Origin of the sequence: Kitasatospora sp. NPDC018058 (assembly GCF_044327205.1) — a bacterium.
In the GTDB taxonomy this organism is placed as follows: domain Bacteria; phylum Actinomycetota; class Actinomycetes; order Streptomycetales; family Streptomycetaceae; genus Kitasatospora.
Genome location: NZ_JBIRFA010000003.1, coordinates 56,131 through 113,801, shown reverse-complemented (window position 1 = coordinate 113,801; position 57,671 = coordinate 56,131). Strand labels below are relative to the sequence as shown.

The window sequence follows — 57,671 nt, the reverse complement described above, 5'->3', positions numbered from 1 at the left end:
GGCGGCGCCGAGCGTGTTGAGCATCTGGGCGGCCGCGGTGTAGTCCCGGCCGTCCTCGGGCAGGCCGAGGGCGGTGTTGGCGTCGTAGGTGTCCATCCCGGAGTCCTGGAGGGCGTACGCGTCGAGCTTGTTGTACAGCCCGATGCCCCGGCCCTCCTGGCGCAGGTAGAGCAGGTACCCGCCGGCCTCGCTGATCCGCTCCACCGACTCGCGCAGCTGCGGGCCGCAGTCGCAGCGGTCCGAGCCGAAGACGTCGCCGGTCAGGCACTCGGAGTGCAGCCGCACCAGCGGCGTCCCGCCGTCCGGGACCGTGCCGAGGGCGAGCGCCAGGTGCTCGGCGCCGTCGGCGAGGCCGTGGAAGGTGAAGACCTCCGCTTCGGCGCGGTAGCCGTCGGGGAAGGTCAGCGGGATGCGCACGTGCGAGCGCACCGTGGCGGAGCCGGGCTGAGGCATGGGTGGGCCTCCGTCGATCGGGGGTGGACCGGGTTGGATCGGCCCGGATCCGGATGGATCCGGATGGGTCGGATGTCGACCGTACTCGGTCGTTCCAATTTGAACAACTGCGTACCGCCGGTGACCGACCCGACTACGGAGGCGCAGAACACCCCAGCCGTCTCACCTGTTCCCGTCCGGTGTTTCAACATGTGGAAGGGGTGGGAGTCGAGGTGTGGACACTGCGAGACTTCCTCCCGTTTCCTGGGCACGGGAACGCCTCGCGCACGACCACCGACGACCACGGAAGGTCCCGATCAGATGCCCACGAGCCGCGTCACCGCCTCCGCCCCCGCCGCCCAGCCCCGGTTCGACGCCGAAGAACGCGCGATCGAGGCCCTCTACGCGGACGTGGTCCGCCGCAACAAGGGCGAGACGGAGTTCCACCAGGCCGTCCACGAGGTGCTGGAGACCCTCGCCCCGGTGCTCGCACACCGCCCCGAACTCCGCGACGCCCGGATCATCGAACGGATCTGCGAGCCCGAGCGGCAGCTGATGTTCCGGGTGCCGTGGATCGACGACTCCGGCGACATCCACGTCAACCGCGGCTTCCGGGTGGAGTTCAGCAGCGCCCTCGGCCCGTACAAGGGCGGGCTGCGCTTCCACCCCTCGGTGAACCTCGGCATCGTCAAGTTCCTCGGTTTCGAGCAGATCTTCAAGAACGCGCTCACCGGCCTGGCCATCGGCGGCGGCAAGGGCGGCTCCGACTTCGACCCCAAGGGCCGCTCGGACGCCGAGATCATGCGGTTCTGCCAGTCCTTCATGACCGAGCTGTACCGCCACCTCGGCGAGCACACCGACGTCCCGGCCGGTGACATCGGCGTCGGCGGCCGGGAGATCGGCTACCTCTTCGGCCAGTACAAGCGGATCACCAACCGGTACGAGGCCGGCGTGCTCACCGGCAAGGGCCTCGGCTGGGGCGGCGCGCAGGTCCGGACCGAGGCCACCGGCTACGGCTGCGTGCTGTTCACCGCCGAGATGCTGCACAGCCGGGGCGAGAGCCTGGACGGGCGCCGGGTGGTCGTCTCCGGCTCCGGCAACGTGGCGCTGTACGCGATCGAGAAGGCGCGGCAGCTCGGCGCGACAGTGCTCACCTGCTCCGACTCCTCCGGCTACGTGGTGGACGAGAAGGGCATCGACCTCGACCTGCTCAAGGAGGTCAAGGAGGTCCGGCGCGGCCGGGTCGCCGAGTACGCCGAACTGCGCGGCAGCCACGTGCGGTTCGTCGAGGGCCCGGGGGTGTGGAGCGTGCCCTGTGACGTCGCGCTGCCCTGTGCCACCCAGAACGAGCTGACCGAGGCCGACGCGCTCGCCCTGGTGCGCAGCGGCGTGCTGGCGGTCGCCGAGGGCGCCAACATGCCCACCACCCCCGAGGCGGTGCGGGTGTTCCAGGAGACCGGGGTGGCCTTCGGCCCGGGCAAGGCGGCGAACGCGGGCGGCGTCGCGACCAGCGCGCTGGAGATGCAGCAGAACGCCTCGCGCGACTCCTGGACCTTCGAGCGCACCGAGGAACGGCTGGCCGGGATCATGAAGCACATCCACGACTCCTGCTTCACCACCGCCGAGCGCCACGGCCACCCCGGCGACTACGTGGTGGGTGCGAACATCGCGGGCTTCGAGCTGGTCGCGGACGCGATGCTGGCCCAGGGCGTGGTCTGAGCCCCTCCTGTGCCGGTCGCCCGGCGATCGGTACCCGACCGGAGCGGGCACCGATTGTCGGGTGCGGCAGGGTGGGTCCTTCCTACGGTGATGATCAGCAAGGGAAGGACGGGGTCGGCGTGCTGGAGCACCTGAACCGGGCGATGGAGAGCATCGACCGGAACCTGGACCATGAGATCGACGTGGCCGAGCTGGCGCGGATCGCGATGACGTCGGAGTACCACTTCCGGCGGTTGTTCTCGATGCTCGCCGGGATGCCGCTGTCGGAGTACATCCGGCGTCGGCGGCTGACCGTCGCCGGGGCCGAAGTGCTCGACGGCGAGCGGACGTTGCTCGACATCGCGGTCCGGTACGGCTACACCTCGGGCGAGGCGTTCGCCCGGGCGTTCCGGGCGATGCACGGAGTCGGGCCGGGGGAGGCCCGGCGTGACGGTGCGGTGCTCACCTCCCAGCCCCGGATGTCCTTCCGACTCATCGTGGAGGGAAGCAGCAGTATGGAATACCGGATCGTCGAGAAGCCGGACTTCCGGATCGTCGGCCGGAAGGCCCGGGTGCCCCTGATCTACCTGGGGGTCAACCCGCACATCGCGGAGTTCATCAAGGGGCTCGGCGCGGAGACCGTCGAGCGGATCACGGCCCTGACCGGCAAGGACCCGCTCGGCATCGTCTCGGTGACCGACTACATCTCGCCCAACCGCGAGGAGGGCTCCGAACTCGACTACTGGCACGCGGTGGTGGCGCGCGAGGACGCCGTCGTCCCGGACGACCTGGAGGTCCTGCACGTCCCGGCCGGGACGTGGGCGGTGTTCACCAACAAGGGGGCGTTCCCGCAGGCGCTGCAGGAGATGTGGGGGGACGTGGCCAGCCAGTGGTTCCCGTCCAACCCGTACGAGTCCCGGCCCGGCCCGGAGGTCCTGAGGACCCGCTTCGTCGAGGGGACGGGCGACGCCGAGGCGGAGCTCTGGATCCCGGTGGCGCGGGCCTTGCGGGGCTGACGGTCGGCGGGTGGCGGGGGAACAGCTGACCGCTGACAACTAACAGTCGACAGATGACAGATTTCGAAATCTGTCATCTGTCGACTGTCTTTTTGTTCGCCCACGGGCCCGCCCGGCCGTCCATCCACGTGCCCCACCCCCGTTCGGCCCACCAGCGCCCGCCGCCGCCCCGTCGCGCCCCGCATGCTGGGGCGGGGGAGCAGGGGCCGCAGGCCGCTACCCGAGGAGTGGGATCACCGATGGCCAAGGCGTTCGGCTTCGTCGACTACGGCGGACCGGAGACACAGGAGTTCCTCGACCGCCCCGCGCTGGAGGCCGGCCCCGGCCAACTGGCGATCGCGGTCCGCGCCGCCGGGGTGAACCCGGTGGACTGGAAGGTCCGCCGGGGTTTCCTCGGCCGCGAGCGCCAACTCCCCACCGTCATGGGCCAGGAGGCCTCCGGTGTGGTGCAGCAGGTCGGCCCCGGGGTCACCGGCTTCACTCCGGGCGACGAGGTGTTCGGCCTGGTCGCCGCCGGAGCCTTCGCCGAACAGACCCTGCTGCGCGCCGAGTTGAGCGCCCTCAAGCCCGAGGCCGTCGGCTTCGACCGGGCCGCGACGCTCTGCGTCTCGGTCGCCACCGCCGACGACGCCGTCCGTCAACTCGCCCTCGGCGCCGGCCGGACCCTGCTGATCCTCGGCATCGCCGGCGGGGTCGGCAGCGCCGCCGCCCAGATCGCCCGCAGCCAGGGCCTGACCGTGCTCGGCACCGCGAGCGATGCCAACCGCGAGTACGTGGAGTCCCTCGGTGCGACCCAGGTCCGCTACGGCGACGGCGTCGCCGAGCGCATCACCGCGGCGGCCCCCGACGGCGTCGACGGCATCCTCGACCTGATCGGCGGCGACGCCCTGCGTGCCGTGGCCGACGTGATCGGCGACCGCACCGAGCTGGTCAGCACCGCCGACCCTGCGGTCGTCGCCGAACTCGGCGGCCTGTACGTCACCCGCTCCACCACCTCCGAGACCCTCGCCGCCCTGGCCGCACTCGTCGCCGCCGGTGACCTGGACCCCCAGGTCACCGGCCGCTACCCGCTCACCCACGCCGCCGAGGCGGTCGCCGCGGTCGAGTCCGGGCACGCCCGCGGCAAGGTCGTCCTCGAAGTCGCCTGACCGCCGCACCAGCCTGACCGCCGTACAACGCCGTACAACGCCGTACGGCGCCGTACAAACCCGACACGAAACAGGCCTGACGAAGAAACAGCAGCCGGAAAGCAAGAGCCATGAAGCAGACCTCCGTCACCACCAACGCCCCGTGCTGGGTCGAGTTGGGCACCTCCGACCCGGCCGCCGCCACGACCTTCTACAGCGAGCTGTTCGGCTGGCGCCCCGACAGCGACGTCCGCCCCGACGCCGGCGACTACACCCAGATGTTCCTCGGCGACGCCTCGGCCGCCGCCATCACCCCGCGCTACGGACCGCAGCAGCCGATCGCCTGGACGGTGGCCTTCGCGGTCGCCGACGCCGCCGCCACCGCCGCGGGGATCGAGGCCGAGGGCGGCCGCATCCTCAAGGCGCCCACCGATGTGTTCGACCTCGGCGTCTTCTCGGTGGCCGCCGACCGGTCGGGCGCGGTCTTCATCCTCTGGCAGGCCCGCGCCTTCCCGGGCGCCGACGTGTTCAACGAGCCCGGCTCGCTCGGCTGGGTGGAGCTGCTCACCCGCGACCGGGCCGGCGCGACCGCCTTCTACCCGGCGGTCTTCGGCTGGTCCGTCGCCCCGTCCGAGCGCTACACCCAGTGGGGCCTGGACGGCCAGGACTTCGGCGGCATGCTGGTGATGGGCGAGGACTTCCCGCCGTCGGTGCCGCCGCACTGGCTGCCGTACTTCTCGGTGGCCGACGTCGACAACACCGTCGACCGGGCGGTCACCCTCGGCGCGGACGTGCTGATGCCCTCCTACTCCATGCCGGGCGGCCGACGGATCGCCGTGCTGCGCGACGCCCAGGGCGCCGCGTTCGGCGTCTACACCGCTCCCGCGGACAGCTGAGCGGAGGGCTCCGGCGGAGTCCCCGAGCAGAGCGCTCTAGCCGAGGCGACGAGCCGGGCGCCGCGAGGCCCGCGTGCGCCACCCGCCCACCGCCGCCCCCGCCGTGACCAGCAGCGCGCCCATCGGCACCACGTCGCCGATCCGGTCGTACCAGGTCAGCGTCCCGGGCGCGGTGAGCGGCAGCCGTATGGTCAGCGCCCCGGTGGCGTCGGTGCCGAGCCGGGCCAGCTCCCGCCCCTGGGCGTCGAAGGCGGCGGAGACCCCGGTCAGCGAGGCCTGTACGGCCGGACGCCCGGTCTCGGCGGCCCGGATCGCCGCGAGCGCCACGTGCTGCCGGGGCGCCCAGGTGTGCTGGAAGGTCGAGGTCGAGGACTGGTAGACCAGCACCCGGGCACCGTCGAGCGCCGCGGTCCGGGCCATGTCCGGGAACGCCGACTCGAAGCAGATCAGCGCCCCGACCGGCAGCGGCCCGCCCGCCCGGTCGACGGCCGGCAGCGGGTGGAAGGCGGTGCCGGGCACCCGGTTCTCGCCCGCCGCCCGGCTGACCCCGGCGATCCAGCCGAGCGCCGGCCGCAGCGGGATGTACTCGCCGAAGGGCACCAGCCGGATCTTGCGGTAGCGGTCCACCACGCCCGACGGGGAGACCAGCACCGCGTCCTTGGAGATCCGGCCGTCCGCCTTGCGCGCGTCCTCCCCGGCCATGATCTCGGCGCCGGTGGTCGCGGCCAGCCGGCGCAGCGCGTCCAGTGTGACCGGGTCGTGGTCCAGGTCGGCGGTGGTGCTGCTCTCGCCCCACACCACCAGGTCCACCGGCTGCCCGACCAGGGCGGCGGTGGCCTGGGCGCTCGCGTCGAACCGGGCCCGCGGGTCCTCCACGGTGCCCGGCTGGACCAGCGCCACCGTCACGGCGCCGGTGCGCACCGGCGCCTGGCGCAGCGCGAACAGCAGCGGACCGGTGGCCAGCACCAGCACGGCGGTCAGCGCCGCCGCCGCCCGGGGCTGCCGGTGCACGGTGGTCAGCACGATCAGCACCGCGGTGTTCACCGCCGCTACCGCCGCGCTGACCAGCCAGATCCCGCCCGCCGAGGCCAGCCCGAGGATCGCCGGGTGCTGCCATTGAGTGGCGCCGAGCAGCGCCCACGGCCCGCCGAGCGCGTGCCAGGAGCGCGCGTACTCGGTGGTCACCCACACCGCCGGGACGACCAGCAGCGCCAGCAGCGCCCGACGGGTGGTCAGCGGTGGGCGCAGCAGCCGGTGCACCGCGTACCCGACCGCCGCCTGCAGCGCCCCGAACAGCACCGCGAGCACCGGCAGCCCCGGCCCGATGGACGGCACCAGCCAGTACATCGCGGTGAGGATGAACCCCGCCCCGAACCACCAGCCGCGCACCGCCGCCTCCCGCCCGGACGGTGCCCGCTGCATCAGCAGCAGCCCGGGGACGAGCGCGACCCACGCCAGCCAGGCCTGTTCCGGCGCGGGGAAGGCCAGTACCGGCACCGCCCCGGCCGCAAGCGCCCCGAGCCGCGCCCGGTACCGGTGCGGCGCGCGCGGTTCCCGTTCCCCGGCGGGCGAGGTGGCGGCCGGGGTGGCGGTCGTGCTCAGGGCTTGGCCGGCGGGAGCGATGCGACGCGACATGCCCCGTATTGTCCGCTCGGGCGCGGAACGCCACCAGTGTTCCCGTCACCCGAATGGATGACGGGAACACCACGTTTCGAACGCGCGAGCCCCGGGCCGGTCAGCCCTCGTCGCCCTCCAGGTCGCCCTCGGTCTCCAGGAACGCGGCCTGCAGCTGCTCGATCAGCTGCGGGTCCGGCTGCTCCCACAGCCCGCGGCCGGCCGCCTCCAGCAGACGCTCGCTGATCCCGTGCAGCGCCCACGGATTGGCGCCGGCCAGGAACTCCCGGTTGACCGGGTCGAGGACGTACTCCTGGGTCAGCTTCTCGTACATCCAGTCCGCGACCACGCCGGTCGTGGCGTCGTAGCCGAACAGGTAGTCGACCGTCGCGGCCATCTCGAAGGCGCCCTTGTAGCCGTGGCGGCGCATCGCCTCGATCCAGCGCGGGTTGACCACCCGGGCACGGAAGACGCGGGCGGCCTCCTCGGTCAGGGTGCGGGTGCGGACCGTCTCCGGGCGGGTGGAGTCGCCGATGTAGGCGGTCGGCGCCTTGCCGGTGAGGGCGCGGACGGTGGCCACCATGCCGCCGTGGTACTGGAAGTAGTCGTCCGAGTCGGCGATGTCGTGCTCGCGGGTGTCGGTGTTCTTCGCGGCCACGGTGATCCGCTTGTACGCCGTCTCCATCTCCTCGCGCGCCGGGCGCCCGTCCAGCCCGCGGCCGTACGCGTAGCCACCCCAGACCGTGTACACCTCGGCCAGGTCGGCGTCGGTGCGCCAGTCCCGGCTGTCGATCAGCTGGAGCAGGCCCGCGCCGTAGGTGCCCGGCCGGGAGCCGAAGACCCGGACGGTGGCTTTGCGCTCGTCGCCGTGCACCGCGAGGTCGGCCTGCACATGGGCCCGGACGAAGTTGTCCGCGTCGGCCTCCTCCTGGGCGGCGGCCAGGCGCACCGCGTCGTCCAGCAGGGCGACCACGTGCGGGAAGGCGTCCCGGAAGAAGCCGGAGATGCGCAGCGTGACGTCGATGCGCGGGCGGCCCAGCTCGTCCAGCGGGATCGGCTCCAGGCCGGTGACCCGGCGCGAGGCTTCGTCCCAGACCGGGCGGACGCCGAGCAGGGCGAAGGCCTCGGCGATGTCGTCACCGGCGGTGCGCATCGCGCTGGTGCCCCAGAGCGAGAGCCCGACCGAGGGCGGGTAGACGCCGTCGTTGTCGGCCCGGTAGCGGTCGATCAGCGAGGAGGCGAGCGCCTGGCCGGTCTCCCAGGCGAGCTTGCTGGGCACGGCCTTCGGGTCGACGGAGTAGAAGTTGCGGCCGGTCGGCAGCACGTTGACCAGGCCGCGCAGCGGGGAGCCGGACGGCCCGGCGGGGACGAAGCCGCCCTGGAGCGCGTGCAGCACGGCGTCCAGCTCGTCGGTGGTGGCGGACAGGCGCGGCACCACCTGGGTGGCGGCGAAGGCCAGCACCTCGCGGACGGCCTCCGGCAGCCCGGCGGCGACCTTCTCCACCGCCTCGGGCGCCCAGTCCTCGGCCTCCATCGCCTCTACCAGGGCGCGGGCCTGAGCCTCGGCCGCGTCGGTGGCGCCGAGGGTGAGCGCGGCCTCGTCCAGGCCGAGCGCCTCGCGCAGGCCGGGCAGCGCGCTCACGCCGCCCCAGATCTGCCGGGCGCGCAGGATGGCGAGCACGATGTTGACCCGGTCGGTGCCGGTCGGGGCCTGGCCGAGGACGTGCAGACCGTCGCGGATCTGGGCGTCCTTGACCTCGCAGAGCCAGCCGTCGACGTGCAGCAGGAAGTCGTCGAAGCCGTCGTCCTCGGGGCGCTCGTCCAGGCCGAGGTCGTGGTCCAGCTTGGCGGCCTGGATCAGGGTCCAGATCTGGGCGCGGATCGCGGGCAGCTTGGCCGGGTCCATCGCGGCGATGTTGGAGTGCTCGTCGAGCAGCTGCTCCAGGCGGGCGATGTCGCCGTAGGAGTCGGCGCGGGCCATCGGCGGCACCAGGTGGTCGACCAGGGTGGCGTGGGCGCGGCGCTTGGCCTGGGTGCCCTCGCCCGGGTCGTTGACCAGGAAGGGGTAGATCAGCGGCAGGTCGCCGAGCACGGCGTCCGGCCCGCACTCGGCGGACAGCGCGGCGGTCTTGCCGGGCAGCCACTCCAGGTTGCCGTGCTTGCCGAGGTGGATGACGGCGTGGGCGCCGAAGCCGCCGTCCTCCTGCGCGGCCTCGATCCAGCGGTAGGCGGCCAGGTAGTGGTGGCTCGGCGGCAGGTCGGGGTCGTGGTAGATGGCGACCGGGTTCTCGCCGAAGCCGCGCGGCGGCTGGATCAGCACCAGCAGGTTCCCGGAGCGGATCGCGGCGAGCACGATGTCGCCGTCCGGGTTCTGCGAGCGGTCGACGTACAGCTCGCCGGGGGCCGGGCCCCAGTGTTCCTCGACCTGCTCGCGCAGGCCCTGCGGGAGCGTCGCGTACCAGCGGCGGTAGTCGGCGGCGGGGATGCGGACCGGGTTGCGGGCCAGCTGGTCCTCGGTCAGCCAGTCCTGGTCGTAGCCGCCGGCCGCGATCAGGGCGTGGATCAGCGCGTCACCCTCGTGGCCGCTCTCGCCGTCGTCGAACACGGGCAGGTCGTCCCCGAGGTCCATGCCCTCCGCGCGCAGCCGGTCCAGCAGGCGCACCGCGCTGGCCGGGGTGTCCAGGCCGACGGCGTTGCCGACCCGGGCGTGCTTGGTCGGGTAGGCGGACAGCACCAGCGCGAGGCGGCGCTCGGCGGCCGGGGTGTGCCGCAGCCGGGCGTGCCGGACGGCGGTGCCGGCGACGCGGGCGGCGCGCTCCGGGTCGGCGGCGTAGACGGTCAGGCCGTCCTCGTCCAGCTCCTTGAAGGAGAACGGGACGGTGATCAGGCGGCCGTCGAACTCCGGCACCGCGACCTGGGTGGCGGTGTCCAGCGGGGACAGGCCGTCGTCGCTGGCCTCCCACTGGGCGCGCGACCAGGTGAGGCAGAGCGCCTGCAGGATCGGGCGGTCCAGCGCCGCCAGCGCGCCGGCGTCCCAGGCCTCCTCGTCGCCGCCGGCCTGGGCGTCGGCCGGGCGGGTGCCGCCGGCGGCCAGCACGGTGGTGACGATCGCGTCGGCCTCGCCGAGCACGGCCAGCAGCTCGGGCTCGGCGCCGCGCAGCGAGGCGCAGTAGTAGGCCCTGGCCTGGGCGCCCTGGGCCTCGACGGCCTGGCAGAGCGTCTCGACGAAGGCGGTGTTGCCGCTCATGTGGTGGGCGCGGTAGTAGAGCACCGCGATGGTCGGGCCCTCGGTCACCGTGGCCGTGCGCTCCAGGGGGCCCCAGGCCGGGGCGGAGGCGGGCGGGGCGAAGCCGTGGCCGGTGAGCAGCACGGTGTCGGAGAGGAAGGCGCCCAGCTCGGCCAGGTTGGCCGCGCCGCCGTGGGCGAGGTAGGCGTGCGCCTCGGCGGCGATGCCGGCCGGGACGGTGGACAGCTCCATCAGCTGGGCGTCGGGGGCCTGCTCACCGGTCAGCACGACCACCGGGCGGGGGCCGGCCAGCAGTGCGTCCAGGCCCTCCTGCCAGGCACGGCGCCCGCCGAGCAGACGGACCACCACGAGTTCGGTGCCCTCCAGCAGCTCGGGCAGGTCCTCGGGGGACAGCCGGGCCGGGTTGCCCAGCCGGTACGGGACCGGGCCGGTCGAGGCGCGGGCACTGAGCAGGTCGGTGTCGGACGTCGACAGCAGCAGGATCATGTGAAGGCCCTCCCGGCCTCGTCGGTGGCCAGGGTGGCCGGGGTGGCCGGAGTGGCCGCGGTGGTGGCCGGGGACACGGGCGCGGGCATGCGACAGCGCGGGTGCATTTCTGCCTTCCTCGGGGTCCGCGCCCCGGGCCGGTGGAGGACGGCGGGAGTTCCTGGCTCCCGCGGCCGACCGGTCTCCCGGTGAACCGCGGTCACAGTGGCGGGACCGCACCGGGCTTGCACCGGTTTCCTCCCCTGCGCCGTCGCTGGCGTACGGGCGGTCCGCTGGGACCGCCCGCCAGCATCGTACGGGGTGCGGCTGACCTGGGGGAGGGCGAGCTCCGCCACGTCCGGCGCGGGGGCGGCGTACGGGCGGTCGCGGCGGACCGCAGGGCGGGCCGCGGGGGCCGCTCACCTCCCGGTGCGCCGGCCGGGCGTGCGAGTGGGCGTGCGAGTGGGCGTGCGGGCCGGGGCGCGAGCCGGGTGTGCTGCCGGGCGGCTCCGGGTGATGCCGGGTGTGATGCAGCGGACGGAGGCAACCGATCGGATCATCTGTATGCTCGCCGCCATGCCACCGACACCCGACGCCACCGCGCCGGGCGCCGCGGTGCCCGACCGGGGGCGCGCGGACGCCTGCCCCGGGGCGCTTCGTCTACACCCGGCCGACGACGGCGCCCTCGCCCGGGTCCGCCTGCCCGGAGGCCTGCTGACGGACCGTCAGGCACTGACGCTGGCCGAGGCGGCAGAGGCCCTGGGCGACGGCGAGTTGGAGACCACCTCACGCGGCAACGTCCAACTCCGCGGTCTGGCCGCGGACTGCGGCGCCGAACTCGCCGACCGGCTGCGCGCCGTCGGCCTGTTGCCCTCCGACACCCACGAGCGGGTGCGCAACATCGTCGCCTCGCCGCTGGCGGGGCTGGGCCCGGCCGATTCGGCCGATGTGCAGGCCTGGGTACGGGAACTGGACGCGCGGCTGTGCGCGAGCGATTGGGCGGCCGCACTCTCCGGCAAGTTCCTGTTCGCGCTGGACGACGGGCGGGGCGACGTCGCCGCGCTCGACGCCGATGTGACATTGATCGCAGCTTCGGACGGGCCCGCCGTACTGCGCCTCGGGCGCGCCGCCGACGGACACCCGGTCGAGCCCGGGCGGGAGGTGACGGCCGTACTGGACGCGGCCCGCGCCTTCCTGGACGCACTGCGGACCGCCGGCCGCAAGGCCTGGCACCTGCGCGAGGTGCCCGAGTTGCTGCCGGCCGGCACGGTGCCGCTGCCTGCCCTCACCGGTGCGGCGCCCGCCGTGGGCGCGCTGCCCGGCGGGCTCTCGCTGGGCATGCGCTTCGGGCGGGCGAGCGCCGCGCAGTGGCGTGCGCTGGTCGCCGCCTCGGCCGGTGAGCTGCGGCTGACCCCCTGGCGCGGCGCGGTGCTGCCCGGCGCTGCGGCCGACCGGCTGCCCGCGCTGGAATCGGCCGGCTTCCGGACCGCGCCCGGTTCGGCCTGGGAGCGGGCCACCGCCTGCACCGGCCTGCCGGGCTGCGCCAAGTCGCTGGCCGACGTCCGGGCGGACGCGGCCGGGGCGTTGGAGTCGGACGCGGCCCGGGCGTCGGCGTCCGGACCGGGCGGACTGCCGGTTCACTGGTCCGGCTGTGAACGGCGCTGCGGCCACCCGGCCGGGCGATGGGTGGACGTGCTCGCCACCGGGCACGGCTACCGGGTGACGGTCAAGGGGCCGGCGACGACCGCGGGTTCTTCCGTGGACGTGAGGAACGAGCAGATGGCCGAGGCGGTCGCCGAGGCCAGGAGGACCACGAAGTGATCGAGTACGAGAAGGACGGCGCGTCCATCTACCGCCAGTCCTTTGCCACCATCCGCGCGGAGGCCGATCTGGCCGCCCTCCCGGCGGACGTCTCCCAGGTCGCGGTGCGGATGATCCATGCCTGCGGGATGGTCGACCTGGTCGAGGACCTGGTGTACTCGCCCGGCGTGGTCGCCTCGGCACGCGCGGCGCTGCACGCCGGCGCGCCCATCCTCTGCGACGTCAACATGGTCGCGAGCGGCGTCACCCGCAAGCGGCTGCCCGCCGACAATGAGGTGATCTGCACCCTCACCGACCCGTCGGTGCCCGAACTCGCCCGGAAGATGGGCAACACCCGCAGCGCGGCGGCCATGGAGCTGTGGCTGCCCCGCCTCGAGGGCGCGGTGGTCGCCGTCGGCAACGCGCCGACCTCGCTGTTCCGCCTGCTGGAGATGATCGAGGCGGGCGCGCCGCGTCCGGCCGCGGTGATCGGCGTCCCGGTCGGCTTCATCGGCGCCGCCGAGTCCAAGCAGGCGCTGGCCGAGCACCCGTCCGGCCTGGAGCACCTGGTGGTGCGCGGTCGGCGCGGTGGCAGCGCGATCGCCGCCGCCGCCATCAACGCGATTGCGAGCGAAGAAGAGTGACGGAGCATCAGGTCGCTGTCGGCCGACTGTACGGTGTCGGGCTCGGCCCGGGCGACCCCTCGCTGGTGACCGTCCGCGCGGCCGAACTCATCGGCAAGGCCGACGTGGTGGCGTACCACAGCGCCCGGCACGGCCGCTCCATCGCGCGCTCGATCGCCGAGCGGTATCTGGCGGGTGGTCAGATCGAGGAGAAGCTGGTCTACCCGCTCACCGTCGAGACCACCGACCACCCGGGCGGCTATCGGGGCGCGCTGGACGAGTTCTACGAGGAGGCCGCCGCCCGGCTGGCCACCCACCTGGACGCCGGACGCGACGTGGTAGTCCTCGCCGAGGGCGACCCGCTGTTCTACGGCTCCTACCAGCACATGCACAAGCGGCTGGCGCACCGCTACCCGACCGAGGTGGTGCCCGGCGTGACCTCGGTCAGCGCGGCGGCGGCCCGGCTCGGACAGCCGCTGACCGAGGCCGAGGAGACGCTCACCGTCATCCCGGGCACCCTGCCCGAGGAGGAGCTGACGGCGCGGATCGCCTCCGCCGACTCCGCCGTGATCATGAAGCTGGGCCGCACCTTCCCGACCGTCCGGCGGGCGCTGGAGCGGGCCGGACGGCTGGCGGACGCCCAGTACGTCGAGCGCGCCTTCATGGCGGGGGAGCGCATCGCGCCGCTCGCGGAGGTCGACGGCGAGACCGTCCCGTACTTCTCGGTGGCGGTGCTGCCGAGCAAGGTCGCACCGCTGGAGCCGAGCGTGCGGCTGTCGGACGGCACGGGCAGTGTGACCGTGGTCGGCACCGGGCCCGCCGGGCCGCTCTGGCTCACCCCCGAGGCGCGCGGCGCGCTGGCCGAGGCCACCGACCTGGTCGGTTACACCACCTACCTGGACCGGGTGCCGGAGCGGCCGGGACAGCGGCGGCACGGCTCGGACAACAAGGTGGAGTCGGAGCGTGCCGAGTTCGCCCTGGAGCTCGCCCGGCGCGGGCACCGGGTCGCGGTGGTCTCCTCGGGCGACCCGGGCGTCTTCGCGATGGCCACCGCGGTGCTGGAGGTCGCCTGCGAGGAGGCGTACCGGGACGTGCCGGTGCGGGTGCTCCCCGGGATGACCGCCGCCCACGCGGCCGCCTCCCGGGCCGGGGCCCCACTGGGGCACGACTACGCGACGGTGTCGCTGTCGGACCGGCTCAAGCCCTGGGACGTGGTGGCCAAGCGGCTGCGCGCCGCCGCCGAGGCGGACCTCGTGCTGGCGCTGTACAACCCGGGCTCGAAGTCCCGCACCACCCAGGTCGGCCTGGCCCGGGACCTGCTGCTGGAGTACCGCGCGCCGGAGACCCCGGTGGTGATGGCGCGTGACGTCGGCGGGCCGACCGAGCGGATCCGGATCGTCCAGCTGGGCGAGCTGGACCCGGCGCTGGTCGACATGCGGACGATCCTGCTGATCGGCTCCTCGCAGACCCAGGCGGTCGAGCGGGGCGGCGGCGTGGAGGTCGTCTGGACGCCTCGGCGCTACCCGGAGGCATGACGGGCGGGGCGCTGACGACAGACGGCTGGCGGATGACAGTCGGCGGATGACAGAAAACAGCAGACAGAAAACAGATGACAGATGACAGATTTCGAAATCTGTCATCTGTCATCTGTTTTCTGTCTGCTGTTCGCGGCCGGCAGTCAGCGGGCTGCAGCCGCCTACGGCCAGCAGCGGGCGGCGGCCGACAGTAGCCCGCGGCCCGCGGCCGGCGGTCAGCCCGTGTCCGACCGCCGGCCGCCGCCCGTCACCGGGTCGGCTTGGTGATCAGCAGCTCGGTGTTGTGGTCCTCCCCGGCACCCAGCAGGGCCGAGACCCTCCCGTTCGGGTCGTTGTACGACAACTCGCGGTACAGCGCCGCGAGGTTGGCGTCCGAGGTGCTGTCGAAGTCGGTCGCGTACGGCGCGGAGGACTCGATCAGCGTGGTGAACAGGGAGAGCGTGCCGTCCCCGTTGTCCGCGACCTCGATGATGCGCCCGTGCTGCGGGTAGTCGATGTGCGAGGCGGTGTTGATCTCCCAGAACGCCCGCTCCGGCACCTGGTGGCCATGCGCCGTGATCTTGTTCATGTGGGTGTGCCCGTTCACCCACGCGACCACGTTCGGGTAGCGCTGCAGCAGGGCGACCAGCTCGTTGCCGTCGTGCCGCTTCTCGAAGATGTTGCGCGGGTCCGGCAGCAGGTTGCCCATCGAGCCGCTGGTGTGGTGGCTGAAGACCAGGATCAGGTCGTCGGTGTTGCCGCCCGTCACGCGGTTCCCGTTGGTGTCGTACCAGTGTCCGCTGTGCGCCTTCAACTGCTGCTCCAGCCAGCGCAGTTGGGCGGTGCCCAGGGAACCGTCGGCGAACCCGGCCTGGTTGGTGGTGTCCAGGCTGATGCCGACCACCTTCTCCGAGATCCGGAAGGTGTAGTAGAGCTTGCCGCTGCTCACCATGTCCGAGGTGAAGCCGTGTCCGTGCGGGCCCGCGCCGGTGGCGGCCGCGTCGAGGTGGGCCTGGGCGAACTCCTTGAGCGTGAACGGGTGCCGGCGCTCGTCCGGGGTCACCCGGCGCACCGCCTCGCCGCTGGCGAGCAGCTTGGCGAGGAGCAGGACGGCGCCCGCCGGGTCGCGGCGCAGCGAGTCCATCAGCTGGGCCGCGGTCGCGTCGTCGCAGCCCTCCAGCTTGAACTCGCCGGTGTAGAGGTCGTTCAGCAGCCCGAAGTCCGGCAGCGTGCCCTCGATGCTGTCGTCGTGGTTGCCGACCGTCGTGTACCAGGGGGTGTGCAGGCCCGGCGCGTCGAAGGGGCGGCCGGCGGCGGACAGGAAGCCGGGTATCTGCGGGAAGCCCTGCGCCTTGTAGCTGTCCTTGTAGGCGAGTTCGGGGTTCCAGAAGCCGGCGTTGCCGGAGTTCTGCACGCCCTCGTAACGGGTGGGGTCACCGGTGTTCTGGGCCATCCGCCCGCCGCCCATGACCGTGAGGTACCAGTCGAGCTCGGCCAGCTCGTGGTTGTCGGTGTTGTCACCGGTGGCCATCACCATGCTGAACGGCATGCCGGTGTAGGGGCCGCCGTCGAGCGAGTTGACCCGCTCGACCAGGGACGACACGCCGCGGGCATTCAGGGCCTCCTGCGGCCGGTAGGCACTGCCGTTGCTCTTGGCCAGGAACTCGAATCGCACCGGGGACTCGGTGTCCACCAGGTGCAGGTCGCTGAACTGGACGAAGCTGGCCAGCCCGGTGCGGCGGTCGTCCCGCCCGGCGCCCGGCGCCGCGAGGTCCCCGCGCACCACCAGCGGCCAGCCCGGCCCGGCGGTCAGCCGCTTGTAGGAGCCGGTGCCGACCGGCGTGGCCACCTGCTCCAAGGTGGTGCCGGCGACCTTGACCGCCCGCGCGGCGGTGGTCGCCAGCGCCTGATCGCGCGCCGCGGCCGAGGCGAACTGGGCGCCGCCGAGAGACAGGGCCGACCAGGCGGCGGCCACCGACGTACCCGTGAGGAACGTACGACGTCTCATCCCTGCCACAAAAACCCCCACATGCTGATGGCCCGGTCGGGCGAGCGCCCCGTCCACCGGACCTGAGTGTCATGAACCCGCACTTCTGGCGGACCGCCAGATTACCCATGGGTAGGCGCAGGGTGTTAGGCCCGTGCAGAGAACTTCTCGGGAACGGGGGGCGGCGGCTGCCGCGCAGGTCGCACACGGGGTGGCCGCCGTGGGCGGGCCGGGACGCGCGCCGCCACCCCGGTCGGGGCGGAGCCGGAGTGATGGGGGAAAATCGGCGGCGACGGCCGGTGCGGTCGCCGAGGCAAGCGGGACGGCGCGCGAGCGCGGTCCGACGCTCGGACGTTCGGAAGTGGGGCGCAGGTGGCCGCAGCGGGAGCCGAGGCGGGAGGCCGGGCCGGCCAGCTGAAGAGCAGCGGCCTGCGGCACGGCTGGACGACGGGCGCCTGCGCCACCGCCGCCACCAAGGCCGCCTACACCGCGCTGCTCACCGGCGACTTCCCGGACCCGGTGACCATCACCCTCCCCAAGGGCCAGCAGCCCGCCTTCGCCCTCGCCGCCGAGGAGCTGGAGACCTCCGACGGCCGGCCGGTCAGCGCCATGGCCGGGGTGGTCAAGGACGCCGGGGACGACCCCGACGTGACCCACGGCGCGCTGATCCGCTCGACCGTACGGGCCGGCGAACCCGGCGCCGGGGTGGTGTTCCGGGCGGGTCCCGGGGTCGGGACGGTCACCAAGGCGGGCCTGCCGCTGCCGGTCGGCGAACCCGCGATCAACCCGGTGCCCCGGCAGATGATCCGGGACGCGGTGGCCGAGGTGGCGGCGGCGCACGGCGGCAGCGGGGACGTGGTGGTCGAGGTCTCCGTCGACCACGGGGAGGAGATCGCCCGCTCGACCTGGAACCCGCGTCTGGGCATCCTCGGCGGGCTCTCCATCCTCGGCACCACCGGGATCGTCGTCCCCTACTCCTGCTCGGCCTGGATCGACTCGATCCGCCGCGGTGTGGACGTGGCCCGGGCGGCGGGGCGCACCCACGTGGCGGGCTGCACCGGTTCGACCTCTGAGAAGGTCGCGGTCGCGGTGCACGGACTGTCCGAGGACGCGCTGCTCGACATGGGCGACTTCGCCGGCGCCGTCCTCAAGTACCTCAAGCGCCACCCGGTGCCCCGGCTGACCATCGCGGGCGGCTTTGCCAAGCTGTCCAAGCTCGCCTACGGCCACCTCGACCTGCACTCCGCGCGCTCCCAGGTGGACAAGGGCTATCTGGCCGAACTGGCCCGCCGCGGTGGGGCGGACGAGGAGCTGGCCCGGGTGGTGGCGGGTGCCAACACCGGGCTGGAGGCGGTGCAGCTGTGCCGTGCGGCCGGGGTGCCGCTCGGGGACCTGGTCGCCGAGGCGGCCCGGGCGACCGCGCTCGACGTGCTGCTGGGCTCGCCGGTCACGGTGGACGTCATCTGCATCGACCGCGCGGGCACCGTCGTCGGTCGCGCGGAACCGCTCGGGCCCTGAGGGGCGTCGAGTTGAGTGCCTCGCTCGTGCAGCGGAAGCTCAACACTATCGCGCGGTGATGTGAAGATCTGACACTCATGCGGGGTGAGAAACGGACAAAAGTGGCGCAGCGTTCACCCTTGATTCTGTCGCAATCTCAACCATGAGATATGGTCTGCCGGGTGACAGGCGACTACCTCAACCGTATCGGCACCCTCATCCGTACCGCGCGCCAGCACCGCGGCTGGTCCCAGGCGCAGCTCGGAGAGGCACTCGGCACCAGCCAGAGCGCGGTCAACCGCATCGAACAGGGCAAGCAGAACGTCAGCCTTGAGATGATCGCCCGCATCGGCGATGCCCTCGACAGCGAGATCGTCTCCCTCGGCTACTCCGGCCCGATGCACCTGCGCGTCACCGGCGGCACCCGACTCTCCGGCGCGATCGACGTCCGCAGCAGCAAGAACGCCTGCGTGGCGATCCTCTGCGCCTCGCTGCTCACCACCGGCCGCACCACGATCCGCAGCGTCGCCCGGATCGAGGAGGTCTACCGCATCCTCGAAGTGCTCACCAGCATCGGCGTCAAGAGCCGCTGGATCAACGACGGCCGCGACCTCGAACTCACCCCGCCGGCCGAGCTCGACCTCGCCGCGATGGACGTCGAGGCCGCCCGCCGTACCCGCAGCGTGCTGATGTTCCTCGGCCCGCTGATGCACCGCGCCGAGCGCTTCGCCATCCCGTACGCGGGCGGCTGCGACCTCGGCACCCGCACCGTCCAGCCGCACCTGACCGCGCTGCGCCGCTTCGGCCTGGAGGTCGCCACCACCGGCGGCGCCTACCACGCCTCGGTCGAGCCCGGCGTCCCGCTGGACCGCCCGATCGTGCTGACCGAGCGCGGGGACACCGTCACCGAGAACGCCCTGCTGGCTGCCGCGCGGCACGACGGCGTCAGTGTCATCCGCAACGCCTCGCCCAACTACATGGTCCAGGACCTCTGCTTCTTCCTGGAGGAGCTGGGCGTCAAGATCGAGGGCATCGGCACCACCACCCTCACCGTCCACGGCGTCCCGGAGATCACCTGCGACGTCGACTACACCCCGGCCGAGGACCCGGTGGAGGCGATGAGCCTGCTCGCCGCCGCCGTGGTCACCTCCTCCGAGCTGACGATCCGCCGGGTGCCGATCGAGTTCCTGGAGATCGAGCTCGCGGTGCTGGAGGGCATGGGCCTCGACTACGACCGGACCCCGGAGTACCGGGCCCACAACGGCCACACCCGCCTGGTCGACCTCACCGTGCGCCCGTCCAAGCTGACCGCGCCGATCGACACCATCCACCCGATGCCGTTCCCCGGCATCAACATCGACAACGTGCCGTTCTTCGCCGCCATAGCCGCGGCCGCGCACGGGACCACGATGATCCACGACTGGGTCTACGACAACCGCGCGATCTACCTCACCGAGCTGACCCGGCTCGGCGCGGACGTCAAGCTGCTCGACCCGCACCGCGTGCTGGTCCAGGGCCCGACCCGCTGGCGCGCCGCCGAGATGATGTGCCCGCCCGCGTTGCGCCCGGCCGTGGTCATCCTGCTCGCCATGCTCGCCGCCGAGGGCACCTCCGTCCTGCGCAACGTCTACGTCATCAACCGCGGTTACGAGGACCTGGCCGAGCGCCTCAACTCGATCGGCGCGCAGATCGAGACCTTCCGCGACATCTGACGGTCCTGACGGTCTGTCATCGAGCTGACCGGCCTCACCCGTTGAGGCCGGTCAGTAGCGCGGCGACGTCCAACCCGGTGTTCAGGTAGTCCACGAACACCGGGTTGTTCAGTGCCCGGGGCGAACGCCGCTCCCGGACCAGCCGGATCGCCTCGCCGCTCTCGTGTCCGAGGTCGACCAGCGCCTGCGCGACCACCAGACCCGAGCGGTTGTACCCGGAGTGGCAGCGCACCAGCGTCCGACGGCCCCGGCGGACGGCGGCCGCGGTGAGCTCGGCGGCCTCCTGGACGGCCAGCAGCTGGCCGGGGGAGAACGGGTCGTCCGGCACCTCCCGGACGATGTGCTCCACCTGTCGCGCCGGGCCGTGCCCGGGGAGCGTGAACAGGCTCACCACCAACTCGAACTCGCCCTGGACGATCGCGAGTTGCAGCTCGCCACCTGGCGGCGTGTAGTAGTGCCCACCCATCCAGAGCCCGGGGACGATCTCGTTCCAGGGCTCGGACGGCCCGGGGGTGTTGCGTTCCTTCTGGCGGGTTCGCACCCCTGCTCCTTCCGGACCCGCCCGCCCCGGCGCCGCCGCGCTACTCGCCGGTGGTGCCGTCGAGGTGCTCGCGTAGGAGGTCGGCGTGGCCGTTGTGGCGGGCGTACTCCTCGATCATGTGGGTGAGGATCCAGCGCAGCGAGAAGACCTCCTCGCCGAAACGGCCCAGGACGTCCAACGACTCGGCGGCGGCGACGAGTTCCCGGGCGTGGTCGCACTCGCGGCGCCAGACCGCGAAGGCCTCCTCGGGGTCGGCGGTCTCGACGTCGAACTCGGCGAAGGAACCGTCGGGGTGCTTCCAGAAACCGTGCCTCGCCTCGTCGTTGAGGACGTTGCGGAACCAGCTGCGTTCCACCTCGGCGAGGTGGCGGACCAAGCCGAGCAGGGAGAGCCCGGAGGGTTCCAGCACGCGGGTGCGCAGCTGTTCGGTGGTGAGGCCGGCGCACTTCATCGCGAGGGTGTCGCGCTGGTGGTCCAGGAAGCTTGTCAGGGTGGCTCGTTCGTCGGCGGTGCGCAAGGCGGTGGTGCGTTCGGTGCCGCCGCGTTCGGCGTCGGTGCGTTCGGTGCCGCTGCGTTCGGTGCCGCTGCGCTGGGTGGTGGTGCGCTGATCATCGGTCATCGGGTCATCGTGCCGGGCGGCTCCGCCGACCGCCCGGCCATTTCACTGGGTGGACGCCCTACGGCAGTTGCTCCAGCCAGTGCACCGCGCCCGGTACGTCCGGCGCGACCGGCACGCCGTCCGGGACCGGCGGGCGCTCCACCATGACCACCGGCAGCCGGAGTTCGCGGGCGGCGGTGAGCTTGGGCGCGGTCGCGGCGCCGCCGCTGTCCTTGGTGACCAGGACATCGATCCGGTGCTCGCGCAGCAGGGCCCGCTCGCCGTCCAGTGTGAACGGCCCGCGGTCCAGCAGGACTTCGAAGGAGGGTGGCAACGGCGGCTCGGGCGGGTCCACCGAGCGGGCGAGGAAGTGGACCCCGTCGAGGTGGGCGAAGGCGGCGATGCCCTGTCGCCCGGTGGTGAGGAAGACACGCCGCCCCAGGCTCGGCAGCAGGTCGGCGGCGGCCGCGAGCGAGTGGGCGGGGTGCCAGTGGTCCCCGGGGACGCGGGTGAAGCCGGGTCGGCGCAGCACCAGCAGCGGCACGTCGGTGGCGGCGGCCGCGAGGGCGGCATTGTGCGAGATCCCGGAGGCGAACGGATGGGTGGCGTCCACCACGGCGTCCACCCGTTCGGCGCGCAGCCAGGCGGCCAAGCCCTCCGGTCCGCCGAACCCGCCGATCCGCACCTCCCCGGCGGGCAGCCGGGGTCGGGCGACCCGGCCGGCCAGCGAGCTGGTGACCTGGTGCGGGGACGGGGCGAGGGCGGCGGCCAGCGCCCGCCCCTCGGTGGTCCCGCCGAGGATCAGGATGTGCCGCGTCATGCGCCGCAGGGCTCGTGCGGGCGCTCGCGGTCCGCCGAGTAGAGGTGGCTGTCGCGGAACTGCTCGGCGGCGAGCGTCCGGCCGACGATGATGACGGCGGTGCGGACCACGCCCGCGGCCTTGACCTGCTCGGCGATGTCGGCGAGAGTGCCGCGCAGCACCAGCTCGTCGGGGCGGCTGGCCATCGCGACCACGGCGGTCGGGCAGTCGGCGCCGTAGTGCGGGAGCAGCTGCTCGACCACGTCGTCCACGTACCCGGCGGCCAGGTGCAGCACCAGCAGGGCACCGCTGCGGCCCAGGGTGGCGAGGTCCTCGCCCTCGGGCATGGGGGTGGCGCGCTTGGCGATCCTGGTGAGGATCACGGTCTGGCCGACGGTCGGCACCGTCAACTCCCGCTTCAGCGCGGCCGCGGCGGCGGCGAATGCGGGCACACCGGGGACCACCTCGTACGGGACGCCGGCCGCGTCCAGGCGGCGCATCTGCTCGGCGACGGCCGAGAAGACGGACGGGTCGCCGGAGTGCAGGCGGGCCACGTCCCGGCCCGCCTGGTGGGCGGCGACCAGCTCGGCGGTGATCTGGTCCAGGTTGAGCTGCGCGGTGTCGATCAGACGGGCACCGGACGGGGACTCGTCCAGCAGCTCGCGCGGGACCAGGCTGCCGGCGTAGAGGCAGACCTCGGCACGGGCCAGGATGCGCTGGCCGCGCAGGGTGATCAGGTCGGCCGCGCCCGGGCCGGCTCCGATGAAGTAGACGGTCACGAGGCGTCCTCCTGGGGGGTGTTGGGCTTGACGGCGGACCACTGGGTGACCGGCATGGCCTGCCGCCACCCGGTGAAGCCGCCCACCGGGACGGCGTGGGCGACGGCCAGTTTGACGAGCTCCCCGCCGTGGCGCCGGTACCACTCGGTGAGCAGCGCCTCGGACTCCAGCGTCACGGTGTTGGCGACCAGCCGGCCGCCGGGGCGCAGCGCGGCCCAGCAACTGTCCAGCAGGCCGGGAGTGGTGAGGCCGCCGCCGATGAACACCGCATCAGGGCTGGGGAGTTCGGCGAGCGCGGCGGGGGCGGAGCCGGTCGCGACCCGAAGCCGGGGCACGCCGAGCCGGCGTGCGTTGCGGGCGATGCGCTCGGCCCGGACCGGGTCGCGCTCGATGCTGACGGCCTGGCAGTCGCGGTGGGCGCGCAGCCACTCGATGGCGATCGAGCCGGAGCCGCCGCCGACGTCCCAGAGCAATTCGCCGGGGGAGGGGGCGAGCGTGGCGAGGGTGGCGGCGCGCACGTGCCGCTTGGTGAGCTGGCCGTCGCTCTCGTACGAGGCGTCGGGCAGGCCGGGGACGAGGGAGCTGCGGGGGCCGTCGCCGAGTTCGACGGCGATGACGTTCAGCGGATCGCCGACCGGGTGCGGCCAGCCGCCGGCGGGGCCGTCGAGCAGGCGCTCGGCGGGGGAGCCGAGCTGTTCGAGGACACGCAGGCGGGCGGCGCCGTACCCGTGCCCGGTGAGCAGCGCGGCGACGGCGGCCGGGGTGGCGGCGTCGGCACTGAGCACCAGCAGTCGGCGGCCGGGGTGGAGGGCGAGCGCGAGGGTGTCCAGCGGGCGGCCGACCAGGCTGATCACCTCGGTGGCCTCCAGCGGCCAGCCGAGCCGGGCGCAGGCGAAGGAGACGGAGGAGGGGTGCGGCAGTACGCGCAGCCGCTCGGCGCCGACGGCCTCGGTGAGAGTGCGGCCGATGCCGTAGAACATCGGGTCGCCGCTGGCCAGGACGGCGACGCGGCGGTCGGCGTGGGCGGCGAGCAGCCCGGGGACGGCCGGGCGCAGCGGGGACGGCCAGGGCACGCGCTCGGCGGCGACCTCGTCGTGGGGGAGCAGGTCCAGCTGCCGGGGGCCGCCGATGACCACCTCGGCGGACTGCAGTGCGGCCCGGGACGTCGAGGCCAGGCCGGGCCAGCCGTCGGCCCCGATCCCGACGACGGTGATCGGAGGGGGCAGCTCGGGCACCGGGTGGCTCCTCGTCGTTCGGCGGGCCAATGCGTTGTGGATCTACCAGCCGGGGCAGCCTACCTGGCCGTTTACGGCCGGTCTCCGGCGAGGTGACGGGCGACGGGGGACGGCGGACGGAATTCAGCTGACAGATTTCAGACTTTGAACGCTGAAAGCTGTCAGCTGAACGTTGTCAGCCGTCAGCCGTCAGCCGTCAGCCGTTAGCCGTCAGCCGCTGCCTGCCGGCTGACACCCGCCGCCCCTCACCGGTCCGCCCAGTCCCCTGAGGCGATCAGCGCCGGTCGCGCCCGCAGCCGCGCCTCGGCGGCCGGCCCGGCGAGGTAAACCCAGGCCTCCCGCTGCTCCCCCGCCGCCGTCCACACCGCCAACCGCCGTCGTACGTACAGCCCCGTCCCGTCCGCCCGGCACTCCTCCAGTTCGTCCAGCGTCGCGAGCGCCCCGGCGTACGCGCCCGGCCGTACGGTGATCAGCTCGCCCACGATCCGGCGTCCGGGCGTCGGATCGGGCACCGCGTACGGGAACCCCGGGCCCGCGTGCAGCGCGGCGCCCTCGAGTACCGCCGGGCGGATCTCCGCACAGCGCCCGGCCAGGTGGACGGCATGGTTGCGGCCACCGCTGCGCAGCGTGCCGTACACGAAGAACGGCAGGGCCTCCTCGACCGGCGAGGCCTCCTCGGGCGCGGACACGGGTTCGACCTCCTCAGTACAGGAGCGCCCACGGTACGTCCTGCTGCCCGATCCGTGATACCCACTGGCGCAGCGGGTGCCCGATGCGCTGTCATGTCGGATGTTCGGCCAGCAGCGTCCAAGGGGGACACACATGACATCGCCCGCCTCCTTTCAACCGGCAACGACCCCCGGCGGTACCCCCGGCACCCCCACCGCCCCCACCGCCCCCGTAACCCCCGTAACCCCCGTAAGCCACCTCACCTCCGCCACCCCCGCCGAGCCGACCGCTCCCGGCGCCCCGTCCCCCGACTCCGGCACCGCCACCCGCCTCGGCGGCGCCGTCTGGCTGGCCCTCGGCGTGGTCTACGTCGTCTGGGGCTCGACCTACCTGGCGATCCGGATCGCGGTGGAGACGATGCCCTCCTACCTCTCCGCCGCCGCCCGCTTCCTCACCGCCGGCCTGCTGCTGGTCGGCTACCTGCTGGTCCGCCAGGGCCCGGCCGGCCTGCGCGTGAGCGGGCGCCAGCTGGCCTCCGCCACCCTGGTCGGCGTACTGCTGCTGACCGGCGGCAACGGCCTGGTGGTACTGGGTGAGACCTCCGTCCCCTCCGGCCTGGCCGCCCTGCTGGTTGCCGCCGTCCCACTGTGGATGGTCGTGCTGACGGCCTTCGGCGGCGAGCGCCCGAAGCCCGCCGAGATCGCCGGGGTGCTGTTCGGCCTGGTCGGCCTCGGCGTGCTGTCCGCCCCCGCGATCGGTGGGTCCGTCAAGCCGCTCGGCGTGATCCTGATCATCTGCGCCACGATGACCTGGGCAGCCGGCTCCTTCGTGAGCAAGCGGATCCCGATGCCGGGCAATGTGCTCGCCGCGAGCGCGTACCAGATGCTGGCCGGCGGCTTCTGCAATCTGCTGATCGGGCTGGCGCGCGGTGAGCGGCGGGGGTTCGACCTCTCGGCCGTCTCCGGCCGGTCCTGGTTGGCCCTCGCCTACCTGGTGCTGGTCGGCTCGCTGCTCGCCTTCACCGCGTACGCCTGGCTGCTGCGCTCGGCGCCGCTGACCCTGGTCGCCACCTACGCGTACGTGAATCCGGTGGTCGCGGTGCTGCTGGGCTGGCTGATCCTGGCCGAGCCGCTGACCGGCCCGACCCTGGCGGGCGGGGCGATCGTGGTGGCCGGTGTGTGCCTGGTGGTGAGCGTCAGCCGGCGTCCTGGGCGCTCAGGGCGTCCGGCGCGTCCGCGTCCGTCGAAGGCGACATCCGCGCATAGGTGAGGATCACGTTCCCGCGCTCGAAGATCTGGCTGTCGGTGAGCGTGAAGGCGCGGGGCTCGAAGCCGGCGCGGAACAGCGGGATGCCCGCCCCGACCACCACCGGGTACTGCTTGATGATCAGCTCGTCGATCTCGGGCAGCAGCTGACCGGCCAGGTCGGCGCCCCCGCAGAGCCAGATGCCGAGACCGTCCTCCTGCTTGAGCCGGCGGACGACGCTCAGCGGGTCCTCGGCGGTGACCTCCACTGCCGGGTCGGGGCTCGACTCCAGCGTGCGGGAGAAGACGATCTGCCGCAGGTGGGCGTACGGGCTGGTGAGGCCGACGGCCAGCCCGGCGTCGTAGCTGCCGCGCCCCTGGAGCACGGTGTCGAAGCGCTTGTTGGGCGCATCCGCGATGCCGACCGCCGTGCGGCCGGGGGTGGAGACGGTCTCCGGGTACTCGCCGAAGAGCGTCGGGGTGTAGTCCTCGGTGACGAACGGAGCGTAGAAGTCGTAGCCGCCGTCCGGGGCGGCGATGAAGCCGTCGATGGTGGCGCCGATGAAGTAGGTGAGCTTGCGCATACGTGTCCTTGGGGTCGAGGAACGGGATCGGGAGGCGGCGCGGGCCGGTTCGGTCCGCTCCGCCAACAACTCCAGTTATAGTACTTCGACCGTAGTGGTTGCCAGAGGGTTGTTCGGGCCTCGGCCCGAGTCGCCCGAACCCGAGCCCGACTCCGAGCTCGACCCCTGAGCCCCTGAAGGCACGCAAAAGCACAGGAGAGAGAATCGGCCCATGGTCCAGAACCCCGCCCGCCGCACCGCCCTCGCCGACGCCGCCATCGAGGTCCTCGCCCGCGAGGGCGCCCGAGGCCTCACTTTCCGCGCGGTCGACGTCCAGGCCGGCGTCCCCAACGGCACGGCCTCCAACTACTTCGCCAACCGGGACCACCTGCTCCATCAGACCGCCCGGCACATCCACCAGCGGCTCACCCCCGACCCGGTGATCCTTGCCGAGCTGCTGCGCGCCCCCCGCGACCGCGCACTGGTCGCGGCCCTGATGCACGACGTCTTCCGCCGCATCGCCGCCGACCGGGCCGGCTACCTCGCGATGCTCGAACTACGCCTGGAGGCCACCCGCCGCCCCGAACTGCAGGCCCAGCTCACCGGCACCATCCGGGACCAGCTGGAGGCCAACATCGCCTACCACTTGGACGAGGGCTTGCCCGGCGGCCGCGAGACCGTCCTGGTCCTCTACCTTGCGATGACCGGCCTGATCCTCGAACACCTCACCCTCCCTGAGGTGTTGGGCGCCGACGGTCTGCCCGCGCTGATCGACACCATCGTCGAGCGGATCGTCCCGGCTTCCTGACCGGCCGCCTGGCAGGCCGTCCTGTCGTCATCGGACGCGCGTGCACGAGCGGCGTGCCATAGCCGCGAACCGGATATATCGTCCGCGTGGCGGACCCGCCGCCCCGAATGTCGCGTCCGCTACCCGCCAACTCCCGCGAAGCGAACGGTCGCCAGCCGTGCGGAAGTTACGATCATCCCGATCATCGCGCACGAAGCAACCGTACCGAACCGGGGGAGAGGCGCGCCGTGTTGGAGACCGAGCAGGATGGAGCCACCCGCACCGCCGACGCCCCACCGCCCCCGGTATGGCGTCAACGCCCGTTCCAGGCCCTCTGGTCAGCCCATACGATCAGCCAGTTCGGCACTCAGATCACCCTCTTCCTGATCCCCGTCCTCGCCCTCACCATGCTCTCCGCGACCCCCGGCCAACTCGGCCTGGTCTCCGCCGCCGAGACCGTCCCGTTCCTACTGGTCGGGCTGCCTGCCGGGGCCCTGCTCGACCGGTGGGACCGCCGCCGGGTGATGGTCGTCGCGGACCTCGGCCGCGCCGTGGCGATCTGCGCCCTCCCACTCGGATACGCCCTCGAAGCGTTGAGTGTGCCGCTGCTGTGCGCAGTCGCCTTCGTCACCGGCGTGTTCACCGTCTTCTTCGACATCGCCGACCAGGCCCTGCTGCCGAGCGTGGTCTCCCACGGCCGGACGGCGGACGGCAACAGCCGCCTGGAGTTCTCCCGCTCGGCCGCCGAGCTCGCCGGCCCCAGCCTCGGCGGCCTGCTGCTCCAGGTGCTCGCCGCCCCGATGATCCTGCTCGGCGACGCGGTCAGCTACCTGCTCTCGGCGCTGCTGCTGCGCTCGGTCCGCCCGGTCCGCGTCCGGCACGGCCACGCCGAACCCCAGGCAGCCCCCGAGGCCCAGACGGCCTCAGAGGCCCGGATGCGCACCCGGATCGCCGAAGGCCTGCGGTTCGTCCTCACCCACAACACCCTGCGCCCGCTCGCCCTCGCCACCGCGATCGGCAACCTGGCGAGCCTCGGCGGAGCGCTCAGCGCCCTGTTGACCGCGTACGCCGTCCACGACCTGCGCCTGTCACCCGGCGCGCTCGGCCTGGCACTCACCCTCGGCAATGCCGGGGCCCTGCTCGGAGCCGTCGTCACCGGCCGGCTGATCCGCCGCTTCGGTCTCGGACGGGTCCTGATCGCCGCGAAGTGCCTCCCCGGCCTCGCCGTCCTGATCCTCGCCACCGCCGCGCCCGGACGCGCGCTGGCCACGGTGGCGGTCGCGACCGGCCTGATGGCCTGCGGCGTCACCGTCTACAACATCGGCCAGGTGAGCCTGCGCCAGGCCGTCACCCCGACCGGCCTGCAGGCCCGGATGAACGCCTCGATCCGGTTCGTGATCTGGGGCACCCTGCCGCTCGGCGCACTGGCCGGCGGTCTGCTCGGCTCGTGGCTCGGGCTGCGCCCGGCGCTCTGGTTGGTCGGCGCGGTCGGCCTGCTCTCCTGCCTGCCGCTGCTGCTGGCGCGCGAGGTCCGGGCGTTGCGCGGGATGCCGACCGGGCCGGTCGACTGACCGGACGGGCCGGCGACCGGACGGGCCTGTCCCCGGACGGGCGGGCCCGGTCGGCACCTGCGGGTCAGAACGCGTACGGCGGCTTCCCGGTCCACCAGTTCCCCGGCGCCTCCGGGTCGCGGCTGGTCCAGAACTCGATGATCGCGCTGGTGAACTCGGCCGCCGACAGTGTCCCGTCCCCGTCGAGGTTGAGGCGGCGGAAAGCCTCGTCGGCGTCGTCCCGGCAGAGCCCGGCGAAGTGGCCGCGCTGGAACACGAAGAACTCGCCGGCGTCCACCGTCCCGCTGCGGTCGGCGTCCGCCACGGCGAGGAAGGCCTCGGCGAGCGCGCCGAGGATCTCCCGGGCGGCCTCCGGGTCGTCGGCGAGCGAGCCGGTGGAGGCGACGAACTGCTCCCGCGTGATCGCCTCCGTCCCGGCGGGCTTTCCGGCGAGGTGCAGGTCGTGCCAGATCGTCAGGTAGGCGCGGACGATGACGGCCTCCGCCTCCGAGCCTTCCTGGTGGCCGAGCGAGCGGGCCACCGAGTGGCCCATCAGGACGTGATCCCGCTCGGTGAGCAGCCCGTCCCCGTCGGCATCGAGGTGGTCGAAGCCGTGATTGATCTTCGCGATGAGCAGGTCGTCCGACAATGTGCCCCCTCCGGTGGCGATTTCCGCAGCTCCAGGGCCGCGCAAGCGATGTCACGTCGCCAGCACGCTAATGCCTTGAGCCGCGCTCGCGCAGCCGAACGTCGCGCAGTCGATCCTCGCGCAGCCGGACGAAGGACGAGCGGTGGCGCCGGGGCGCCCCGGTTCAGTCGTCCTGGTGGTCGGCCCAGATGTACGCCTCCGGCAGCAGGTCCGGCACCGGCAGGGCGCGCAGCTGTCCGTCCCGTTCGACGATGACCTCCGCCTCGGGGAAGTAGTCCAGCAGCACCTGGCGGCAGCGCCCGCACGGTGGCACGACCCCGCGCCCCTGGTCGGCGACCGCCACCACCGTGGTGAGGTCGTACGCCCCCTGCCCGGCCGCCGCCCCGATGAGCACCAGCTCCGCGCACGGGCCGCCGGTGAAGTGGTAGACGTTCACGGCCGTGACGATCCGCCCGTCGGCATTGCGCCCGGCCGCCGCGACGGTGTGGTTGTCGCCCCGCGAGTACCGCTCGGCCACCTTTCGGGCCGCTGCGACGAGCTCCTGGTCGACACCCGTGTGATCGATGTCGGACATATTTGCCAGTCCTTCCTGATCGAATCTGACATGCTTCGATCATGGCCGCCCCGCCCCTGATCGTGCCAACTCTTTCCGCGGGCCCGTTCCGGCTGCGGCCCTGGCACCTCACCGACCTGGCCGCCGTGCGGGAGGCCTTCGTCGGTCCGTACATCCCGCTGGGCACCACCGTCCCGGCCGGCGCCGGCCGCGACGACGCGGCCGACCGCGAGCGCGCCGACCGAAACGCCCTCGCCGACCGAGCCTGAGACGCTCAGGGCATTTCCGACCTGGTCAACTGGGGTTCCCGGCGGCCGTTCGAGCGGCATCGGATCGGATGCGTCCGAGGTTCCGCAAATCATCGGAAGGTGCTCCGGAGGAATTCATTCCGGACTGTTTCGGGAATTGCGGCGGCTTCATTTCGCCGCAGCACGGACATTGCATATGAGCGGACATGTGCCCTCAATCGGGCCGGTCGTACCGCATTCTGAGACCTCCGCCGCGGTCCCCGCGGTGTTGATACGATCCCGGTGGACCGCGACTGGCGCGTAGGGATGGAATCGACCATCGGGAAGCGGTCTCGTGAATCCACACGTCGACATGAATCCTCACGTCGAGTTGCCGAGCGCCTGGGCCGCCCGCATCCCCGCCAGGAGACCGCCATGGCCCAGCCCGAGCAGACGCCCCACACCACCGCCGTCCCCGCGGCCGACACCGCCTTCCGCAACGCCCTCGACGTCGTGGCCGGCGTCGAACCGCGGATCGCCGCCGCCATCGGCCAGGAGCTGGAGGACCAGCGCGCCTCGCTCAAGCTGATCGCCAGCGAGAACTACGCCTCCCCGGCCGTCCTGCTCGCCATGGGCAACTGGCTCAGCGACAAGTACGCCGAGGGCACCGTCGGCCGCCGCTTCTACGCCGGCTGCCGCAACGTCGACACCGTCGAGGCCATCGCCGCCGAGCACGCCCGCGAGCTGTTCGGCGCCGAGCACGCCTACGTCCAGCCGCACTCCGGCATCGACGCCAACCTCACCGCCTTCTGGGCCGTCCTCTCCCAGCGGGTCGAGAGCCCGGCCCTGGAGCGGGCCGAGGCGCGCAACGTCAACGACCTCACCGAGCAGGACTGGGCCCGGCTGCGCCAGGAACTCGGCAACCAGCGCATGCTGGGCATGTCCCTGGACACCGGCGGCCACCTCACCCACGGCTTCCGGCCCAACATCTCGGGCAAGATGTTCGAGCAGCGCAGCTACGGCACCGACCCGGCCACCGGCCTGATCGACTACGACGCGCTGCGTGAGACCGCCCGCGAGTTCCGTCCGCTGATCCTGGTGGCCGGCTACTCGGCCTACCCGCGACTGGTGGACTTCGCCAAGATGCGTGAGATCGCGGACGAGGTCGGCGCGACCCTGATGGTCGACATGGCGCACTTCGCCGGCCTGGTCGCGGGCAAGGTGCTCACCGGCGACCACGACCCGCTGCCGCACGCCCACATCGTCACCACCACCACCCACAAGTCCCTGCGCGGCCCGCGCGGCGGCATGGTGCTGAGCAACGCCGCGCTGGCCGAACACGTCGACCGCGGCTGCCCGTTGGTGCTCGGCGGCCCGCTCTCGCACGTGATGGCCGCCAAGGCCGTCGCGCTCGCCGAGGCCCGCCGCCCCGAGTTCCGGGCCTACGCCCGCGCCGTGGTCGACAACGCCCAGGCGCTCGCCGAGGGCCTGCTGCGCCGCGGCGGCAAGCTGGTCACCGGCGGCACCGACAACCACCTGGTGCTCGCCGACGTCTCCGGCTACGGCCTGACGGGCCGCCAGGCCGAGGCGGCGCTGCTCGACTCGGGCATCGTCACCAACCGCAACTCCGTCCCGCTGGACCCGAACGGTGCCTGGTACACCTCCGGCGTGCGCCTGGGCACTCCGGCCCTGACCACCCGCGGCCTGGGCACCGCCGAGATGGACGAGATCGCCGCCCTGATCGACACCGTGCTGCGCGCCACCACCCCCACCACCGCTGCCAACGGCAACCCGTCCAAGGCGAACTACGCCCTCGACGAGGCCCTGCGCGACGGCATCGCCAAGCGCGCCGCCGACCTGCTCGCGCCCTTCCCGCTCTACCCGGGCGTCGACCTGGTCTGATCCCAACCCGGGGCTGCCGGAGAGGAGTTCGGCAGCCCCGGTCCAACTCGGTTAGTACTGCAGCGACTTGTACTGCAGGAATTCCTCCAGCCCGTGCCGGCCGAGCTCGCGACCGAGGCCGGAGCTCTTGTAACCGCCGAACGGGGCCAGCGGGTTGAAGCGGCCGCCGTTCAGGTCGACCTGGCCGGTGTCCAGGCGGCGGGCGAAGGCGGCGGCGGTGTCGGTGTCCGCGGCCCAGACGCCGCCGGCCAGGCCGTAGACCGTGCCGTTGGCGATCTCGGCGGCGTGGTCCTCGTCCCGGTAGGGGACGATCGACAGCACCGGGCCGAAGATCTCCTCCTGGGCCACCGTCATCTCCGGGGTGACGTCGGCGAGCACGGTCGGGCGGACGTAGAAGCCGGCCGGCAGCTCGGGCAGCGGCTCCGGACCGCCGACCACCACCCGGGCGCCCTCGGCGAGCGCGCTGTCCAGGTAGCCGCGCACCCGGTCCAGCTGCTTGGCGTTGACCAGCGGGCCGATCCGGGTCTGCGGGTCGGTCGGGTCGCCCGGAACGTACTTCTCGGCGGCCTTGGCCGCGATCGCGACGGCCTCCCCGTACTGGTCCCGGTGCACCAGCAGCCGGGTCCAGGCGCTGCAGGTCTGGCCCGAGTTGGCGAAGACGTTGGCGACGTTGACGTTGACCGCGCGGGCCAGGTCGGCGCCAGGCAGCACCACGTTGGCGGACTTGCCGCCCAGCTCCAGGGCCACCCGCTTCAGTCCGCGCCCGGCCGTCTCGGCGACCTGCCGGCCGACCGCGGTGGAGCCGGTGAACGACACCACGTCCACCTCCGGGTGGGCCGCGAGCGCCGCGCCCGCCACCGCGCCGGTACCGGTCACCAGGTTGAACACCCCGGCCGGGAAGCCGGCTTCGTGCACCAGCCGGGCGAACAGCCGGGCCACCAGCGGGGTGTCCTCGGCCGGCTTGAGGACCACCGGGCAGCCGGCCGCCAGCGCCGGGACGACCTTGGCGACGATCTGGTGCAGCGGGTAGTTCCACGGGGTGATCGCCGCGACCACCCCGGCCGGCTCGGCGAGCACCACCGAGTTGCCGATCCGCTCCTCGAAGGGGTGCTCGGCGAGCAGGGTCAGGTAGGAGGTCGCCACCGCCAGCGGCAGCCCGGCGTGCACGGCTCCGGCGAAACCGACCGGGGCACCCAGCTCGGCGACCACGGTCGAGGTGATCTCCCCCTGGGCGGCGGCGAGCCCGTCCCGCAGTCGGGTCAGCAGCGCGGTCCGCTCCTCGCGGGTGGTGGCACCCCAGCCCCGGGCCGCCCGGCGGGCCGCCGCCACCGCGGCGTCGACGTCGGCCGCCCCGCCCGCCGGTACGGTGGCGAGCACCTGCTCGGTCGCCGGGTTCAGCACGGTGATCGACCCGGAGTCCCCGGAGGGCCGCCAGGCGCCGTCGATGTACTGGTCGCCGTACTCCGCGTACTCCTGCACAGATCGTCCTCTCGGGTGGTCAGCCGCTTTAACTGACAGTGCTGGTCAAGGGTCAGTCAAGGCGGCCGGGCGGCCGTGCGCAAGAGCCAATCCGACCGGGGGGACCGGACGGTTACCTCGGGGCGAACCGCGCGGTGTACTCGTCGAACGGTTCGATCCCGACCTCCGCACGGCGCTCGTCCAGTCGATCCGGGTCCTCGCACGGCCACGGCACCGGGCGGCCGTCCGCCACCGCGCCGATCTGGGTGCCGTAGCGCTGCGCGCGCCCCTCGTTGACGGCCAGCCGGTCCTGGAGGAAGGCCAGGTCCCTGGCACTCGCCGCGCCGCTCGCCACGGCCTCCGCCATCAGCGCCACCGCCCGGCGCTGGACGTCCAGTTGACGGTCCGCATGCTGCGCGACCAGCCAGGCCGCCCGGGCCGCGTCGGCTCCGACGGTACGCTCGGTCGGCCAGCCGTGCTCGGCCATGATCTCCGCGAGCCGGTCCCCGTGCCGGGCCGTGAGCCGCCGCCAGGCGGCCTGTTCGGCCAGGTCGGAGCTGTTCGCCAAGCGCGCGTGGGCGCCGTCCTCGGCCATCATGGCGGCCAACTCCTCTGCGAGGGGCGAGCCATGAGTGTCCGTCCGATCCTGCCGTGCTGCTGCCATGTCGTGCCGCTCCCTGCTTTCGGGCCCTCCGCTCGGGCCGCCCGTCACCACCGTAGGTGTGGGATTCGAGACGAAGATCATTCCTAGGGCTGGTGACACAGCGCAGTCGACGGGACACAATGGAGGTGCGCCAGCTGCCCGGCCGTGCTCATCTCCGGCCGCGAAACGGCGGCTTCGACAACTCGTCGACGGAAAGTCTCCTCACCGCCCGTAGAGCCGCTGTAGATTGCAGCGAACTCCGTGGTGGGGCCTACTGTCGGTGGAGGGTCGACTCGCGTACGGCCGGTGGTCCGGTGCGTGCCCGTGGCCGAGAGGGCCGCCACCGCGCCGAGACGTGGTTCAGTTTCCGCAGGTCATTCGTACCGCTAAGGAGCATCCCGTGACCGACACCGCATTGAGGGGCGGATCCCAGAAGCCCATCGAGCCGGCCGGGTTGGACGACGTTCCGGGGTGGTTCTGGGACCACGATCGGCACTCCTTCGACTGGTTCCTGGGCCGACAGGAGAAGAAGGGCGTCACCGGCGACCTGCTGGAGATGGGCGCCTACCTGGGCCGCAGCGCCATCGTGATAGGCGAGCACCTCCAGCCGGGTGAGGCGTTCACCGTCTGTGACCTCTTCGACTCGGACGCGCCCGACGAGGAGAACTCCGAGGAGATGGCCGTCTCCTACCGGAAGACGCTGACCCGCTCGGCCTTCGAGGCCAACTACCTGTCCTTCCACGACGAGCTGCCGGAGATCATCCAGGCCCCGACCTCCGTCCTCGCGGGCGGACGGATCCCAGCCGGGGCGTTCCGGTTCATCCACATCGACGCCTCGCACCTGTACGAGCACGTGGTGGGTGACCTCCAGGTGGCCCGGGTCGCGCTGCAAGAGCAGGGCGTCGTGGTGCTGGACGACTACCGCTCCCAACACACCCCCGGCGTCGCCGCCGCGACCTGGGGGGCGGTGTTCAACCACGGCCTCAAGCCGATCATGCTCACCGAGTGCAAGTTCTACGGCACCTGGGGGGACCCGGAGCCCTTCCAGCGCGAGCTGCTCGATCGGGTGGACCTCGCGGTCGGCTGTCACCTGAGCACCGAGACCCTCAACGGGCAGCAGGTGCTGCGGATGACCGGCACCTCCGAGGGCATTCAGCCGTTCCGCGGCTCCCGCCACCAGGAGCGGCTGTCCGAGGTGGCCGCCGAGCGGTCGGCGCAGGAGTCCCGCCAGGCGATCCGGTCCGCCCAGGACGAGGCGACCCTGGACCTCGCCGCCCGCCGCGCCCGCGCCGCCGAGGCACGCCGTCCGCTCAACGTCGCCAAGCGCGCCGCCCGTGATCTGCTCCCGCCGGTGGTCACCTCCGCCATCCGCCGCGCCCGTCGGGGCTGACGCCTGACAGTTGACGCCTGACAGCTAACAGAATTCAGCTAACAGATTTCAGAGTCTGTCATCTGAACTTTGTCACCTGAGCCCTGTCAGCCGAGCCCCGCCAGCCGAGCGCACCCCCACCCCCTACACAAACCCCGAAGGGCCGGTCGGATCACCCGACCGGCCCTTCGATGCAGTGACGCGCTCAGACCCGCGAAGGCTCCGCGGCCCCGGCAGCCCCGGCAGCCACCGCGTCGGACGGCGCCGCGGCCTCCTCGGCCGCCAGCTCCCGGCGCACCTCCTCCAGCGAGGGGTTGTTCCAGGCGCTGGCGACGCCCCAGTAGTAGAAGGCCAGAGCGATCGCGGCCACGATCAGCAGGTCCCAGCCCTCGGGCAGGTAGCCCTGCCCGCCGAAGTCGGTGCTGCCGGCCCAGGAGATCCCGGCCATCACGAACAGGTAGGCGACCATCCAGGCGCCCGCCTTCAGGTGCGGCTTCAGCTCGACGAACGGCTTGCGCAGCTCGTACCAGGCCCAGATCGGCAGACCGGCGGCCATCAGCAGGATGACCTTGCCGGTGAGCGGCCAGCGGGCCCAGTACAGGACCAGCGAGCCGAAGACCATCGCGACCGGCGCGATCACCGGCATGGCCTTGAGCTTCACCGGACGCTTCAGGTCCGGGGCGAGGCGGCGCAGCGCCATCACGGCGACCGGCCCGGTGATGTACGAGATCACGGTGGCCACCGAGACGATCTCGGCCAGCGAACCCCAGCCGCGGAAGACCGCGAGGAACAGGAAGGCGACCACCAGGTTCAGCAGCAGCGCCGGACGCGGGATGCCGGTCTTGGCGTCGACCTTGCCGAAGACCTTCGGCAGGTGGCCGTTCTCCTGCACGCCGTGGATCATGCGCGAGGTGGTGGCGGCGTAGATCATGCCGGTGCCGGACGGCGAGATGAAGGCGTCCGCGTACAGCAGGATCGCGAGCCAGTTCAGGCCCCAGGCGATCGCCAGGTCGGCCAGCGGCGAGGTGTACGCGAGGCTGCTCCAGCCCTTCGACAGGTCACTGCTCGGGATGGCGCCGAGGAACGCGATCTGCAGCGCGACGTAGATCACCAGGGCGATCAGGATCGAGCCGATGACGGCCTTCGGCAGCGACTTGCCCGGGTTGCGGGCCTCACCGGCCAGGTTCAGCGGCGACTGGAAGCCGTTGAAGGCCCAGACGATGCCGGAGACCGCGACGGCGGTGAAGACCGCGCTCCACCCGTTCGGCGCGAAGCCGCCGGGGTTGGTGAAGTGGGAGCTGTCGAAGTGCGCGAAGAGCAGCGCGCCGGCGGTCAGCGTCGGCACGACGACCTTGAAGACGGTGATCGCGGTGTTGGTCTTGGCGAACAGCGTGATCGCGAACCAGTTGAGGACGAAGTACACGATCAGCAGCACACTGGCGAGCGCCACGCCGCTGAGGGTGAGCTCCTTGCCGTCGTACAGGTTCTTGGCCCAGTCGAAGTGCCAGGAGCTCATGTACTGCACGGAGGCGGTGGCCTCGCCCGGGATGACCGAGACGATGGCGATCCAGTTGGCCCAGGCGGCCAGGTAGCCGGCCAGCGAACCGTGCGAGTACTGGCCGTACCGGACCATGCCGCCGGCCTTGGGGAACATCGAGCCCAGCTCGCTGTAGGTGAGGGCGATGGTCAGTGCCACGGCGGCGCCGATCACCCAGGCCAGGATCGAGGCGGGACCGGCCAGCTTGGCGGCCCGCTCGGCACCGAACAACCAGCCGGATCCGATGATCGACCCCAGCCCGACCGCGGTCAGGCTGATCGTGCCGAGCGATCGCCGGTAGTTCTGATGCGATGCCGTCGACGATTCAGGCTCACTCAACGTATCGGTCCTCTCGCTCGGGGTTCATCGGGTGGTGTCGGAGCTTTTACGGTTTTGAGTCGGTATTCCGGACAAACCCCAGCAGCCTATGGTTCGAAATGGGGCGAATACCTCAGAGGAAGCTCAAGCCGCCCGATCGTTGCCATCTCGTGTCCGGTTTCCGGACGGGCGGACCCCATGGAGGGGTTGACGTCACGCCGCGCAGGCGGTGGATCAAGGATCGGACCAGGGAAGTCGAACCGGCGGGGAAGCCGAACTCGAGGGGAAGTCGAACTCGCAGGGAAGTCGAACCGGGAAAAAGAAAATTCCCCGCGGGTTCCTTTCGGATCCCACGGGGAATTCGGTTGTGTCCGAGGGGGGACTTGAACCCCCACGCCCGATAAAGGGCACTAGCACCTCAAGCTAGCGCGTCTGCCATTCCGCCACCCGGACGGGGTGTGTGCTTCAGGGGTTTTTCTCTCGCCCCCTCGGCGACAGAGAGAACATTACCAGGGTTCTGGAGTGCTTCTCACCTGCGTTTCCTCGGCCCGATGTTCGCGAGCCCGCCCGGGCGCGCGGCCGGTGGGCACCCGAGGTCTGGCCGGACTGGCTGGGACGGCTCGCCAGGGTGCTCGAACCCTGGCCGAAGCGGTGGCGAGCGCGAAGCAAGCGGTCGGTTTCAGAGCCGTGATCGATCGACTCGGGTCGGAACCGATCCGACACGGGCAAGTTGTCGACGGTGCCACGGCCGCACCGACCGCTCTCCTAGCCTCTGTGGACCGAGGGCGCCATGAGCGGATCGCCTGATTCCCGGGTCGCGGACGAAGGGCGGCTGGACGTGGAGCAGATCAGCGGAACGGCGGAGGCCGAACAGAGACGCGGCAGCCAGGGCGGCGCGCGCACCGACGCCGGCCACCCGGACGGGCCCGACCGACCCGACCGGCCCGAGAATCCCGAGCAACCGGAGCAATCGGAGCAGCCCGACCAGCGGGGCCGGCCCGGCCGACTCACGAGGCCTGACCGGGGACCCGGACGAAAACCGGGCCGGAAGGCCTCCGGCGGCCCCGCCGAGGGCGTCTGGCGCTTCCGGGTGCCCGCCGAGGGGGCCTCCGTGCCGCGTACCCGGCACGCGGTCCGGGACCGCCTGCTGGCGCAGGGCATGGCCGGGGTGCGCTACCAGGAGCTGGTGGACGACCTGCTGCTGATCGTCTCCGAGCTGGTCAGCAACGCCGTGACGCACGCCGCCGAGCTGTCACCCGAGGTGATCACCGAGCTGTCGGTGCGGCGCGGCTGGGTGCGGGTGTCGGTGGAGGACGGTGATCCGTACCACCCGAAGGCCCTGGAGAGTGACACCGGACGCACCGGTGGGCGCGGCTTGCTGCTGGTGAAGAGCGTGACCCTGCAGGCCGGCGGGGTGTGCGACGTCGAACGCACGGGGGAGGGCGGCAAGGTCATCTGGGCCTCGCTGCCCGTCCCCCCGGAGCCCGAGCACTGACGGGCGCACTCGGGGCAGCGTGGCCGCCAGGGGAGCGTGGCCGCCGACCCGGCAGCTGGCGGCGCTCAGCGGAGCACGGCCGGCAGCGTCCGGAGCAATGCGGCTCTCGAGTCGAAAGCCGACCCGGAGGCCGACCCGAAAGCCGACCCGGAAACCGACCGCCCTACCAGTCGCGCCCGGCGATCTCCCGGATCCCCGGCAGCGCCGCCTCGAAGACCGTCTCGAACCACACCGAGAACGGCCGTTCCGCCCGCAGCTCCCGTAGCTCCTGCGCGGTCACGAAGGCGAAGTCGTCCACCTCGTCCGGGTTGGGTGCGACCGGAGCGGTGACCAGACCCACGAACAGGTGGTTCCACTCCCGCTCGATCAGCCCGGAGGCCTCGTCCGGCAGGTCGTAGCGGACCGTCCCCGCCTCGCAGAGCAGCGCCGGTGCGACGCCCAGCTCCTCGGCGGTGCGCCGGGCGGCGGCCACGAAGGGCGGCTCGTCCGGGTACGGGTGCCCGCAGCAGGTGTTCGACCAGACGCCGGGGGAGTGGTACTTGCCGAGCGCCCGGCGCTGCAGCAGCAGTCGGCCCTGGCGGTCGAAGAGGAACACCGAGAAGGCCCGGTGAAGTCGGCCGGGCTGCTGGTGGGCCCAGAGCTTCTCGGCGGTGCCGATCGTGACACCCTCGTCGTCGACCAGTTCCAGCAGGATCTCGGTGCCCGTGGGGGCGGTGGACAGGCCCCGTGGGTCGACCGTCACGTCTGTCTCCACGTTGAGACCGGTGTCGATCTCGGCGTCGAAATGTGTCGGTTCGGTCGGCAGACTCTGGGGCATGAGGCCTCTTTCGGGGGCGGGGGCAACGGAAGCATCGGGTGCGTCGTGTGCATCGGGTGGAGTGCAGCGGACACAGCGGGGGCACCGGCGCCGGCGTCGGGCTCCAGTCTGCCGTATGGGTGGCGGTCGGGACGGGTCCCACGCACAACCGGGCGGATCACGACCTGCAGGAGTCCGGATCCGGGCAGAGAAGGGTCCGGGACGCCCTCGGAAGGGTCATTCGATTCGCAGAACCGTTCGGAACCCGTTCGAGGTCCGTTCGGTCACGGCTCGATCACCTCACCGTCACCTGGCCGCCACCGGGCGCGTTCGGGTCGATCGCCCGGGTCGCCTACCATCACTTACGACACGCTGCCCGGATCTGTGCCGGTACCGGCGCGCCGCCGCCCGGCCGGGTCGAACACCGGTCCGGCGCACCGGAGCGTCGCCGAACCGTCGGCACGTCCCCGCGCGCACAGCACGACGCACGACGGATCAGGAGACCCCGCATGATCGGCCTCGTTCTGGCAGCCGGCGCCGGCCGCCGGCTGCGCCCGTACACCGACACCCTGCCCAAGGCGCTGGTGCCGGTCGACGGGGAGCGGACCGTCCTGGACCTCACCCTGGGCAACTTCGCCGAGGTCGGACTGCGCGAGGCCGCGATCGTCGTGGGCTACCGCAAGGAGGCGGTGTACGACCGCAAGGACGCCCTGGAGGACAAGTACGGCGTCAAGCTCCACCTGGTCGAGAACGACAAGGCCGAGGAGTGGAACAACGCCTACTCGCTCTGGTGCGCCCGTGAGCTGTTCTCCGAGGGCCTGCTGCTGGCCAACGGCGACACCGTCCACCCGGCCTCGGTCCAGCGCACCATGTTGGAGGGCAACCGGCGCCTCGCCGAGAGCGGCCGGGCCCCCGGCATCCTGCTCGCCCTCGACACGGTGAAGAAGCTCGCCGACGAGGAGATGAAGGTCGTCGTCGACCCGGCCGCCGGCATGCGCCGCATCACCAAGCTGATGGACCCGGCCGAGGCCACCGGCGAGTACATCGGCGTCACCGTGATCAACCCCTCCGCCGCCGCCGACCTGACCGACGCGCTGCGCGCCACCTACGAGCGCGACCCGCAGCTGTACTACGAGGACGGCTACCAGGAGATGGTCAACCGGGGCCTTCGGATCGACGTGCAGCCGATCGGCGAGGTGTCCTGGGTCGAGGTCGACAACCACGACGACCTGGCGAAGGCGCGGGAGATCGCGTGCCAGTACTGACCCGACTGGTCCCGTCGCCGCTGTTCGCGGAGATCCGCCCGGGCGCGCTGGACGCGCTCGGCGGCATCCTCGCGGACCAGCGGCTGTCGGCCTCGGGCCGGATCGCGGTGGCGATCAGCAACGGCTCCGGCGCCGTGATGCGCGAGCGCCTGGAGCCCGCCCTGCCCGGCGCCGACTGGTACAACGTGGACGACGGCAGCCTCGACAGCGCGGTGCGCTTCGCCGAGGAGATGCGCGGCAAGCACTACGACGCGGTCGTCGGCCTCGGTGGCGGCAAGATCATCGACGCCGCCAAGTACGCCGCCGCCCGGGTCGGCCTGCCGGTGGTCGCGGTGGCGACCAACCTGGCCCACGACGGCATCTGCTCGCCGGTCTCCACGCTCGACAACGACGCCGGCCGGGGCTCCTACGGCGTGCCCGGCCCGATCGGCATCATCGTCGACCTGGACGTGATCCGGCAGGCCCCACAGCGCTTCGTGGCGGCCGGCATCGGGGACGTCGTCTCCAACATCTCGGCCTGCGCGGACTGGGAGTTGTCGCACGCCGTCACCGGCGAACCGGTGGACGGACTGGCCGTCGCGATGGCCCGCTCGGCGGGCGAGAACCTGCTGCGGCACCCAGGAAGCACTCAGGATCAGGACCTCCTGACGGCCCTCGCGGAAGCCCTGGTACTGTCCGGCATCGCGATGAACATCGCGGGCAGCACCCGGCCTTCCTCGGGCGCCTGCCACGAGATCTCGCATGCCCTGGACGTGCTGTACCCCAAGCGTTCCGCCCAGCACGGCGAACAGGTGGGCCTCGGTGCCGCGTTCGCCAGCTACCTGCGGGGCGAGCGCGAGCTGACCGGTCTGATCGTGGAGCGCCTGGCGAGCCACGGGCTGCCGGTGACCGCAGCTCAGATCGGTTTCACCGAGGCGGAGTTCACCGAAGCTGTGCACTACGCTCCGAACACCCGTCCGGGGCGCTTCACCATCCTGGAACACCTCGACCTCTCCCCTTCCGCAATCAGGGACGCGTACGCCGACTATGTCCAAGCCGTCAACAGCTGACCCCTCCACCGCGGGCGCGCGGCCCCCGGTGGACCTGACCCGCCGGCCCTCGATCGAGGAACTGCGCGCGGTGATCCACCCGGAGGGCATGCTCCAGCGCCGCAGTGCCGAGCACTGGGCCGGGCGCCTGTACATGCGGAAGATCTCGCTGCGGATCACCCGCGTGCTGTCCACCATGACAGCGATCACGCCCAACGGCCTGACCTACCTGATGATGTTCACCGGCATCCTGGCCGGTGCCGCGCTGGTCGTCCCGGGCATCGCCGGCGCGATCCTGGGCGCCCTGCTGATCCAGGTCTACCTGCTGCTGGACTGCGTGGACGGCGAGGTGGCCCGCTGGCGCCGGCAGACCTCGCTCACCGGTGTCTACCTGGACCGGGTCGGCCACTACATGTCCGAGGCGGCCCTGCTGACCGGCCTCGGCCTGCGCGCCACCGACCTGCTGCACCGTGAGGGCCACGGCTCGCACTGGGAGTGGGCGTTCCTGGGCACGCTGGCCGCGCTCGGCGCCATTCTGATCAAGTCCGAGACGGACCTGGTGGACGTGGCCCGCGCCCGCAGCGGCATGACGGCGGTCGAGGACAGTGCCTCGGTGCCGCGCTCCGCCTCGGTGGCCAAGGCCCGCCGGGCGGCCTCCGTGCTGAAGTTCCACCGCCTGGTCGGCGCGGTCGAGGCCTCGCTGTTCATCCTGGCGGCCGGGATCGCCGACGCCGTGCACGGCGGGCTGTTCTTCACCCGGCTCGCGGTCGTGGTGCTGGCGGCGATCGCCATGCTGCAGACCGTGCTGCACCTGCTGAGCATCGTCCTGTCGAGCAGGCTGCGATGAACGGGCGGAGCGAGTTCATGATCGAGAGGTGCGCGTGGGCGAATGCCCTCGCCGAGTGCAGCGAGGCGAGCGCATGAGTGTTCCCACCACTGCGGAGAGCTTCCGTCTCGGCGTCGTCATCATCACCATGGGCAACCGGCCCGCCGAGCTCAACGCCCTGATCGACTCCGTCCGCGCCCAGGAGGGCCCGGCCGTCGAGTTCGCCGTGGTCGGCCAGGGCGCCGAGCTGCCCCCGCTGCCGGAGGGCGTGCGCAGCGTCGAGCTGCCGGAGAACCTCGGCATCCCGGGCGGGCGCAACGTCGGCATCGAGCTGTTCGGGCCGGACGGCCGGGACGTGGACGCCGTCCTCTTCCTGGACGACGACGGTCTGCTGCCGCGCACCGACTCGGCCCGCCTGCTGCGCGAGGCCTTCACCACCGACCCGGAGCTGGGCATCGTCTCCTTCCGGATCGAGGACCCGGACACCGGTGTCACCCAGCGCCGGCACGTCCCCCGGCTGCGCGCCAGCGACCCGATGCGCTCCTCCCGGGTGACCACCTTCCTGGGCGGCGCGAGCGCCGTGCGCTGCAAGGTGTTCGAGCAGGCCGGGCAGCTGCCCGCCGAGTTCTTCTACGCCCACGAGGAGACCGACCTCGCGTGGCGCGCGCTGGACGCGGGCTGGGCCATCGACTACCGGTCCGACGTGGTGCTGCACCACCCGGCCACCTCGCCGGCCCGGCACGCCGCCTACTTCCACAACGTGGCCCGTAACAGGGTCTGGCTTGCGAGGCGGAACCTTCCGGCCCCGTTGGTGCCTCTCTATCTGGGAACCTGGTTTCTGCTGACCGTGGCCCGACGCCCCTCCGCCGAGGGACTGAAGGCCTGGTTGGGCGGATTCCGGGCGGGTTTCCGCGAACCCTGCGGTCCGCGGAAGCCCATGCGATGGCGTACCGTCTGGCGACTGACCAAGATGGGCCGACCTCCGATCATCTGATTTGATCAGGTGATCGATCGCCACGGCCGGTGACCACACACCGGTCGGAATCCCCCCGTGATCCCAGTGGATCCCCATCGGCGCAAGGCCGGCGGACCCCCGCCGACCGGCCGCCCCGACCGATCCCGCGTGAAGGACGAATGTGTCGACAGTGAGTGAACCCGTCAGCCTCTCAGCCCCGAGGGGGGCGGACGCGGGCCTGACCCCCAAGCAGCTTGCGGACAAGTACCGTCTGTCGGTGAGCGGCGCACGGCCCGGTCTGTTCGCCTACACCAAGCAGCTCTGGGCCCGGCGCCACTTCATCTGGGCCTTCGCCACCGCCCGCCTGGTGGCCCAGTACACCGATGCCAAGCTCGGGCAGCTGTGGCAGGTCGTGACCCCACTGCTCAACTGCGGTGTGTTCTACCTGGTCTTCGGCGTCATCCTGAAGAGCAAGGACAACTTCCCGCCGAACACCTACATCGCCTGGCTCTGCATCGGCGTCTTCGTCTTCCAGTTCACGCAGAACGCGGTGCAGTCCGGCACCCGGGCGATCTCCGACAACCTCGGCCTGATCCGCGCGCTGCACTTCCCGCGCGCCAGCCTGCCGATCGCCTTCACCGTGATCCAGCTCCAGCAGCTGCTGATCTCGATGATCGTGCTGGTCGTCACCGTGCTGGCGGCGGGCATCACGCCGGGCAAGACCTGGCTGCTGATCGTCCCGGCGCTGTTCCTGCAGACCCTGTTCAACACCGGCGTCTCACTGATCTTCGCCCGGATCGGTTCCAAGACCAGCGACATCTCGCAGCTGATCCCGTTCGTGATGCGCGCCTGGATGTTCCTTTCCGGTGTGATGTTCAGCATCCAGGACAAGATCTCGACCTGGCCGCACTACATCCAGACGATCATGGCCCTCAACCCGGCCTCGGTCTACATGGACCTGCTCCGGCACGCCTTCGCGCCGATCATCTACAACAAGCACCAGTCCGCGCACCAGACCATCCCGCCGCACCAGTGGACGTACGGTCTGGCCTGGGGCGTCGGCATGTTCGTCATCGGATACGTCTTCTTCTGGAAGGCCGAGGAGGAGTACGGCCGTGGCTGACACCGACCTGAGCAAGCGCGACGCCGTCCCGGCCTCGAACGTCGCCCGCGAGCCCACCGTCGTCGTCGACGACGTGCACATCGTCTACCGGGTGCACGGCGCCGGCTCCGGCAAGGGCAGCGCCACCTCGGCGCTGAGCCGCATCATCAGCCGCAAGCGCGCCGCCGGCGTGCGCGAGGTGCACGCGGTGAAGGGCATCAGCTTCACCGCCTACAAGGGCGAGGCCGTCGGCCTGATCGGCTCCAACGGCTCCGGCAAGTCGACCATGCTGGCCGCCATCGCGGGCCTGCTGCCGACCGAGAAGGGCGGCATCTACACCAACGGCCAGCCCTCGCTGCTGGGCGTCAACGCGGCCCTGATGAACGAGCTGACCGGTGAGCGCAACGTCATCCTGGGCTGCCTGGCGATGGGCATGACCCCGGCCCAGGTGAAGGCGCGCTACCAGGACATCGTCGACTTCTCCGGAATCAACGACAAGGGCGACTTCATCTCCCTGCCGATGCGCACCTACTCCTCCGGCATGGGCGCCCGCCTGCGCTTCTCGATCGCCGCCGCCAAGGCCCACGACGTGCTGCTGATCGACGAGGCGCTGGCCACCGGTGACCAGGCCTTCCAGCAGCGCAGCAAGCGGCGCATCGACGAGCTGCGCGGGTCCGCCGGTACGGTCTTCCTGGTCAGCCACGACAACAACTCGATCCGCGAGGTCTGCGAGCGGACCATCTGGATCGAGGCCGGCGAGCTGATCATGGACGGCCCGACCGAGGAGGTCGTCGGCCGTTACGAGCGCGGCGAGCGTCCGTAAACCCGGCTGCGAGAATTCCTGGCTCCGAAGGGCCGGCTCCGGAATACTCCGGAGCCGGCCCTTCGGCATGCGGGTCACCGGTCCCCCAGGTGGCCCGCCGCCGCGGGGGTGAGCGCCCCCGTGCGCCGGGCGGGGCGCTCTTCTCGGGCGCGCCCCGTGGTGTCAGGCTGTAGGCGCGGGGGTGGTGTGCCGTAGGTGACGCCCGCGCTCGGACGCGTGTCCGAGTCGGACCGGTGATACCCGGCGGTGTAGAACGGGGGAGTGACAGCAGTGTCGGCTTCGGCCCAGCCCAGTGATACGCCGGTGAACCCGTCCGCGGGACAGACCCTGGAGAAGGCGGGTGCGGAGAACTTCCCGGTCGCCCCGTTCTTCCTGCCCGCGGCCTGGCGCGACGACCTGATGAGGGTCTACGGCTTCGCCCGGCTGGTCGACGACGCCGGCGACGGCGACCTGGCCGACCCGGCCGCCACCGCCGCCCTGCTCGGGGTCGAGCAGCGGCCCCCCGCCACCCCTTCGGACCAGTCCGGCCCGCCGAGCCCGGCGGAGGTCGCCTTCCGGCTCGCCCTGCTCGACGGGCTGGAGCGCGACCTCGACCAGGTCTTCGAGACCACTCTGCACCCCGGCGGCGCCGACCGACCCCGCCACCCGCTGCTGCGGGCGCTCGTCCCGCTGGTCGACAAGCGCAACCTCACCCCCGAGCCGTTCCGCCGTCTGATCGAGGCCAACCGGGTGGACCAGACCACCACCCGCTACGCCACCTACGACGACCTGATCGGCTACTGCAGGCTCTCCGCCGACCCGGTCGGCCGCCTGGTGCTCGCCATCGCGGGGGTCGCCACCCCCGAGCGGATCGCGCTGTCGGACGCCGTCTGCAGCGGCCTCCAGGTGGTCGAGCACCTGCAGGACGTGGCCGAGGACCTGTCCCGCGGCCGGATCTACCTCCCCACCGAGGACCTCGAACGCTTCGGCGTCACCGAGGCCGAGCTCGCCGCCCCCAGCGCGAACGGGGCGGTGCGGGAGCTGATCGCCTTCGAGGCCGAACGGGCCCGCACCCTGCTCGACCGCGGCGCACCATTGGTAGGTACGGTTCGGGGGAGGCTTCGACTGCTCCTGGCGGGATTCACCGCCGGCGGCTACGCGGCCCTGGCGGCCGTCGAGGACGCCGGGTACGACGTACTCGCCCAGCAGGCGAAGCCGGACAAGCGCCGCCTCGCAGCGAAGGCGGCGGCCATCTTCGCGAAGGGAAGGTGAACGCCCGAGTGGCGGCATCACCACTGGCGTCGGCCCAGGTCATGGCGGCGTACCGGTACTGCGAGGCAGTAACCGGGATGCAGGCGCGCAACTTCAGCTACGGCATCCGGCTGTTGCCCGAGCCCAAGCGGCTGGCCATGTCGGCCCTGTACGCCCTCGCCCGCCGGGTGGACGACATCGGCGACGGCGACCTCCCGGACGACCGTAAGGCCGAGGCGCTGCTGCGTACCCGGGAACTGGTGGACGAGGTCCGCTCCGGGGCGGTGGCCGAGGACGACACCGACCCGATCAAGGTCGCCCTGGCCGACACGGCCCGGCGCTTCCCGATCCCGCTCGGCGGCTTCGACGAGCTGATCGACGGCGTCGAGATGGACCTCAAGGGCGCCGAGTACCAGACGTACGAGGAGCTGAAGGTCTACTGCCGCTGTGTGGCCGGCGCGATCGGCCGGCTCTCGCTGGGCGTGTACGGCTGCGACGACCCCGAGCGCGGGGCCCGGTACGCGGACACCCTGGGCCTGGCCCTGCAGCTCACCAACATCCTGCGCGACCTGCGCGAGGACGCCCTGAACGGCCGCACCTACCTGCCCACCGAGGACCTGGTCCGGTTCGGCTGCGAGCAGGGCTTCGCGCTGCCCAAGCCGCCGGTCGGCGCCGACTTCACCGGCCTGGTGGCCTTCGAGGCCGCCCGCGCCCAGGCCGCGTTCGAGGAGGGCCTGCGGCTGCTGCCGATGCTCGACCGCCGCAGCCGGGCCTGCACCGCCGCGATGGCCGGGATCTACCACCGGCTGCTCGGTCGGATCGCCGCCGACCCCGAGTCGGTGCTGCGCGGTCGGGTCTCGCTGCCGGGCTGGGAGAAGGCGTACGTGGCGCTTTCCGGGCTCGCCGGGGGGCGTTCTTGATTCTTGCCACAGTTCTGTCACGCTGTGTCAGCGGGGAATCACATCCGGGTAGAGCCGTGTTGACCACGTTGACCACGACCGGGTCGACCACGACGGCGCCGACCGTCTGCGTGCCGGCCACAGCGACCGCCACCGCGCGGTCCTGCGACTTCGAGGGGGAGGGCCGATGACCGGGCGAGCCGATGCCGCGCGCCCGGCCGCCGTCGTGGTCGGCGGCGGCCTGGCCGGGATCACCGCCGCCCTGCGGCTGGCCGAGGCCGGCCACGACGTCACCCTCGCCGAGGGTCGGCCCCGGCTCGGCGGGCTGGCCTTCTCCTTCCAGCGCGGCGAGCTGACCGTCGACAACGGCCAGCACGTCTTCCTGCGCTGCTGCACCGCCTACCGCGGCCTGCTGGAACGTCTCGGCGCCACCCGGATGACCCACCTGCAGGAGCGCCTGGACGTCCCGGTGCTCTCCGCCACTGGCCCCGTCGAGGCCCCGGTGCGCACCCTGGGCCGACTGCGCAGGGCCGGCCTGCCGGTCCCGCTGCACCTGGCCGGCAGCCTCGCCCGCTACCCGCACCTGTCGGCGGCCGACCGCGCCCGGGTGGTCCGCGGCGCGCTCGCCCTCAAGGGCCTGGACCTCGATGACCCGGCGCTGGACCGGCTCTCCTTCGGAGAGTGGCTGCGCCGCAACGGGCAGAACGCCGCCACCACGGCCGCGCTGTGGGACCTGGTCGGCATCGCCACCCTGAACGCCCGGGCCGACCAGGTGTCGCTGGCGCTCGCCGCCAAGGTGTTCAAGACCGGCCTGCTCTCCGACCCGGGCGCCGCCGACATCGGCATCGCCGCCGTCCCGCTCGGCGTGATCCACCACGACCGGGCGCTCGCCGAGCTGGAACGCGCCGGCGTGAAGGTGCGGCTACGTGCCCGGGTCGCGGAACTCAAGCCGGCCGAGCCCCAGCACGCCGTCCGGCTGGAGAGCGGGGAACTGCTCACCGCCGACACCGTGGTGTTGGCCGGCGCCCAGGACACCGCGGCCGCCCTGCTGCCGCCGGGGGCCGTGTCCCAACGGCTGGCCGACTTCGGCACCGCGCCGATCCTCAACGTGCACGTGGTATACGACCGCAAGGTGCTGCGCCGGCCCTTCTTCGCCGCGCTCGACTCCCCGGTCCAGTGGGTCTTCGACCGCACCACCCACTCCGGCCTGGCCGGCACCTCGATCGGCCGGGCCCACCCCGGCGCCCAGTACCTGGCACTCTCCCAGTCCGCCGTCCAGGACGAGATCGACCTGCCGGTGGCCGAACTGCGCCGCCGCTACCTGCCCGAGTTGGCCCGGCTGCTGCCGGCCGCAGCCGGGGCCGAGGTGCTGGACTTCTTCGTCACCCGGGAGCGCGCCGCCACCTTCGACGGCGCCCCGGGCACCGCCGTACTGCGCCCGTCGGCCGCGACGGCCGTCGCCGGTCTGCTGCTGGCCGGCTCGTGGACGGCCACCGGCTGGCCCGCGACCATGGAGGGCGCCGTGCGCAGCGGCCACGCCGCCGCCGACGCCGCGCTCACCGCGGCCGGCGCCCGGGTACCGGTGGACCGCGGTGACGGGAGGTGGCCCAGGTGACGGCGGGCCCCTGCGCCGGAGAGCCCGCGAGAGCCGACGGGCGTACTGTCGGCCGCACCGGCCCGACCGGCCGCACCGACACCGTTCGCTTCGGCACCACCATCGACACCAGCCGTACCGACAGCACCCGGCCGCCCCGTGCGGTCCGGCACCACGAGGGAGAGGGAACGCACGTGGAGTCACGCACCGGCTTCGCCGTCGGAGGCACGGCGCACGCCGAACCGGTCTCGGTGCCGGAGCTGCTCGCCCGCAGCCGTACGCTCTGCACCCCGCCGCTGCGGGCCGCCGTCGCCCGGTTGGCCGCACCGATGGACACCGTCGCGGCGTACCACTTCGGCTGGATCGACCGGGACGGCACCCCGGTCGAGGGGGACGGCGGCAAGGCGGTGCGCCCGGCGCTGGCGCTGCTGTCCGCCCAGGCCACCGGTGCGGTGGCTGAGGTGGGCGTGCCCGGTGGGGTGGCCGTTGAACTGGTGCACAACTTCTCCCTCCTCCATGATGATCTGATGGACGGTGACGAGACCCGGCGGCATCGGGCCACAGCCTGGACGGTCTTCGGACCGGCCCAGGCGATCCTGGCCGGCGACGCCCTGGCCACGCTCGGCACGGAGGTGCTGCTCGACGCCGCGGTGACCGGTGGCACGAGCCCCGCCGACGCCGTGCGCGCCGTCCGGCTGCTCACCACGGCGACCCGCCGGCTGATCGACGGCCAGGCCATGGACGTCGCCTTCGAGCAGCGCGACAGCGTCACCGTGGCCGAGTGCCTGGAGATGGAGGGCGGCAAGACGGCGGCACTGCTGGCCGCCGCCTCGGCGATCGGCGCCGTGCTGGCCGGGGCCGACGACAAGGTCTCCGACGCGCTCGAGCGCTACGGCCACCACCTGGGCCTGGCCTTCCAGGCGGTGGACGACCTGCTCGGCATCTGGGGCGCGACCGAGGTCACCGGCAAGCCGCACTGGGGCGACCTGCGCCAGCGCAAGAAGTCCCTCCCGGTCGCCGCCGCGCTGGCCGAGGGCGGCCAGGCCTCGCGTCGGCTGGCCGAGCAGCTGGCGGACCCGAAGGGCCGGGGCGAGGAGAGCGAGCCCGAGCTCGCCGCCCGGGCCGCGCTGATCGAGGAGGCCGGCGGTCGGGCCTGGACCCAGGAGGAGGCCCGCCGCCAGCACACGACTGCCCTCGCCGCCCTGGACGAGGTGCCCATGTCCGACGGGGTGCGCGAGCACTTCGTCGCACTCGCCGAATTCGTGGTGGTACGAGAGAGGTGACGTTACGTTGACAGCAACCGCGGACGGCCGGCTCGACCCTGAGTACGATCCCGAGCCGGTCGCGGTGGGCGACCGCCCCCCGACCCTGCTGGGCACGGGGCGGTGGCAGCCCGAGGACACCGACCAGCTCCGGCCGGCCGGTGAGGCGGAACTCCGGCCCGCCGACGCGCGCGAGGCCCTGGCGCGCGCCACCACCCACCTGCTCTCGCTGCAGTCCTCCGAGGGCTGGTGGAAAGGCGACCTGGAGACCAACGTCACCATGGACGCCGAGGACTTACTGCTCCGCCAGTTCCTGGGCATCAGGACCGAGGAGCAGACCCGGGCCACCGCCGAGTGGATCCGCTCACAGCAGCGGGAGGACGGCACCTGGGCCACCTTCCACGGCGGGCCGCCCGAGCTGTCCACCACCGTCGAGGCGTACGTCGCCCTCAAGCTCGCCGGCGACGACCCGGACGCCCCGCACATGCTCGCCGCCGCCCGCTACGTCCGCTCCGCCGGGGGCATCGCGGCCGCCCGGGTGTTCACCCGGATCTGGCTCGCGCTCTTCGGCTGGTGGCCCTGGGCGCGGCTGCCGGAGATGCCGCCCGAGATCATCTTCCTGCCCAAGTGGCTGCCGCTGAACATCTACGCCTTCGGCTGCTGGGCCCGCCAGACCATCGTCCCGCTGACCGTCGTCTCGGCCCACCGCCCGGTCCGTCCGGCCCCCTTCGCGCTCACCGAGCTGCACACCGACCCGGACCACCCCTACCCCGACCGGCCGCTCGCCCCCGCCACCAGCTGGGACGGCATGTTCGAGCGCCTCGACAAGGCGCTGCACGCCTACCACCGCCGGGCCTTCCGGCCGCTGCGCCGACTCGCCGTCTCCCAGGCCTGCCGCTGGATCGTCGAGCGGCAGGAGGCCGACGGCTGCTGGGGCGGCATCCAGCCCCCGGCCGTCTACTCGCTGATCGCCCTGCACCTGGAGGGCTACGAGCTGGAGCACCCGGTGGTGAAGGCCGGGCTCTCCTCCTTCGACCGCTTCACCGTGCACACCGAGGACGGCATGCGCTGGATGGAGGCCTGCCAGTCCCCGGTCTGGGACACCTGCCTGGCCACCATCGCGCTGGTCGACGCCGGGGTGCCGGCCGACCACCCGGCGCTGGTCTCCGCCGTCGACTGGATGCTCGGCGAGGAGATCCGCAAGCGCGGCGACTGGTCCGTCCAACGGCCCGGGCTGCCGGCCGGCGGCTGGGCCTTCGAGTTCGAGAACGACACCTACCCCGACATCGACGACACCGCCGAGGTGGTGCTCGCGCTGCGCCGGGTCGCCCACCCCGACCCGGCCAAGGTCGACGCGGCGATGGACCGGGGCGTGCTCTGGAACCTCGGCATGCAGTCCAAGAACGGCGCCTGGGGCGCCTTCGACGTCGACAACACCAGCGTGCTGCCCAACAAGCTGCCGTTCTGCGACTTCGGCGAGGTGGTCGACCCGCCGTCCGCCGACGTCACCGCCCACGTGGTGGAGATGCTCGCCGAGACCGGCCGGGCCCGGGACCCGCGGACCCGGCGGGGCATCGAGTGGCTGCTGCGCAACCAGGAGGCGGACGGCTCCTGGTTCGGCCGTTGGGGCACCAACTACATCTACGGCACCGGCTCGGTGCTGCCCGCCCTGGTGGCGGCCGGCGTCCCGGACGAGCACCCGGCGATCCGCCGGGCGGTGCGCTGGCTGGAGGACCGGCAGAACGCCGACGGCGGCTGGGGCGAGGACATGCGCTCCTACGACGACCCGGCGCGCTGGGCCGGGCGGGGCGACTCCACCGCCTCGCAGACCGCGTGGGCGCTGATGGCGCTGCTCGCGGCCGGCGAGGGCCCGGACGGCCGGGCCAACCCGGCGGTGGAACGCGGTGTGGACTGGCTGGTGCGCACCCAGCTGCCCGAAGGCACCTGGGACGAGCCGCAGTTCACCGGCACCGGCTTCCCGTGGGACTTCTCCATCAACTACCACCTGTACCGACTGGTCTTCCCGGTCACCGCGCTCGGCCGCTACCTCAACGGCACCCCGGGCCGGGCGAAGCCGAGCGGTACCCCGGCGATCGGGGCGGCGCGGTGACCACCGCCCCCCTGCTGGTGCTCTGCGCGCTGGGCCCCGAGGTGTGGGCGCTGCGCGGCGGTGACTGGCGCGGCGCCGCCGGTGGGCCGCCGGTGCTGGTGCGCACCGGGGTCGGCCGACGGCGGGCCGGGCTGGCCGTCCGACGGCTGCTCAACTCCGCCCCGGGCGGCTACGGCGCGGTCGTGGTGGCCGGCTTCGGCGCCGCCGTCGGCCCGGGTGTGGCGCCGGGTGACGTGGTCGCCGCAGACGGCGTGCGCGACGCCGAGGGCCACCTGTACCCGGTCGACTCCGGGCCGGAGCTGGCCCGGGCGCTCAAGGAGTACGGCCTGACCACCCACACCGGGGTGCACCACACCGCCGACCACGTGGTGCGCGGCATCGAGCGGCGCGCCCTGCACCTGCAGGGCGCCCTCGCCGTCGACATGGAGGCCGTCGCCGTCCTGGCCGCACTGCGGGAGGTGCGCCCGGCGTTGCCCGTCGCCGTCCTGCGGGTGGTGGTGGACACCCCCGAGCGCGAGCTGCTGCGGCCCGGCACCCTCCCGGCCGGGGTGCGCGCCTGGCGGAGCCTGCGGGCGACGGTACCCGCCCTGGTCGACTGGTACCGACAGGAGCCCGGGACCGGCTCCGCAGACCCGAACCACCCCACATCCTCGACGCTCCCCCAGGAGGCGAGCTAGCCATGGCCATGCCGTTGCGCCAGACCGTGCGGGTCGGCACCTACCTGATGCAGCAGAAGCTGTTCAAGCGACGGGACAAGTTCCCGCTGATCGTCGAGCTGGAACCGCTGTTCGCGTGCAACCTCGCCTGTGAGGGCTGCGGCAAGATCCAGCACCCGGCCGGTGTGCTCAAGCAGCGGATGCCCGTCGCGCAGGCGGTCGGCGCGGTCCTGGAGTCGGGTGCCCCGATGGTCTCGATCGCCGGCGGCGAGCCGCTGATGCACCCGCAGATCGACGAGATCGTGCGGCAACTGGTCGGGCACCGCAAATACGTCTTCCTCTGCACCAACGCGCTGCTGCTGCGCAAGAAGATCGACAAGTTCAAGCCCTCGCCGTACTTCACCTTCGCGGTGCACATCGACGGCCTGCGCGAGCGGCACGACGAGTCGGTGGCCAAGGAGGGTACCTTCGACGAGGCGGTGGCCGCGATCAAGGAGGCCAAGCGGCGCGGGTTCCGGGTCACCACCAACAGCACCTTCTTCAACACCGACACCCCGCAGACCGTCATCGACGTCCTCGACTACCTCAACGACGAGTTGAAGGTGGACGAGATGATGATCTCCCCGGCCTACGCCTACGAGAAGGCGCCCGACCAGGAGCACTTCCTCGGCGTCGAGCAGACCCGGGAGCTCTTCCGCAAGGCCTTCGCCGGCGGCAACCGCAAGCGCTGGCGCCTCAACCACAGCCCGCTCTTCCTGGACTTCCTGGAGGGCAAGGCCGACTTCGAGTGCACCCCCTGGGGCATCCCCAACTACTCGCTGTTCGGCTGGCAGCGACCCTGCTACCTGATGGCCGACGGCTACGTGCCGACGTACCGCGAACTGGTCGAGAAGACCGACTGGAGCAAGTACGGCCGCGGCAAGGACCCGCGCTGCGAGAACTGCATGGCCCACTGCGGCTACGAGCCGACCGCCGTCCTCGCGACCATGGGCTCGCTCCAGCAGTCGCTGCGCGCCATCACCGAGACCGTCAGCGCCAACCGCGGGCACTGAGCCCGGTTGAGCTCCCGTCCGGCCCGGGCCGCGGTGCCCGGGCCGGCCCCGCCCTTCCCCCGGGGGCGGAGGCACCACCGCACCACTTCGAGTCGTGAGGTGTACCCATGTCACTGCTCTCCCGCGTCACGTCCCCGGCCGAGCTGCGCAAGCTCCCCACACCGGAACTCCCGCTGCTCGCCGAGGAGATCCGCGACTTCCTGATCGACGCCGTCACCCGCACCGGCGGCCACCTCGGGCCCAACCTCGGCGTGGTGGAGCTGACCATCGCGCTGCACCGGGTCTTCGACTCGCCGTACGACCGGATCGTCTTCGACACCGGGCACCAGAGCTACGTCCACAAGCTGCTCACCGGCCGCCAGGACTTCTCGGAACTGCGGACGAAGGGCGGGCTGTCCGGCTACCCCTCGCGCGCCGAGTCCGAACACGACCTGGTCGAGAACTCGCACGCCTCCACCGCGCTCTCCTACGCCGACGGACTCGCCAAGGCCGCCAGGCTGCTCGGCCAGCACGACCGGCACACCGTCGCGGTGATCGGCGACGGCGCGCTCACCGGCGGGCTCGCCTGGGAGGCGCTCAACAACATCGCCGAGGCCCGCGACCGGCCGCTGGTCATCGTCGTCAACGACAACGAGCGCTCCTACGCCAAGACCATCGGTGGCCTGGCCAACCACCTGGCCACCCTGCGCACCACCCAGGGCTACGAGCGCTTCCTCGCCCTCGGCAAGGAGGCGCTGCAACGCACCCCGCTGGTCGGTCAGCCGATCTTCGACGCGCTGCACGGCGCCAAGAAGGGGTTCAAGGACGCCTTCGCTCCGCAGGGCATGTTCGAGGACCTCGGGCTCAAGTACCTCGGACCGATCGACGGCCACGACCTGGGCGCGGTCGAACAGGCGCTGCGCCAGGCCAGGAACTTCGGCGGCCCGGTCATCGTGCACTGCCTGACCGTCAAGGGGCGCGGCTACCTGCCCGCCGAGCAGGACGAGGCCGACCGCTTCCACGCCGTCAACCCGATCGACCCGTACACCTGCCTGCCGATCTCGCCCAGCGCCGGGGTCTCCTGGACCTCCGTGTTCGGCGAGGAGCTGGTCGAGATCGGCGCCGAGCGGCCCGACCTGGTGGCGATCACCGCCGCGATGCTCCAGCCGGTCGGGCTGGGGCCGTTCGCCAAGGCGTACCCGGACCGGACCTTCGACGTCGGGATCGCCGAGCAGCACGCCGTCACCAGCGCGGCCGGCCTGGCCATCGGCGGGCTGCACCCGGTGGTCGCGGTGTACGCGACCTTCCTCAACCGGGCCTTCGACCAGGTACTGATGGACGTCGCCCTGCACCGGCTGGGCGTCACCTTCGTGCTCGACCGCTCCGGGGTGACCGGGCCGGACGGCGCCTCGCACAACGGCATGTGGGACATGTCGATCCTCCAGGTCGTCCCCGGCCTGCGGCTGGCCGCGCCGCGCGACGCCGACCAGCTGCGCGCCCAGCTGCGCGAGGCCGTCGAGGTCGAGGACGCGCCCACCGTGGTCCGCTTCCCCAAGGGGAACGTCGGGCCCGCCGTCGCGGCGATCGAACGGATCGGCGGGACGGACGTGCTGCTGCGCACCGGCGCGGAGCCGGAGATCCTGCTGATCGCGGTCGGCACCACCGCCTCCGCCTGCCTGGACGCCGCGCGGCTGCTGCTCGCCGAGGGCTTCACCGCGACCGTGGTCGACCCGCGCTGGGTCAAGCCGGTCGACCCGGCGCTGCCCGAACTCGCCTCCGCCCACCGGCTGGTGGTCACGGTCGAGGACAACGGCCGTACCGGAGGCGTCGGTTCGGCCGTCTCCCAGGCGCTGCGCGACGCCGACGTGGACGTCCCGGTGCGGGTGCTCGGCCTGCCGCAGGAGTTCCTCGGCCACGCCGCGCGCGGGGAGATCCTGGAGGAGACCGGCCTGACCGGGACCGGGGTCGCCGCCCAGACCGCCGTCTTCGCCAAGAAGCTGCTACCGACCCGAGGAGCGAACCCGCGCCATGTCGGCTGACCCAGACCGCCCCGCCTTCGACCTCGCCGCCCTCATCGCCGAACGAGGCGCCGAGCGCTACGAGTTGCACAGCCGCTACCTCAACCCGCAGCTGCCGCGGATGCTCCACACCATCGGCTTCGACAAGTACTACGACCGCGCCAAGGGCCAGTACTTCTACGACGCCGAGGGCAACGAGTACCTCGACATGCTGGCCGGCTTCGGCATCTTCGCGCTCGGCCGCCACCACCCGGTGGTGCGCTCGGCGATCCAGCAGGTGATGGACCTGGACCTGCCGGACCTGGTCCGCTTCGACTGCTCGCCGCTGCCCGGGCTGCTGGCCGAGCGGCTGCTGTCGTACGCGCCCGGGCTGGACCGGGTGTTCTTCGGCAACAGCGGCACCGAGGCGGTGGAGACCGCGCTCAAGTTCGCCCGGTACGCCACCGGGCGCAAGCGGATCCTCTACGCCGACCACGCCTTCCACGGGCTGACCACCGGCTCGCTCTCGGTCAACGGGGAGAGCGGCTTCCGCAAGGGCTTCGACCCGCTGCTGCCGGACACCGCCATCCCGCTCGGCGACATCGGCGCGCTGGCCAAGGAACTGAAGCGCGGCGACGTCGCGGCGCTGATCGTCGAACCGATCCAGGGCAAGGGCGTCCAGGCGCCGCCGCCCGGCTGGCTGCGCGCGGCCCAGGCGCTGCTGCACGAGCACAGGGCGCTGCTGATCTGCGACGAGGTGCAGACCGGGATCGGCCGCACCGGCGGGTTCTTCGCCTACCAGAGCGAGGAGGGCGTGCTGCCCGACCTGGTCTGCGTGGCCAAGGCGCTCTCCGGCGGGTACGTGCCGGTCGGGGCGACGCTCGGCAAGGGCTGGATCTTCGAGAAGGTGTACTCCTCGATGGACCGGGTGCTGGTGCACTCGGCCAGCTTCGGGTCCAACGCCCAGGCCATGGCGGCGGGGCTGGCGACCCTGGAGGTGATGCGCGACGAGAAGGTGGTCGAGAACGCCCGACGGGTCGGCGACCGGTTCCGTGAGCGGCTGACCGCGCTGGTCGACAAGTACGAGCTGCTCGCCGAGGTACGCGGCCGCGGGCTGATGATCGGCATCGAGTTCGGCCGGCCCAGGTCGCTGAAGCTGCGCACCGGGTGGACGGCGCTGCAGGCGGCGCGCAAGGGGTTGTTCGCGCAGATGGTGGTCGTGCCGCTGCTGCAGCGGCACCGGATTCTGACCCAGGTGTCCGGTGACCATCTGGAAGTGATCAAGCTGATTCCGCCGCTGATCATCACCGATCAGGATGTGGACCGGTTCGTCGATGCGTTCACCGAGATCATGGACGAGGCCCACCGGGGGAACGGCCTGATGTGGGACTTCGGACGGACGCTGGTGAAGCAGGCGGTCGGCAACCGCTGACGGTCGGCCCTGGAGCCGGGGGGGGGGGGGGGGGGGGGGGGGGGGGGGGCCCCCCCCCCCCCCCCCCCCCCCCCCCCCGCGGCCCCCCCCCCCCCCCCCCCCCCCCCCCCCCCCACACCCC

At 72.4% G+C, this 57,671-nt stretch carries 48 protein-coding genes, 1 tRNA gene and 2 riboswitches (1 of these 51 running past the window's edge); of the genes, 31 read left to right on the top strand and 18 right to left on the bottom strand.

The annotated features are described in order from the left end of the window. Positions 1-453, bottom strand: partial view of a GTP cyclohydrolase II gene (ribA, locus tag ACH4E7_RS05420; protein WP_396247663.1) — the 5' portion only. It extends 177 nt beyond the left edge of the window; the window shows 453 of its 630 coding nt (coding positions 1-453); it begins with the start codon at positions 451-453; the stop codon falls past the left edge of the window. Positions 454-753: 300 nt separating this feature from the next. Here ribA and gdhA point away from each other — a divergent pair, with 300 nt between their 5' ends. The 4 genes from gdhA to ACH4E7_RS05400 all read left to right on the top strand — a co-directional run bounded on the left by gdhA (position 754) and on the right by ACH4E7_RS05400 (position 5,169). After that, a complete protein-coding gene (gene gdhA / locus ACH4E7_RS05415) occupies positions 754-2,151 on the top strand; it encodes an NADP-specific glutamate dehydrogenase (RefSeq protein WP_396247662.1) in 1,398 nt (465 codons plus the stop codon). A 119-nt stretch (positions 2,152-2,270) separates the two neighbouring features. Beyond that, positions 2,271-3,146 carry a GyrI-like domain-containing protein gene (locus ACH4E7_RS05410; protein ID WP_396247661.1) on the top strand — a complete coding sequence of 292 codons (876 nt, stop codon included), beginning with the start codon at positions 2,271-2,273 and terminating at the stop codon, positions 3,144-3,146. A gap of 239 nt (positions 3,147-3,385) precedes the next feature. Beyond that, positions 3,386-4,294 (top strand): NADP-dependent oxidoreductase, encoded by a 909-nt coding sequence (locus ACH4E7_RS05405; RefSeq protein ID WP_396247660.1) that lies wholly within the window; start codon positions 3,386-3,388, stop codon positions 4,292-4,294. 110 nt (positions 4,295-4,404) lie between these two features. After that, positions 4,405-5,169 carry a VOC family protein gene (locus ACH4E7_RS05400; protein ID WP_396247659.1) on the top strand — a complete coding sequence of 255 codons (765 nt, stop codon included), beginning with the start codon at positions 4,405-4,407 and terminating at the stop codon, positions 5,167-5,169. Between the two features lie 36 nt (positions 5,170-5,205). Here ACH4E7_RS05400 and lnt read toward each other — a convergent pair whose 3' ends face one another. Both lnt and cobN read right to left on the bottom strand, forming a co-directional pair. Beyond that, on the bottom strand, positions 5,206-6,804 hold the full coding sequence (gene lnt / locus ACH4E7_RS05395; RefSeq protein WP_396247658.1) for an apolipoprotein N-acyltransferase: 1,599 nt from the start codon (positions 6,802-6,804) through the stop codon (positions 5,206-5,208). A gap of 100 nt (positions 6,805-6,904) precedes the next feature. After that, positions 6,905-10,516, bottom strand: coding sequence for a cobaltochelatase subunit CobN (gene cobN / locus ACH4E7_RS05390; RefSeq protein ID WP_396247657.1), 3,612 nt, complete (start codon positions 10,514-10,516; stop codon positions 6,905-6,907). 154 nt (positions 10,517-10,670) lie between these two features. Further along, positions 10,671-10,756, bottom strand: a riboswitch (cobalamin riboswitch). Positions 10,757-11,071: 315 nt separating this feature from the next. Here cobN and ACH4E7_RS05385 point away from each other — a divergent pair. From ACH4E7_RS05385 to ACH4E7_RS05375, 3 genes are read left to right on the top strand one after another with little or no spacing between them, the layout of a single operon-like run. Further along, positions 11,072-12,316, top strand: coding sequence for a hypothetical protein (locus ACH4E7_RS05385; RefSeq protein ID WP_396247656.1), 1,245 nt, complete (start codon positions 11,072-11,074; stop codon positions 12,314-12,316). Next, on the top strand, positions 12,313-12,939 hold the full coding sequence (locus ACH4E7_RS05380) for a precorrin-8X methylmutase (RefSeq protein ID WP_396247655.1): 627 nt from the start codon (positions 12,313-12,315) through the stop codon (positions 12,937-12,939). Before ACH4E7_RS05385 ends, ACH4E7_RS05380 begins: the two co-directional genes overlap by 4 nt. Next, positions 12,936-14,453, top strand: coding sequence for a precorrin-2 C(20)-methyltransferase (locus ACH4E7_RS05375; RefSeq protein WP_396247654.1), 1,518 nt, complete (start codon positions 12,936-12,938; stop codon positions 14,451-14,453). The genes ACH4E7_RS05380 and ACH4E7_RS05375 overlap by 4 nt, the downstream gene beginning before the upstream one ends. Positions 14,454-14,700: 247 nt before the next feature. Here the strand turns inward: ACH4E7_RS05375 and ACH4E7_RS05370 are convergent, their stop codons facing one another. Continuing rightward, positions 14,701-16,440 carry a TIGR03767 family metallophosphoesterase gene (locus ACH4E7_RS05370; RefSeq protein WP_396247653.1) on the bottom strand — a complete coding sequence of 580 codons (1,740 nt, stop codon included), beginning with the start codon at positions 16,438-16,440 and terminating at the stop codon, positions 14,701-14,703. 351 nt (positions 16,441-16,791) lie between these two features. On the opposite strand from ACH4E7_RS05370, the gene ACH4E7_RS05365 reads away from it, so the two are divergent. Continuing rightward, positions 16,792-17,937, top strand: coding sequence for a cobalt-precorrin-5B (C(1))-methyltransferase (locus ACH4E7_RS05365; protein WP_396247652.1), 1,146 nt, complete (start codon positions 16,792-16,794; stop codon positions 17,935-17,937). A 161-nt stretch (positions 17,938-18,098) separates the two neighbouring features. Then, positions 18,099-19,628, top strand: coding sequence for a UDP-N-acetylglucosamine 1-carboxyvinyltransferase (locus ACH4E7_RS05360; RefSeq protein ID WP_396247651.1), 1,530 nt, complete (start codon positions 18,099-18,101; stop codon positions 19,626-19,628). Between the two features lie 34 nt (positions 19,629-19,662). Here ACH4E7_RS05360 and ACH4E7_RS05355 read toward each other — a convergent pair whose 3' ends face one another. From ACH4E7_RS05355 to ACH4E7_RS05330, 6 genes are all read right to left on the bottom strand, one after another. Then, positions 19,663-20,169 carry a protein phosphatase gene (locus ACH4E7_RS05355; RefSeq protein ID WP_396247650.1) on the bottom strand — a complete coding sequence of 169 codons (507 nt, stop codon included), beginning with the start codon at positions 20,167-20,169 and terminating at the stop codon, positions 19,663-19,665. Between the two features lie 40 nt (positions 20,170-20,209). Continuing rightward, a complete protein-coding gene (locus ACH4E7_RS05350) occupies positions 20,210-20,788 on the bottom strand; it encodes a DinB family protein (protein WP_396247649.1) in 579 nt (192 codons plus the stop codon). A 58-nt stretch (positions 20,789-20,846) separates the two neighbouring features. Beyond that, complete coding sequence (locus tag ACH4E7_RS05345) at positions 20,847-21,587, bottom strand: cobalt-precorrin-6A reductase (RefSeq protein WP_396247648.1); 741 nt, start codon at positions 21,585-21,587, stop codon at positions 20,847-20,849. Next, entirely contained in the window at positions 21,584-22,345 is a 762-nt protein-coding gene (gene cobM, locus ACH4E7_RS05340) for a precorrin-4 C(11)-methyltransferase (protein WP_396247647.1), read from the bottom strand. The genes ACH4E7_RS05345 and cobM overlap by 4 nt, the downstream gene beginning before the upstream one ends. Beyond that, positions 22,342-23,580, bottom strand: coding sequence for a precorrin-6y C5,15-methyltransferase (decarboxylating) subunit CbiE (cbiE, locus tag ACH4E7_RS05335; protein ID WP_396247646.1), 1,239 nt, complete (start codon positions 23,578-23,580; stop codon positions 22,342-22,344). Before cbiE ends, cobM begins: the two co-directional genes overlap by 4 nt. 245 nt (positions 23,581-23,825) lie before the next feature. Continuing rightward, positions 23,826-24,269 carry a gamma-glutamylcyclotransferase family protein gene (locus ACH4E7_RS05330; protein WP_396247645.1) on the bottom strand — a complete coding sequence of 148 codons (444 nt, stop codon included), beginning with the start codon at positions 24,267-24,269 and terminating at the stop codon, positions 23,826-23,828. Positions 24,270-24,402: 133 nt separating this feature from the next. Here ACH4E7_RS05330 and ACH4E7_RS05325 point away from each other — a divergent pair, with 133 nt between their 5' ends. After that, the gene (locus ACH4E7_RS05325; RefSeq protein ID WP_396247644.1) at positions 24,403-25,518 is read left to right on the top strand and encodes an EamA family transporter; all 1,116 of its coding nucleotides are present in this window, start codon (positions 24,403-24,405) and stop codon (positions 25,516-25,518) included. Here ACH4E7_RS05325 and ACH4E7_RS05320 read toward each other — a convergent pair. Continuing rightward, positions 25,445-26,077, bottom strand: coding sequence for a dihydrofolate reductase family protein (locus ACH4E7_RS05320; protein ID WP_396247643.1), 633 nt, complete (start codon positions 26,075-26,077; stop codon positions 25,445-25,447). The genes ACH4E7_RS05325 and ACH4E7_RS05320 overlap by 74 nt on opposite strands. 211 nt (positions 26,078-26,288) lie before the next feature. Between ACH4E7_RS05320 and ACH4E7_RS05315 the strand changes: the two genes are divergently transcribed. Together ACH4E7_RS05315 and ACH4E7_RS05310 are read left to right on the top strand one after the other, a co-directional pair. Further along, positions 26,289-26,864, top strand: coding sequence for a TetR/AcrR family transcriptional regulator (locus ACH4E7_RS05315; RefSeq protein WP_396247642.1), 576 nt, complete (start codon positions 26,289-26,291; stop codon positions 26,862-26,864). 227 nt (positions 26,865-27,091) lie between these two features. Next, positions 27,092-28,414: an MFS transporter gene (locus tag ACH4E7_RS05310; RefSeq protein ID WP_396247641.1), complete on the top strand. Its 1,323-nt coding sequence runs from the start codon at positions 27,092-27,094 to the stop codon at positions 28,412-28,414. A 64-nt stretch (positions 28,415-28,478) separates the two neighbouring features. On the opposite strand, the gene ACH4E7_RS05305 is transcribed toward ACH4E7_RS05310, so the two are convergent. Next, complete coding sequence (locus ACH4E7_RS05305; protein WP_396247640.1) at positions 28,479-29,042, bottom strand: EF-hand domain-containing protein; 564 nt, start codon at positions 29,040-29,042, stop codon at positions 28,479-28,481. Positions 29,043-29,205: 163 nt separating this feature from the next. Continuing rightward, on the bottom strand, positions 29,206-29,616 hold the full coding sequence (locus tag ACH4E7_RS05300) for a cytidine deaminase family protein (RefSeq protein ID WP_396247639.1): 411 nt from the start codon (positions 29,614-29,616) through the stop codon (positions 29,206-29,208). A gap of 41 nt (positions 29,617-29,657) precedes the next feature. Between ACH4E7_RS05300 and ACH4E7_RS05295 the strand changes: the two genes are divergently transcribed. Together ACH4E7_RS05295 and ACH4E7_RS05290 are read left to right on the top strand one after the other, a co-directional pair. Further along, complete coding sequence (locus ACH4E7_RS05295; protein WP_396247638.1) at positions 29,658-29,864, top strand: hypothetical protein; 207 nt, start codon at positions 29,658-29,660, stop codon at positions 29,862-29,864. Positions 29,865-30,122: 258 nt separating this feature from the next. Then, positions 30,123-30,237, top strand: a riboswitch (ZMP/ZTP riboswitch). 20 nt (positions 30,238-30,257) lie between these two features. Continuing rightward, entirely contained in the window at positions 30,258-31,724 is a 1,467-nt protein-coding gene (locus ACH4E7_RS05290) for a glycine hydroxymethyltransferase (protein WP_396247637.1), read from the top strand. Between the two features lie 51 nt (positions 31,725-31,775). Here ACH4E7_RS05290 and ACH4E7_RS05285 read toward each other — a convergent pair whose 3' ends face one another. Beyond that, entirely contained in the window at positions 31,776-33,203 is a 1,428-nt protein-coding gene (locus tag ACH4E7_RS05285) for an aldehyde dehydrogenase family protein (protein ID WP_396247636.1), read from the bottom strand. A gap of 112 nt (positions 33,204-33,315) precedes the next feature. Next, positions 33,316-33,846 carry a DUF6624 domain-containing protein gene (locus ACH4E7_RS05280; protein WP_396247635.1) on the bottom strand — a complete coding sequence of 177 codons (531 nt, stop codon included), beginning with the start codon at positions 33,844-33,846 and terminating at the stop codon, positions 33,316-33,318. Between the two features lie 379 nt (positions 33,847-34,225). Between ACH4E7_RS05280 and ACH4E7_RS05275 the strand changes: the two genes are divergently transcribed. Next, positions 34,226-35,215: a class I SAM-dependent methyltransferase gene (locus tag ACH4E7_RS05275; protein WP_396247634.1), complete on the top strand. Its 990-nt coding sequence runs from the start codon at positions 34,226-34,228 to the stop codon at positions 35,213-35,215. A 184-nt stretch (positions 35,216-35,399) separates the two neighbouring features. Here ACH4E7_RS05275 and ACH4E7_RS05270 read toward each other — a convergent pair whose 3' ends face one another. Further along, positions 35,400-37,070, bottom strand: coding sequence for an APC family permease (locus ACH4E7_RS05270; RefSeq protein WP_396247633.1), 1,671 nt, complete (start codon positions 37,068-37,070; stop codon positions 35,400-35,402). 347 nt (positions 37,071-37,417) lie between these two features. Beyond that, positions 37,418-37,502, bottom strand: a tRNA-Leu gene (locus ACH4E7_RS05265). A gap of 637 nt (positions 37,503-38,139) precedes the next feature. Here ACH4E7_RS05265 and ACH4E7_RS05260 point away from each other — a divergent pair. Beyond that, positions 38,140-38,544 (top strand): ATP-binding protein, encoded by a 405-nt coding sequence (locus ACH4E7_RS05260; RefSeq protein ID WP_396247887.1) that lies wholly within the window; start codon positions 38,140-38,142, stop codon positions 38,542-38,544. A 163-nt stretch (positions 38,545-38,707) separates the two neighbouring features. Here ACH4E7_RS05260 and idi read toward each other — a convergent pair whose 3' ends face one another. Then, on the bottom strand, positions 38,708-39,361 hold the full coding sequence (gene idi, locus ACH4E7_RS05255; protein WP_396247632.1) for an isopentenyl-diphosphate Delta-isomerase: 654 nt from the start codon (positions 39,359-39,361) through the stop codon (positions 38,708-38,710). Positions 39,362-39,849: 488 nt separating this feature from the next. Between idi and ACH4E7_RS05250 the strand changes: the two genes are divergently transcribed. The 15 genes from ACH4E7_RS05250 (at position 39,850) to ACH4E7_RS05180 (ending at position 57,550) form a co-directional block, all read left to right on the top strand. Beyond that, positions 39,850-40,605: a sugar phosphate nucleotidyltransferase gene (locus tag ACH4E7_RS05250; protein WP_396247631.1), complete on the top strand. Its 756-nt coding sequence runs from the start codon at positions 39,850-39,852 to the stop codon at positions 40,603-40,605. Further along, positions 40,593-41,654: an iron-containing alcohol dehydrogenase family protein gene (locus tag ACH4E7_RS05245; RefSeq protein ID WP_396247630.1), complete on the top strand. Its 1,062-nt coding sequence runs from the start codon at positions 40,593-40,595 to the stop codon at positions 41,652-41,654. The genes ACH4E7_RS05250 and ACH4E7_RS05245 overlap by 13 nt, the downstream gene beginning before the upstream one ends. Positions 41,655-41,742: 88 nt before the next feature. Next, entirely contained in the window at positions 41,743-42,480 is a 738-nt protein-coding gene (locus ACH4E7_RS05240; protein WP_355670715.1) for a CDP-alcohol phosphatidyltransferase family protein, read from the top strand. A 73-nt stretch (positions 42,481-42,553) separates the two neighbouring features. Continuing rightward, complete coding sequence (locus ACH4E7_RS05235; protein WP_396247629.1) at positions 42,554-43,453, top strand: glycosyltransferase family 2 protein; 900 nt, start codon at positions 42,554-42,556, stop codon at positions 43,451-43,453. 142 nt (positions 43,454-43,595) lie between these two features. Continuing rightward, entirely contained in the window at positions 43,596-44,537 is a 942-nt protein-coding gene (locus ACH4E7_RS05230; protein WP_396247628.1) for an ABC transporter permease, read from the top strand. After that, positions 44,530-45,339 carry an ABC transporter ATP-binding protein gene (locus ACH4E7_RS05225; RefSeq protein ID WP_396247627.1) on the top strand — a complete coding sequence of 270 codons (810 nt, stop codon included), beginning with the start codon at positions 44,530-44,532 and terminating at the stop codon, positions 45,337-45,339. Before ACH4E7_RS05230 ends, ACH4E7_RS05225 begins: the two co-directional genes overlap by 8 nt. Before the next feature lie 303 nt (positions 45,340-45,642). Next, entirely contained in the window at positions 45,643-46,590 is a 948-nt protein-coding gene (gene hpnC, locus ACH4E7_RS05220) for a squalene synthase HpnC (RefSeq protein ID WP_396247626.1), read from the top strand. A 41-nt stretch (positions 46,591-46,631) separates the two neighbouring features. After that, entirely contained in the window at positions 46,632-47,489 is an 858-nt protein-coding gene (gene hpnD / locus ACH4E7_RS05215) for a presqualene diphosphate synthase HpnD (RefSeq protein ID WP_396247886.1), read from the top strand. Between the two features lie 166 nt (positions 47,490-47,655). Continuing rightward, on the top strand, positions 47,656-49,083 hold the full coding sequence (hpnE, locus tag ACH4E7_RS05210; protein WP_396247625.1) for a hydroxysqualene dehydroxylase HpnE: 1,428 nt from the start codon (positions 47,656-47,658) through the stop codon (positions 49,081-49,083). A 173-nt stretch (positions 49,084-49,256) separates the two neighbouring features. Then, entirely contained in the window at positions 49,257-50,345 is a 1,089-nt protein-coding gene (locus ACH4E7_RS05205; RefSeq protein ID WP_396247624.1) for a polyprenyl synthetase family protein, read from the top strand. Between the two features lie 64 nt (positions 50,346-50,409). Continuing rightward, on the top strand, positions 50,410-52,434 hold the full coding sequence (gene shc / locus ACH4E7_RS05200) for a squalene--hopene cyclase (protein ID WP_396247885.1): 2,025 nt from the start codon (positions 50,410-50,412) through the stop codon (positions 52,432-52,434). Continuing rightward, positions 52,431-53,111 (top strand): 1-hydroxy-2-methyl-2-butenyl 4-diphosphate reductase, encoded by a 681-nt coding sequence (locus ACH4E7_RS05195; protein WP_396247623.1) that lies wholly within the window; start codon positions 52,431-52,433, stop codon positions 53,109-53,111. The genes shc and ACH4E7_RS05195 overlap by 4 nt, the downstream gene beginning before the upstream one ends. 2 nt (positions 53,112-53,113) lie before the next feature. Further along, positions 53,114-54,142, top strand: a complete 1,029-nt coding sequence (gene hpnH / locus ACH4E7_RS05190; RefSeq protein WP_396247622.1) for an adenosyl-hopene transferase HpnH — start codon at positions 53,114-53,116, stop codon at positions 54,140-54,142. Between the two features lie 107 nt (positions 54,143-54,249). Further along, positions 54,250-56,160, top strand: coding sequence for a 1-deoxy-D-xylulose-5-phosphate synthase (gene dxs, locus ACH4E7_RS05185; RefSeq protein ID WP_396247621.1), 1,911 nt, complete (start codon positions 54,250-54,252; stop codon positions 56,158-56,160). Next, positions 56,150-57,550, top strand: coding sequence for an aspartate aminotransferase family protein (locus tag ACH4E7_RS05180; RefSeq protein ID WP_396247620.1), 1,401 nt, complete (start codon positions 56,150-56,152; stop codon positions 57,548-57,550). Before dxs ends, ACH4E7_RS05180 begins: the two co-directional genes overlap by 11 nt. The last annotated feature ends 121 nt before the right edge of the window (positions 57,551-57,671 follow it).

Excerpts from the sequence above, each read along its gene's own strand:
- gdhA (WP_396247662.1), top strand. The coding sequence starts at position 754 with ATGCCCACGAGCCGCGTCACCGCCTCCGCCCCCGCCGCCCAGCCCCGG.
- ACH4E7_RS05405 (WP_396247660.1), top strand. The coding sequence starts at position 3,386 with ATGGCCAAGGCGTTCGGCTTCGTCGACTACGGCGGACCGGAGACACAG.
- ACH4E7_RS05400 (WP_396247659.1), top strand. The coding sequence starts at position 4,405 with ATGAAGCAGACCTCCGTCACCACCAACGCCCCGTGCTGGGTCGAGTTG.
- lnt (WP_396247658.1), bottom strand. The coding sequence starts at position 6,804 with ATGTCGCGTCGCATCGCTCCCGCCGGCCAAGCCCTGAGCACGACCGCC.
- cobN (WP_396247657.1), bottom strand. The coding sequence starts at position 10,516 with ATGATCCTGCTGCTGTCGACGTCCGACACCGACCTGCTCAGTGCCCGC.
- ACH4E7_RS05385 (WP_396247656.1), top strand. The coding sequence starts at position 11,072 with ATGCCACCGACACCCGACGCCACCGCGCCGGGCGCCGCGGTGCCCGAC.
- ACH4E7_RS05370 (WP_396247653.1), bottom strand. The coding sequence starts at position 16,440 with ATGAGACGTCGTACGTTCCTCACGGGTACGTCGGTGGCCGCCGCCTGG.
- ACH4E7_RS05350 (WP_396247649.1), bottom strand. The coding sequence starts at position 20,788 with ATGACCGATGATCAGCGCACCACCACCCAGCGCAGCGGCACCGAACGC.
- ACH4E7_RS05345 (WP_396247648.1), bottom strand. The coding sequence starts at position 21,587 with ATGACGCGGCACATCCTGATCCTCGGCGGGACCACCGAGGGGCGGGCG.
- ACH4E7_RS05325 (WP_396247644.1), top strand. The coding sequence starts at position 24,403 with ATGACATCGCCCGCCTCCTTTCAACCGGCAACGACCCCCGGCGGTACC.
- ACH4E7_RS05320 (WP_396247643.1), bottom strand. The coding sequence starts at position 26,077 with ATGCGCAAGCTCACCTACTTCATCGGCGCCACCATCGACGGCTTCATC.
- ACH4E7_RS05315 (WP_396247642.1), top strand. The coding sequence starts at position 26,289 with ATGGTCCAGAACCCCGCCCGCCGCACCGCCCTCGCCGACGCCGCCATC.
- ACH4E7_RS05300 (WP_396247639.1), bottom strand. The coding sequence starts at position 29,616 with ATGTCCGACATCGATCACACGGGTGTCGACCAGGAGCTCGTCGCAGCG.
- ACH4E7_RS05295 (WP_396247638.1), top strand. The coding sequence starts at position 29,658 with ATGGCCGCCCCGCCCCTGATCGTGCCAACTCTTTCCGCGGGCCCGTTC.
- ACH4E7_RS05290 (WP_396247637.1), top strand. The coding sequence starts at position 30,258 with ATGGCCCAGCCCGAGCAGACGCCCCACACCACCGCCGTCCCCGCGGCC.
- ACH4E7_RS05280 (WP_396247635.1), bottom strand. The coding sequence starts at position 33,846 with ATGGCAGCAGCACGGCAGGATCGGACGGACACTCATGGCTCGCCCCTC.
- idi (WP_396247632.1), bottom strand. The coding sequence starts at position 39,361 with ATGCCCCAGAGTCTGCCGACCGAACCGACACATTTCGACGCCGAGATC.
- ACH4E7_RS05250 (WP_396247631.1), top strand. The coding sequence starts at position 39,850 with ATGATCGGCCTCGTTCTGGCAGCCGGCGCCGGCCGCCGGCTGCGCCCG.
- ACH4E7_RS05240 (WP_355670715.1), top strand. The coding sequence starts at position 41,743 with ATGCTCCAGCGCCGCAGTGCCGAGCACTGGGCCGGGCGCCTGTACATG.
- ACH4E7_RS05235 (WP_396247629.1), top strand. The coding sequence starts at position 42,554 with ATGAGTGTTCCCACCACTGCGGAGAGCTTCCGTCTCGGCGTCGTCATC.
- hpnD (WP_396247886.1), top strand. The coding sequence starts at position 46,632 with ATGGCGGCGTACCGGTACTGCGAGGCAGTAACCGGGATGCAGGCGCGC.
- hpnE (WP_396247625.1), top strand. The coding sequence starts at position 47,656 with ATGACCGGGCGAGCCGATGCCGCGCGCCCGGCCGCCGTCGTGGTCGGC.
- hpnH (WP_396247622.1), top strand. The coding sequence starts at position 53,114 with ATGGCCATGCCGTTGCGCCAGACCGTGCGGGTCGGCACCTACCTGATG.
- dxs (WP_396247621.1), top strand. The coding sequence starts at position 54,250 with ATGTCACTGCTCTCCCGCGTCACGTCCCCGGCCGAGCTGCGCAAGCTC.
- ACH4E7_RS05180 (WP_396247620.1), top strand. The coding sequence starts at position 56,150 with ATGTCGGCTGACCCAGACCGCCCCGCCTTCGACCTCGCCGCCCTCATC.